This is a genomic window from Corallococcus sp. bb12-1 (assembly GCF_026626765.1).
Taxonomy (GTDB): domain Bacteria; phylum Myxococcota; class Myxococcia; order Myxococcales; family Myxococcaceae; genus Corallococcus; species Corallococcus terminator.
In genome coordinates, this window is record NZ_JAPNJZ010000005.1 from 172,669 (window position 1) to 230,339 (window position 57,671).

Here is a 57,671-nt window from a genome sequence, read left to right on the forward strand (position 1 = left end):
CCCTGCGCTCCCTGAACGTGGTGGCGGACACCGGCGTGCAGATCCACGTCTGGAAGGAGCGTCAGGCGGACGGCACGGAGCAGGCCTATTCGGCCTATACGCGCGGCGGCACGGAGCTGCTGGGGCGCGTGCAGGAGGAGCAGTACCTCATCCGACTGCAGGAGGCGTCGTTCGATCCGCTCGCGCGCAACGCGCCGCTCCTGGGCAACACGCTGGTGGCGGACCGGGACAACACCCTGTCGCTGGTGCAGTTCCATGGCACGCCGCTGCCGGAGTTCCGTGAGACGATCCAGAACGCGGGCGGCAAGGTGCTGCGCTTCCTTTCGGATCACACCTACCTCGTGGAGATGGAGCCGGAAGTCCGCGCTCGCGTGGCCCAGCTTCCGGCCGTTCGCTGGGTGGGGGACTACCACCCGGAATACCGCCTGGAGCCGGCGCTGCGTGACGCGCTGCTGGGACGGGCGGAAGGGCTCGCGCCCCAGCGCTACTCCATCATGCTGGGCGAGGGCGGCCCGGCGCGGCAGGCCCGCGTGACGGCGCTGGTGCAGCGGCTGGGCGGCAAGGTGGACCTGGTGGAGCCGGGCGGCCTGCGCGTGGAGGCCACGCTCGACCAGGCGCAGCTGGCCCAGCTGGCGCGCGCGAACGAGGTGCAGTTCATCGACCGGTGGGGCGGGCCCGGCGAGACGGACATGGACATCGTGCGCGAGACGGGCGGCGCCAACTACATCCAGGGGCTCAAGGGGTGGACGGGGCAGGGCGTGCGCGGCGAAATCTTCGACACCGAGCTGCGCACCACCCACCGCGAGTGGCCCACGCCGCCCATCATCCACAGCACGGGGACGGCGGGGTCGCTGCACGGAACGAGCTGCTACAGCCACAACTTCGCCCAGGGCATCGATCCGGTGGCGAAGGGCCTGCTCCCCAGCGGCCAGGGCATCTTCTTCCTGTACTCGGAGTCCACCCAGTTCGGCGGCACCAAGTCGCGCCTCGCGATGAACCAGGAGCTCATCAACCCGGCGGGGCCCTACCGCGCGGTGTTCCAGACCTCCAGCGTGGGCAGCACGCTGGGCACCGCGTACACCACCATCTCCGCGGAGGTGGATGACTACCTGTTCAAGGCCCCGCTGCTGAGCACCCAGTCCCAGAGCAACTCCGGGTCCCGCAACTCCCGCCCGCAGGCGTGGGCGAAGAACATCGTCTCCGTGGGCGGCGTGCGGCACTACAACACGCTGGCGCGCACGGACGACAAGTGGAGCGCTGGCGGCAGCATCGGACCGGCGGCGGATGGCCGCATCAAGCCGGACCTGGCCTTCTATTACGACTCGGTCCGGGGCGCGTCCGGCTCCAGCGACACCAGCTACACGGAGTTCAGCGGCACGAGTTCCGCGACGCCGCAGACGGCCGGCCACTTCGGCCTGCTGTTCCAGATGTGGCACCAGGGCGTGTGGGCCGGCAAGGGCGGCCTGGCGGACGTGTTCACCAGCCGCCCGCAGATGGCCACCGCCAAGGCGCTGATGATCAACGGCGCCGCGAAGTACAACTGGCTGGCCGGCGGCGCCAACGCGGACCTGGACCGCTACAAGCAGGGCTGGGGAACCTCCGACCTCAAGCGCCTGTACGACCGCGCCGCGAAGACGTTCATCATCGACGAGACGGACGTCATCGCGCCCCTGGCCACCAAGACGTACAACGTCACCGTGGCCTCCGGCGAGACGGAGTTCAACGTCACGCTGGCCTACAAGGACCCGATGGGCACCGTGGGCGCGGCCCGCGCGCGCATCAACGACCTGTCCCTGCGCGTCACGTCGCCCTCGGGCGTCGTGTACTGGGGCAACAACGGCCTGACGGCGGGCAATGTCTCCACCGCCGGCGGCGTCTCCAACAAGGTCGACACCGTGGAGAACGTCTTCCTCGCGCAGCCCGCCGCGGGCACGTGGAAGGTGGAGGTCCTGGCGGATGAGATCGTCCAGGACGGCCACACCGCGACCAAGGCTGTGGACGCCGTCTACGGCCTGGTCGTGAGCGGCGGCACCCTCAGTACGGCGAAGGCTTCCCAGCCGTAGGCACCGCGGGTGTCGCACCCGCGCCGTGCGTGACCGCCGGAGTCTCCGGGGCACGCGCGGCGCGCTGCAGGACGGGCAGGGACGCACTCAACGGCCCCAGGTACAGCCGCCCGTGGAACCCCGTCTCCCCTGGCCCCGGGAAGAGCAGCACCTTCCGGGGCGTGTCGGGCTCCTGGCGCACCTCCGCCGTCGGGTTGATGCCGTGCACGTCGCAGTCCACCTGCTGCCAGACGTTGAAGCGGCACGCGTAGTGGACGCCCCGGGCGAAGCCCACCTCCAGCGCCTTCACCGGCGAGGAGGGCAGGGCCTTCGTCAACCGGACCCCCATGGGTTCGAACTTCGAATCCCAGGCCACCCCCGCGGTGCGCACGTGCACGTCGCCCGCGAGCACCAGCATCCACGCGTCCGCGTGCTCCTGGCGGAAGGCGACGAGGTTGTTCGCCATCTCCTCCTCGCGCGCGTTGCCCGACGCGCCGTTGGAATCGAACGCTACCAACGAGATTGCATGCCCCCGGGACCGCAGGCGGCGCGCGGCCTCCAGCAGGTGGATGACACCAGCGCTGCTGCGCCCGTCCTGATCCACGCGGCGGAAGAAGGCGCTGAGCACCAGCAGGCGCTCCAGGTCCTCGCGCGTGCCCGGGCTCGCCAGGTATTCGTCCAGCGCGGGCTGGTCCCCCGACGGCACGGACAGGGCCAGCGCCACGGGCAGCTTCTTCTGGGCCGCGTCGCAGAGCATCCGCGCGGCGGCGTCCGGCAACTCGCGCGTGCCCAGCGGGTCCGCCACCAGCACCGTCTGTCCGGCGACGAGCAGCGGCTCCGCGCCCTGCACCGCGTCCCCGCAGCGGGGTGGGGCGTCCGTGGACTCCGGGCCCCAGGCGGGCACCTTCACGTCGCGCACCGGGATGGACGCCTTGCCGCCCACCAGCTCCAGCGACGGGACCATCTCCAGCCGGGCCAGCAGCTTGCGCTCCTGGGGCAGGTCGCGGATGCCTCGGCGCAGCCTGAAGCCCTCCAGCGTCGGCACGTTTTCGAAGGTCTCGCGCGCGAAGGGATCGCGCTCCTGGATGTAGCGGTGGTCGTTCGCCTTCTCGCTGCCCGGCTCTGGCATCTGCTGCTCCACGGCCGATTCCGCCTCGCGGTACTGGAGCCGGAAGATGCGGATGACGGACTGGCGCGGGCCCACCTCCTCGCCACGCACCATGTAGCGCTCGAAGGTGCGGTTGCCCCGGACGTTCACGCCAATCTCCCAGGACTGGGAGAACAGCTCGTTCGTGTCGTTGTGCTCGAAGACGTCCAGCCGCTGCTCCTCCAGCAACCGGCGCGTGACGAACAGCGCCTCGTCCAGGGGCACCCGGAGAACCTTCTCCACGGTGGGGGTGGGCTCGGCGTCCACCGGATCCCCATCCAGTCCACGCGACAGGGCCGCGCACCCCGTGCACAAGAGTCCCAGCGTCCAATGCCATCGCATGGCTCAACCCTCCCCGCGTGATGGAAGCGGTGCGGCAGGCGTGCCGCCCGTACGCATCAGCCTACGCTTCCCGGCCAGCAGCGGCCTCGTACCGTTGCGCCAGGAAACCATCCACCCGGAAACCCTTCGCCGGGAGCGGCACGCGGAGTGTCAGGGAGTGGGCGCGGGGGTCGCGTCTTCCTGCTGGGCGACGGGGCGGCTCGCCGCGCGCTGGATGACGGGCGGAGACGCGTTGAGCGCGCCCACGTAGAGCCGGCCGTGGAAGCCCTTGTCGCTGGGCGCCGGGAAGAGCGCCACCCCGCGCGGCGTGCCCGGCTCCTGGCGGACCTCCACCGACGGGCTGAGCGCGTACACGTTGCACTCCACCTGCTCCCAGACGTTGAAGCGGCAGGAGAACTGGGAGCCGCGCGTGAAGCCCACCTCCAGCGCCTTCACGGGCGAGGAGGGCAGGGCGCGGGTCAGCCGCGAGCCCAGGGGTTCGAAGTCCTTGTTCCAACTGACCGGCTTGGTGCGCACGTGCACGTCGCCCGCGAGCGCCAGCATCCACACGTCCGGGTTCTCCTGACGGTAGGCGATGAGGTTCTTCGCCATCTCCTCCTCGCGCGCGTTGCCGGACGCGGCGTTGGAGTCGAAGGCCAGCACCGTGACGACGTTGCCCTGGGAGCGCAGCCGGCGCGCCTGTTCGATGAGGTGCAGGAGGGCGCTGCTGCTGCGGCCATCCTGGTGCACCCGGCGCCAGAAGGAGCTGACCACCAGCAGGCGCTCCAGGTCCGCGTTGGTGCCCGCGCTCGTCACGTACTCATCCAGCGTGGACTGATCCTCGGACGGCATGGACAGGGCCAGCGCCACCGGCAGCTTCTTCTGCGTGGCGTCGCAGAGCATCCGCGTGGCGGCCTCCGGCAATTCGCGCGTGCCCAGCGGATCCGCCACCAGCACCGTCTGGCCGGCGACGAGCAACGGCTCCACGCCCTGAAGGGGCTCACCACACCGGGGCGCCGGCTGGGTCGCGTCGTCCTCGTCCCAGCCCGCCACCTTCACGGCGCGCACCGGCGCGGACGTCTTGCCGCCCACCAGCTCCAGCGACGGGACCATCTCCAGCTTCGACAGCAGCTGCCGCTCCAGCGGGAGGTCGCGGACGCCGCGCACCAGGGTGAAGCCTTCCATGGCCGGCACGCCGTCGAACGAGGTGCGCTCGAACGTCTTCCGAGCCAGGTACTTCTCCTCCTCCTGGACGCGCTCGTTGAGCCACTTGGGCTTCTGCTCGATGTTGGTGTCCTGCTCGCGGTAGCGCAGGCGGAAGACGCGGATGACGGACTGGCGAGGGCCCACCCGCGCGCCCTTCACGAAGTAGCGCTCGAAGGTGCGGTTGCCGGGCCGGTTCATGCCGGGCTCGTGCGCGGAGGTGTAGAGCTCGTTCTGGCCCTCGCGCTCGAAGACGTCGTAGCGCTGCTCCTCGAAGACGTGGCGCATGGTGAGCAGCGCTTCGTTCAGCGGCACCAGGTACACCGTCTCCTCGGTGGGCAGCTCCCCCTGCTCCATGCCCTCCGCGTGCAGGTCCCGGGTCAGGCTTGCGCAGCCGCCGACACACAACGAGAGCCCCAGCATCCAATGCCACCGCATGACGTGACCTCCTGCCGCCCGACGCGTCCCATCGTGCCCGCGGATGGGGGAGGGTGTCCTGGCCCCCTCGGCCAGGACGCCCGGAATCAGTCTACCGGGAAACGGCGGACGGCCCCGTGTGTCAGCCCGGACGGGCGGGGGAGGCTCCCTGGCCCGTGAGCGACCGGACGACATCCAGCGCGCCGGTGACGTGCTTCTTCACCTGCATCTGCGAATCGAACGCGTAGCGGATGGTGCCCGCGCGGTCCGCGATGAAGGTCACCCGGCCCGGCAACATGCCCAGGAAGTTGGTGCCCACCCCGAAGGCCTTGCGCGCCGCGCCATCCGGGTCGCTCAACAGGCGGAACGGGAGCCGGTGCTTGGCGACGAACTTCTCATGCGACTCCGCGGAGTCGCTGCTGATGCCCACCACGTCCGCGCCCGCGTCTTTGAAGTCCTCGTACTGGTCGCGCAGGCTGCACGCCTGGACGGTACAGCCCGGGGAGTCATCCCGAGGGTAGAAGTAGATGACCAGCGCCTTGTCACCCAGCAGGTCGCGCAGCCGCACCGGCGCGTTGCCCGGCCCCATCAACGTGATGTCCGGAACGGCATCCCCTTCTTGCAGCGTCTTGCCCATGGCACCTGCCTCCCTCTTCCTCCCGGGGAGCATGGACCGCGCCCGGCCTGACCCGCAAATCAATCGTCCCGGTTGCTCGGGCTTCAAGGGCCTGGGCATTCTTTCAGGGAATGCCGTCGCGCGACCTGATGGACACCGAGGAACCCCGCCGGGGGGCTGCCCGCGCCGCCCCGCCGGAGCGGCTGTACCTGCTGTTGTTGGAGGGCAACACGTCCACGTTGGTGCCGCTGCCCCGGGAGGGGGCGGTGGTCATCGGGCGGGCGGTGGGGGCGGATGTGGTGGTGGAGGACGCGTCGGTGAGCCGCCAGCACGCGAAGGTGGGGGTGGCGGACGGGGAGGCCTTCATCGCGGACCTGGGCAGCCACAACGGCGTGCGCGTGAATGGGGAGAAGGTGCAGGGCACCCGGCCGCTGGACGGCGGGGACGTGGTGACGCTGGGCAATGTGACGCTGGTGTTCCACCGGGGCGAGCGGCCCCCTCCGGCCCGGCGGGCGCTGGAGGCCGAAGGGTTGCGGGCGCGGCTGTCGGAGGAGTTGGACCGGGTGCGCAGCTACGAGCGCGCGGTGAGCGTGCTGGCCCTGGAGGTGGAGGCGGCGTGGGTGTCGCAGGCGGAGTTGGTGCAGGCCCTGCACGGCGCGCTGCGGTTGATGGACGGGGTGGGGCAGGTGGGGGGCACGCTGGTGGTGCTGCTGCCAGATCTGTCGGGCGAGGAGGCGGAGGCGATGGCGGCGCACCTGCTGTCGGTGCTCTCGCCGCTGGCCGGGCGCGTGCGGGCGGGGCTGGCGTCGGCGCCGGGGGATGGGTTGCAGGGGGATGCGCTGATTGGGGCGGCGAGGGCGGCGGCCCTGGCGGCGGACCGGGGCGAGACGCGCGTCAGCGGGCCTTCGCTGTACCGGCTGGCGCTGGGCGAGCGGTCGGTGGTGGTGGCGGACGCGGCGCTGGTGCGGCTGTTCGAGCTGCTGCGAAGGCTGGCGGCGAGCCCGCTGCCGGTGCTGGTGCACGGCGAGACGGGGGCGGGCAAGGAGAACGCGGCGTGGGCGGTGCATCACTGGTCGCCGCGTTCGGCGCAGACCTTCGTGGCGATCAACTGCGCGGCGCTGCCGGAGAGCCTGGTGGAGGCGGAGCTGTTCGGCCATGAGAAGGGGGCCTTCTCCGGCGCGGACCGGGCGCGGGCGGGGCTGCTGGAGCGGGCCAGCGGTGGGACGCTGTTCCTGGACGAGGTGGCGGAGCTGTCGTTGCCCATCCAGGCAAAGCTGCTGCGAGCGTTGGATCAACAGGTCATCACCCGGCTGGGGGATTCGCGCGAGCGGCCGGTGGACCTGCGCGTGGTGGCGGCCACGCACCGGGTGCTGGCGGACGAGGTGAAGGCGGGGAGGTTCCGGCAGGACCTGTTCTTCCGCCTGTCCGCGGCGGTGGTGATGCTGCCGCCGTTGCGCGATCGGCCTCGGGAGCTGCCGCTGCTGGCGAGGGCCTTCCTGGAGGATGCCTGCGCGAGGGCGGGGCGTCCGGTGCTGCACCTGTCCGCCGCGACCATGGCGGTCCTGGGGGCGCATTCCTGGCCGGGCAACGTGCGCGAACTGAAGAACGCGCTGGAGTACGCGGTGGCCACGTCACCGGGGCCGGTGGTGGAGCCTTCGCACCTGCCGGAGTCCCTGCGCGAGGGACTGGAGCGGACGGACGTGGAGGGGGACACGGACGAGGGCGGCGACACGCTTCGTGACGGGACGGACACCGCGGTGCCGCGTGCGTTCCAGAACCTGGCGGAGGAGCTGCGGACGCTGGAGCGGCAGCGGATGGTGGAGGCGTTGGAGGCGACGGGCGGGGTGCAGACGCGCGCGGCGCAACTGATTGGCATGCCGCTGCGCACGTTCGCGTTCAAGTTGAAGCAGCACCGCATCGCTTCGCGAGGACGGGGTCCGGCGGTGGAATGAGGAGCGAAAGCCTCTCACCGTGGCAGCCCCCGGCGACGTTCGGGGAGTACCGCCTGTTGCAGCCGTTGGGCCGGGGCGCGATGGGGGAGGTGTACCTCGCGCATGACACGGTGTTGGACCGGCTGGTGGCGGTGAAGTTCATCGCGGGCGTCGCGCCGGATGAGGTGCAGCGCGAGCGCTTCCGCACCGAGGCCCGGGCGATTGCTCGGGTGCAGCATCCGAACGTGGTGGGCATCCACCGCGTGGGGGAGGTGCGGGATCGGCCGTATCTGGTCTCGGAGTTCCTGCGCGGGGACAGCTTGGATCGGCTGGCGCGGCCGGTGCCGTGGGAGCGTGTGCTGGAGATTGGCATCGGGCTTTCGCGGGGGCTCGCGGCGGCACACCGGCAGGGGGTGTTGCACCGGGACCTCAAGCCCGCGAACGCGCTGCTGACGGAGGACGGGCAGGTGAAGCTGCTCGACTTCGGCGTGGCGAAGCTGCTCGACGTGGCGGTGGTGCCTGTCGGGCCTGTGCTTCTTCCGGACTTCCAGGCGGATGGGGCAGGGGGCCTGCTGGCGGAGGGCGCGGCGACGGTGGATCTGCCGGAGGGCACCGGGGACCGGGAGGGTTCGCCGCGGATCCCGACGACGGGCCGTTCAGGCGTTGCCGAAGCAGGAGCCCTCCGACGCCTCATGTCCGCGAACCAGGCCACGATCGATTCAGCGGAGGACTTGCGACGGAGTGCGATGGCCGCACCTCCACCCAGTGCGGATTCATCCCAGCGCACCGCGACCGTGGCCCCGCTCGCGCCCCAGGAGCTTCCAGGCGGCCCTTCGGAGCTGCTCTCCACGGGACGCATCGGAACCCCGCTCTACATGGCGCCCGAGGTATGGCGGGGCGAACCGGCCACGGCCCGCAGCGATCTCTTCTCGCTGGGCGTGCTCCTCCACGAGCTGTGCGGAGGCACCACGCCCGGGCCGCTCGCGGATGCGCCCCTTGAACCCCGGACCTTCGCGCCCCTGGACGCGGTGGTGCCCGGAATCGATCCGTCCTTCGCGTCGGTCGTCACGCGCTGCCTCGCGCATGATCCGTCCGCGCGCTTCGACTCCGCCGACTCCCTGCGTGATGCGCTGGAATCGATCGCCTCGCGTCTCTCTGTCATCAGCGGTGACACTTCCCTCGCGATTCCCCCGAGGCCCCGGCCCAGGTGGGTGCGGGTCGGCCGGGTGATCGCGCTCCCGCTCCTGGCGGCGTCCATCCTCCTCGGCAGCAATTGGTACGGTGAGCACTCCCGTCGTCGCGACGCCGAGCAGGCGCTGGCCTCTGTTGCAGCCGCGATCGATGCGAACCGGGTCCTGGACGCGCAGATTGAAACCCTTCGCGCGGAGGCCTTCACCGCGTTCGATTCAGACCGGGTGCCCTTCGCCGAGGACGCCTGGGCCAAGGCCCTGTCCCTGGGGGCGAAGCAGGCCCGAAGCTACGAAGAAGTCACCGCGATCCTCGACGCCTCACGGACACGCGTGGGCGCGGGCTGGAATGATGCGCTGGATCAGCGCCTGGCCGACGTGCTCCTCCAGCGCATCCTCATCGCGGAGCGCGACCGCAAACCGGAGGTCCGCGCGGCCCTGATCCAACGCCTGGACGAAGTGGATCCCAGCGGTGCCACGAGCAACAAGCTGAGAGCCCCCGTCCGCATGGACCTGGACAGCGATCCCCCTGGCGCCGTCGTCCAGGTTGAAAGCCTGGAACCGAGCGCGGGCGAACCCTCCCAACCCTGGACCTTCGGCACCACGCCCATCACCTCGGGCATCACGCTGTCACCCGGCTCCTACCTCCTGACGTTCACGCGGCCGGACCGCCTCCCCGTGCGCTACCCCGTGCTTCTCGGGCGCGGCGGTGTCTTCCAGGCCCGCGTCGTCCTCCCCGAACAAGTCCCGGACGGCTACGTCTACGTGCCCCCGGGCCGCTTCCTCTACGGCAGCGGCGACGACGAAAGCATCCGCCGCACCGTCGTGCGCACGCGCCCGCTGCACCCGCTCACCACCGGTGCCTTCCTCATCGCGCGCCACGAAGTCACGTACGCGGACTGGCTCACCTGGCTGCGCGCACTGCCCGCGTCGGAGCGCGCCGCGCGCAGGCCCCGGGGCACCAACTACTTCGGCACCATCGAGCTGCGACCCGACCCCGACGACACCTGGACCTTCCACCTGGAACACGAAGGCGTCGCCTACCGAGCGAGGGAAGGGGAGCCGCTGCGCTACCAGGACCGCGAGCAACGCGCCGAACAGGACTGGCGCCGCTTCCCCGTGTCCGGCATCTCCTGGGAGGACGCCCGCGCGTACGTGTCCTGGTTGGACACCACCGGCCGGCTCCCCCGCGCGCGCCTGTGCACCGAACGGGAATGGGAACGCGCCGCCCGGGGCGCCGACGGGCGCGACTATCCGCACGGTCCGACGCTCGCGCCGGACGACGCCAACTTCGACGCCACCTATGGTCGCAAGCCGCGCGCCTTCGGGCCGGACGCGGTGGGTTCGCACCCAGCGTCGGACAGCCCCTTCGGCGTGGCGGATCAGTCCGGCAATGTGTGGGAGTGGCTGGTGACGGACACGCAGGGCACGCCCGCGTACGGCGGCGGCTCGTTCTACCAGGACGCGCTCACCGCCCGGGTCCTCAACCACGGCGACGGCGAGCCGCGCACACGCTTCCCATTCATCGGAATGCGCGTGTGCGCGTCCGTGCCGTGATTCAGAGATCGCGGCCCGGGAGCTGACCCACGGCGGGCAGGTAGCCCAGGTCCTTCACGAAGACGAACGCGGAGGAGGGGGACTGGGTGGACGTGGCGTAGAAGCCCAGCGTCGGATGCTTCCACAGCTTCAGGGGCCTTCGCTGGCCCGTGCTGGTGGTGTCCACGGCGCTGTATACATAACCCTCGATGCCCTGATCGGAGTTCATGGCATTGAGGAAGAAGCCGGTGGCGGGAGCGCACGTGCTGGAGTCCGTGAGCAGCCTGCGTCCCACGGGGTCCACGCACCGGTACAGTGGCTTGATGAAGGCGCCCATGCGCTTCTTGATGGCCGCGGGCAACTTCGCGGAGAGGATGGGGCCTTCCGCGCGCAGGGGGACGAGCGACGGCGAATCCGCCAGCCCATCGCCGTTGAGGTCCGCCCGGAACGTGGACACGTCCACGAAGCCCGGGTGCTCCTGGAGATCCGCCACCACCGACGTGGTCGTCACGAACTCCGTGTCGTTCTTCTTGAACATCACCAACGCACGGTCGATGAAGAGCGAATAGGACACGAGCAGCGTGTCGTCCGCGAAGTTCGTCAGCTTCATGTCCTCGCACGGCCGGATGGAAGGTCCGGTGGCGATGACGGGAGGGGTGCCGGCTTCGAGCGCGCGGTTGAGGCACGTGGCCTCCAGCGACAGGCTGTCCCAGCGTTTCTTGCCCAGACACAGCGGCCGGACCGTGCCGCAGGAGTCCCGCGTCCACACGGCTTCGAGCGCGTACTGCCCCTGGTTCAGGGTCGCCACCGGGTAGCCGCTGGTGCTCAGGGCCAGGGCATTCTGCGGACCCATGAAGGACAGCGGCGTGCCGTCCAGCGTGTTGCTCTTCCCCTCGCCGCAATAGTCCGCCCTCGCCATGCGTGTGCAGAGCTGGTGGTAGTCCCGCGCGACGTCGTCCGGAGTGGAGGCCCCACCCCAGGGCGCGTAGCCCCAGTCGATGCACTTGGAGATGACGCCGCCGCCCACGAAGAACGGATTGCTGGACGTGCCCTGGTTCTCCGGCGCGCACGCGAACGTGAAGTAGTCCGGGTTCTTCAGCAGCTCACCGCCCACCGACCACGGATGGGGCACCGCGACCGCGAACCCGCTGCCCGTCGGGCACAGCGGTACGGTCGTCTTGTCGTCCGTGGTGGCGCTCACCCTGAACTCCCAACGCGCCGCGCCGGAGTTGAGGTTCTCGTTCGTACACGCGATCGGGGCGCCCGTGATGCCCACGTGACAGCGAGCCTCCTCGATGACCAGCTTCACCGAGCGGCCCTCGAACGGCGCACGGAACGACGCTCCCACCAGCGTAAGCCCATCCAGGAAGTACCCCGTCAGCCCCGAGTAGGGCGGGGGCAGGCTGGTGCAGGACACCTGGGCCGCTAGCAGCCGCCCGGAGAGCTGCATCGCCTTCACGGGCCCCTCGCACTTCGCGCCCGCGAGAAACGGAGGCGCCGCCACGGAGGCCAGCGGGATGTTGATGGACTCGAAGCGCTCCGAGCCATGCAACTGCGTCCCCTGCGCGCTGTTCGTTGGAGGAGGCTCCGCGACCGCGACCGCGCCTCCCAACATCACCGCGCCCAGCAGTCCCTGCCTCCAGGTCTTCATGATGGCTGACACGTGTTCGTCTCCCGCCTGCGGATGTTTGAGCGGGACGCGTGAACGCGCCCCCGCATGAACCAGTACGCCGGGGACCTGTGCAATTCGAAGGCCCGCATCCGTCGCCACGGGCGGGTGTGCAAACCTTGCCGGGAGTGCAAGCCCCGCACGCCATGGCCTCGCCCCCTGTGCAAACCTTGCACGGGCACGCCGCGCTTCCTTGCTTCAGCTCCATCCCCCACAATGCCGCCGCTTCCGCACGATCCACTCGAAGAGGGAGGGGGCATGTCCCCGGGCACCCGCATCCTGGCCGCGCTCGCGCTGTTCTCGCTGTCCGGCGCCGCCGTCGCGCAGACGCAACCGACACCGAAGCCACCGTCCGAACAGAGCCCGGAGCAGCGCGCTGCGTACCTGCGCTCGCACTACACGAAGTACGAGGTGCGCATCCCCATGCGCGACGGCGTGAAGCTCTTCACGTCCTTCTACGTCCCCAACGACGCCAGCCCCTCGAAGCGCTACCCCGTGCTGCTCCAGCGCACGCCGTACTCGGCGGCCCCGTACGGCGTGGATCGCTACCCGAAGAGCCTGGCCACCACGGCCTTCGAACAGGACGGATTCATCTTCGCGGTCCAGGACGTGCGCGGCCGCTTCCTGTCCGAAGGCGAGTTCGTGGACGTGCGCCCCCACCGCGCCAGCAAGCGCGGCAAGGAGGTGGATGAGAGCAGCGACACGTACGACACCATCGACTGGCTGGTGAAGCACGTGCCCGATAACAACGGCCGCGTGGGCATGTGGGGCATCTCCTATCCGGGCTTCTACGCGTCCGCGGGCGCCATCGACTCACACCCCGCGCTCAAGGCCGTGTCGCCGCAGGCGCCCATCGCGGACTGGTTCTGGGACGACATGCACCGGCATGGCGCCCTCAACCTCCAGCTCACGTTCACGTTCTTCTCCGCCTTCGGCAAGCCGCGCCCCACGCTCACCGACGTGGAGGGCTGGGAGGGGTTCGACCTGGGCACCCCGGACGCGTACCAGTTCTTCCTGGACCTGGGCCCGGTGGCCAACGCGGAAACGAAGCACTTCCGAGGCGACATCGCCTTCTGGAAGGACCTGCTCGCGCACCCCAACTACGATGCCTTCTGGCAGGCGCGAAACCTCCTGCCGCACCTGAAGAACATCAAGGCCGCGATGCTGGTGGTGGGCGGCTGGTACGACGCGGAGGACCTCTACGGCCCGCTGCGCACGTACGCCGCCATCGAGAAGCAGAACCCCGGCATCACCAACACGCTGGTGATGGGACCCTGGCCCCACGGAGGCTGGATGCGCACGGACGGCACCGGGCTGGGCGACGCGGACTTCGGCTTCCCCACGAGCGTCACGTACCAGGACCTGGCGCTGGCCTTCTTCAAGCACCACCTGAAGGGCGGCCCCGCTCCCACCATCCCGGAGGCCCTCGTCTTCGAGGGCGGCGCCAACCGCTGGCGCCACCTGGATGCGTGGCCTCCGAAGGCCGCGAAGCCGACGCGGCTGTTCTTCCAGCCCCAGGGCGCGCTGACGTTCCAGGCGCCCACGGGCAAGGAGGCGTCGTTCGACGAATACGTGAGCGACCCGGCGAAGCCCGTGCCGTACACGCAGGCTCAAAGCGCCAACATGACCCAGGGCTTCATGGCGGAGGATCAGCGCTTCGCCTCGCGCCGCCCGGACGTGGTCGTGTACCAGACGCCGCCCCTGGAGGACGACCTCACGCTGGCGGGCCCGTTGGAGGCGGAGCTGTGGGTGTCCACCACCGGCAGCGACGCGGACTGGGTGGTGAAGCTGGTGGACGTGAACCCGGGCAAGCTGCGCGGCTGGACGAAGGAGTCCGCGTCCTCTGGCGAGCGTGACCGGGGAGGCCAGCAGACGCTCGTGCGCGCGGAGCCGTTCCGGGGCCGCTTCCGCGACAGCTACCTGCAGCCCAGGCCCTTCACCCCCAATGAGGTGACGAAGGTGCGCTTCGTCATCAACGACGTGTTCCACACCTTCCAGCGCGGCCACCGGCTGATGGTGCAGGTGCAGTCGAGCTGGTTCCCGTTCATCGACCGCAACCCGCAGACCTTCGTGCCCAACATCCCCCTGGCGAAGGAGAGCGACTTCGTGCGCGCCATGCACCGCATCCACCACTCGGCGGCGCACCCCAGCGCACTGAAGGTGTCCGTGCTGCCGGCGTTGGACGACTAAGTCACCAGCCGGACGCGCGGGGTCTGCTACGCTCGCGCGCCGCCTGGCGGGAGCGCTTCACGCCTTCCGCCTTCGACCCATGACGGGAGGGACATGACCGGTCACGACCGGACCGACTCCGGGCTGGTGCTGCTCGACGGAAGCATGGGGGAGGGAGGGGGACACATCCTCCGCTCGGCGCTGTGCCTGTCGCTCATCACCGGCCGGCCCTTCCAGCTCACCCGGCTGCGTGAGCACCGGGAGCCGCCGGGCCTGAGGCCCCAGCACCTGGCCTATGTGCGCGGCGCGGAGGCCCTGAGCACCAGCACCAGCGAGGGCGCCGCCGTGGGCGCGTCCGACATGCGCTTCACCCCTGGCCCGGTGCGCGCGGGGGATTACCTGCTGGAGGTCGGCACCGCGGGCAGCACGCCGCTGCTCTTCCAGTGCCTCGTGTACCCGCTGGCGCTGGCGGGCGGAGGCCGGCTCACGCTCCGAGGCGCCACGCACCTCCAGAACAGCCCCAGCTTCCATGCGCTCACCGGCGCATGGCTGCCGGTGGCGCGCGCCTACGGGTTTCCCGTGCAACTGTCGCTCACGCACGCGGGCTTCTACCCGGAGGGCGCGGGCGAGTTCACCGCGGAGGTGGGCGCCCCGGAGGAACCGCCGCTGCGGGTGGACCTGCCCGCGCGAGGCGTGCTGCGCGAGGTGCGGGTGATGTCCTTCGTGGGCGGGCTGCCCTTCGGCGTGGCGGAGCGTCAGTCGCGCGCCGCGGTGGCCGCGCTGCGCGAGCGGGGCATCCTGGCGGAGGCCGACAACCGGCCGCTGCCGGTGACGCGCTCGCAGGGCACGGTGACATTCGTGTTGGCGCAGTTCGAACACACCGTCGCGGCCTTCACGTCGCTGGGGGATCGGGCGCTGGATGCGGAAGCGGTGGGCCGCCGGGCGGCGGAAGCCCTGACCCGGTTCATGGAGACGGGTGGGGCGCTGGATGAGCACCTGGCGGAGCAGCTGCTCCTGCCGGCGGCGCTCCTGGCGTCGGGGCGACTGGGGCCGGTGACGCCGGGCATCACGCGCTTCACCACCGCGTGTGTCACGGGGGAGCTGACGACCCAGGCGGAGGTGCTGCGGCGGTTCCTGCCCGTGGACATCCGCGTGGAGCCGGGCGGGGCGGTGGAAGTCCGCCCGGCCTGAAGCTTCGGAAGGCGCCGCCGGAAAACGGCGCCTGGACGGCCGCTAGGTTTCGTCGCCGTCGTGGGCACCGAAGGTATTGGCGGTGGCCATGTCCTTCACCGTGCCCCGGTAGGCGCGGATGGCGAACGGCAGACACACCGCGAAGATGATGCCCGCGAGGCCAATGGCCCGCCACGGCATGGGCTTCTCCTTGGGCTTCGCGTCCTTTTGATAACCCGAGAGGTTGTTGCCCATGGCGCGCGCCTTGGCGGCGTCCTTCTCTTCCTGGGTCAACTCCTTGCGGGTCTGGAAGTCCTGGGGCTGACGGCGCTGGGGCTGGGCCATGACAGCGCCGCCCCAGACGAGGGCGAGGATCAGAACAAGCCGGGGGAGCGAGGGGGAGGACATGGGCTCTGAGCTTAACAGAGCCTCCCTTCGCGATGAACAGGGGTTGCTTCACACCACCTGGGCCGTTACCCGCGCCCCATGCTCCGGCTTCCCCTCGTCCTCCTGGCGAACCTGTTCCTCGGGCTGCGCCTGCTCCTGGGCCTGCCCTTTCGTCTGATGGCGGTGCGTCAACGACCCGCCTGGGTCCGCTTCCGGCTTGCGGGGAGCCTGCCGTACCGGCCGCGCCGGGGCCCCCGCTTCCGTCTGGGAGGGCCTCCGGTGGAGCCCGCCACCGTCACCTCGCTGGAGGACTTCGGCCGGGCGCTGCGGCTGCTCGCCGCCGACCCGAAGGTGGAGGGCATCCTCCTGGAGGTGGAGGGGGTGTCGCTGACGGACGCCCGGCGCGAGGCCCTGCTGGCGCTGCTGTCGGACTTCCAGGCCGCCGGCAAGCGGGTGGTGTCCTGGGCGGTGATGGTGGACACGAACGAGTACCCCGCCCTCGGCGCGGCGGACGAGGTGCTGCTTGCTCCCATGGGGCGCGTGGAGCTGGTGGGCTACGCGGCGGAGGCCACGGTGCTGGGCGAGGCCTTTGACCGGGTGGGCATCCACGCCCACTTCGCCCGCCGGGGTGACTACAAGACGGCGCCGGAGTTCTTCACGGACGGCAAGGTGTCCGACATCCAGCGCCAGACGCTGGAGACGTTCCTGGACGAACGGTTCGCCGCGCTGGTGGAGGCCCTCTCCCAGTCGCGCGGCAAGACGCCGGAGGAGGCGAAGGCCCTCATCGACGCCGGGCCCTACAGCGCGAAGCGGGCGCTGGAGGCGGGGCTGGTGGACGGGCTGGTCCACGAGGCGGACCTGGGCGCGCACCTGGGCCTGGAGTCGAAGAAGCGCGGCGGCGAAGAGACCCCGGTGCCGACCTTCGGCGCGTACCTGGCGACGCAGGCCTTCCCTCCGGTGCGCTGGAGGAAGCTGCGGCGCCGGCCCCGGCTCGCGGTGGTGGACGTGGCGGGCATGATCGTCCCGGGCAGCGGCGGGGCGGGCCGGTTCGCGGCGGCGGACACGGTGGTGAAGGCGCTGCGCAAGGCGGGGCGCGACCCCAGGGCGAAGGCGGTGGTGCTGGCGGTGAACAGCCCGGGAGGCTCAAGCCTCGCGTCGGAGCAGATGCTGGAGGCGGTGAAGCGGGTGGCGAAGCAGAAGCCGGTCATCGCGTACGTGGATCAACTGTGCGCGAGCGGCGGGTACATGGCGGCCATCGGCGCGAAGGAGATCTGGTCCGCGCCGCACGCCATCGTGGGCTCCATTGGCGTCTTCATCGGCAAGTTCGAATACGGCGGCCTGCTGGAGAAGCTGGGCGTGCAGCGCACCACGCTGACGCGGGGGGAGAACGCGGCGTTCGCCTCCAACTCCAGGGGCTTCACGCCACACGAGCGCGTCGCGCTGGAGCGCGAGGTGGAGGAGTCCTACCAGACGTTCCTGGAGCTGGTGGCGCAGGCGCGCGGCCGGACGAAGGAGGAGATCCACGAGCGCGCGGAGGGCAGGGTGTACTCGGGGCTGCGCGCGAGGGACGCGGGGCTGGTGGATCGCATTGGTGGCTTCGAGGAGGTCTGTCGCCACGCGATGGACGAGGCGCGCGAGTCCTCCGACGACTTCGAGATCGTCCGCTACGGCGGCGGGGCCCGCTCCAGGCTGTCGCTCCTGAAGCTGCTGACGGCCGCGGCGCACCCGACCACGTATGCCTTCTGCACCGCGGCATGGAGCCTCTGGGGACTCGGGTCTTTCCGGCGCTTGGACTAACATGGGGGCATGGCCCGCTCCTGCCCGGTGTGCCCCAGCCAGCCGTTGAACGTCGTCCAGGCCTCGGACGTGGACGTGGACATCTGTCCGCGCTGCCACGGCCTGTTCTTCGACCGGGGAGAGCTGGAACGCTTTCCGGACCGGCCCTCGCTCAAGCCGCTGATGGGCACCGCGAGGAACGCCGCGTCCCGGTGCCGCGCCGGAGGACATCTGGTGCCGCGCGCCCTGGCCAGCTGTGCCACGTGTCGCAGTGAGCCCGTGGCCTGTCCGGGCTGTGGCGCGAGGCTCGGGCTGGTGTCCGCGCGCGTCTGCACGGTGGACCTGTGCGTGCAGTGCGGCGGCGCGTGGTTGGACGCGGGCAAGTTCGAAACGCTCGAAAACGCCACCGTGGAGGCTCCGAAGGCGCCACCGTCCGGCTCCAGGGTGGGCTGGGAGGTCGCCCCCGCCACGGACGGAGGCGCCGACCCGTGGATGGCCCCGGGCGCCACGGCCCCGTTGCCACCGTCGCATTCGCCCTCCGGGGGCTATGGCCTGTCGTCTCCCTTTGGCTGCGTCCAGTGTGGCCTCCCGGTGCCGGTGAGCCAGGCCTGGGCCTGGGACGGCGACATCTACTGCGGCGAACACCGCCCGAAGGGCGCCGTGTCGGGAGCGAGCCTGCCCAAGCATCGGTCTCCGGAGGCCCTGCCTGACCTGACCGTGGGCCGCGAGGGCCCGGAGTGGGGCGATCTGGTGTTCTGGGTGGTCCAGTTGCTCCGGATTCGCTGACGGCCCCCAGGCGCGGGAAGCCCCCACCTGTCCGGCCGCACAGGCGAGCGCCAGGAAGGGCAGGGCACATGAACGACGCGCCAAGGCGTCCAGAGATTGCTCCCCCCAGGCACGGGGTCTACCCTGCCGCGCCAGTGATGCCGCGCCTTGCTCCTTTAAGTCTGCTGCTCCTGGGCACCGCCTGCGCCACCGCGTCGCGCGAACCGGCCTCCGTGGCGGAGGCGTACGCGAAGGCGCTGGAGGAGAACCGTCTCTCGGACGCCTACCGCCTGACGACCGGGGGACCAGAGGGCGAAGTCGCCTTCCTGGATGAGTTCTCCAACGAGGCCACCCGTCGCGAACGCGCCGCCGCCGTGCGCACCGGCACGGGTGTGCTGGAGGCCCGCGCCCCGTCCGTCACCCTGGCCCGCCAGGGCGAGGACTGGCGCGTGGTGGAGTCCCGTCCGGCGGATGTGCCCCGGGCCGCGCTGAAGAAGTTCCTCGACGAGGTGGAGTCGCGCGACTGGAAGGGAGCATGGAGCCTGCTCGCCTCTCCGCTGCGCGCCCGCTACACCCCGGAGCGCCTGCGCGAGGACTTCGAACGCGACCCCCTGGCGAAGGAGCGCCTGCGCCGGGCCCGACTGTCCCTCCAAACCCACGTGCGCGTGGCGGCGGGCGAGGCCCTGTTCCCGCTGGGGGAGGACCGGGCCGTGCGCCTGGTGCTGGAAGACGGGGAGTACCGGGTGGCGGCCATCGAATGAGGGCCAGAAGCCGGGCTCGGTAGGTCCGCGGCGATGGCCGATGCATCTTCCGGGCCCTCGCGTTAAACGACGTTGACAGCCCCCGGAGTGCTGGCAATCTCCGCCCCCCTTCAAACGTGCAAACGCCCGTTTTCAAAAGGTTTCAGGTGTCCCGATGAGCGTCACACAGGCCGATGTCATGACGGCCATGTCGAAGGTGATCGATCCCGAGCTGCACATCGACCTGGTGAAGGCCGGGATGGTGAAGGACGTACGCGTCACGGGCGACACGGTGAAGTTGAAGATCGAGCTGACCACGCCCGCGTGTCCCATGAAGGGGAAGATCCAGGCGGACGCGGAAGCGGCGCTCAAGGCGGTGCCGGGCCTGAAGTCCTTCGACATCGAATGGGGCGCCCAGGTGCGTGGCGTCGCGGGCGGTTCGGGTGGCGGCGGGGCGCTGTTGCCGGGCGTGAAGAACATCCTGCTCGTGGGCGCCGGCAAGGGCGGCGTGGGCAAGAGCACCGTCGCGGTGAACCTGGCGGTGTCGCTCGCGCAGCACGGCGCCAAGGTGGGCCTGCTGGACGCGGACTTCTACGGCCCGTCGGTGCCGCTGATGACGGGGCTCGCGGACAAGCGTCCGGTGAGCCCCAACGGCAAGACGTTGGATCCGCTCATCGCGCACGGCATCAAGGTGATGTCCATCGGCTTCCTGGTGGAGGCGGATCAGGCGCTCATCTGGCGTGGCCCCATGCTGCACGGCGCGCTGATGCAGTTGGTGCGCGACGTGAACTGGGGAGAGCTGGACTACCTCGTCCTGGACCTGCCCCCGGGCACGGGTGACGTGGCGCTGACCCTGTCCCAGTCGGTGCGCGCGGCGGGCGCGGTGCTGGTGACGACGCCGCAGGACGTGGCGCTGGCGGACGTGGTGCGCGCCAAGCAGATGTTCGACAAGGTGCACATCCCGGTGCTGGGCATCGTGGAGAACATGAGCCAGTTCATCTGCCCGCACTGCTCCAAGGCCACCCACATCTTCAACCACGGGGGTGGGCGCAAGGCGGCGGAGATGTTCGACATCCCATTCCTCGGGGAGATCCCCCTGGACCTCAAGGTGCGCGAGTCGGGAGACTTGGGCGTACCGGTGGTGGCGGGGGCGAAGGACAGCCTGGAGGCGAAGGCCTTCCAGGAGATCGCCCGGAATGTGGCCGGACGTGTGTCCGCGCAGACGATGAAGAGCGTGCCGTTGCCGGTGATGCAGGCCCGGTAGTGCCCAACCCGTAAGGAGACCGCATGGCCCCCGCCGGCAACGACGACTTCCCGCCTGATCCGCTGTTCGACGAATCGGAGCAGCAGCCCGGGCGTGAAAGCCGCTCGGGGGGCTTCGTGCCGGACTTCGTGCGGCGCATGGCGGTGGCCGGCATGGGCGCGGTCTTCATGACGGAGGAGGGCATCCGCTCGCTCGCGGGTCAGCTCAAACTCCCCAAGGAGGCCCTGGGATTCATCCTCTCCCAGGCGGAGAAGACGAAGGACGACATCTCCCGCGTCGTCACGGAGGAGATGCGCCGCTTCATGCAGTCGGAGAAGCTGCGCGATGAGTTCCTCAAGCTGCTCTCCGGCATGACGGTGGAGGTGAAGGCGCAGATCCGACTGATTCCGTCGGAGAAGTCGGAGAAGGAAGAAGAGCCGCCGCCGGAAGCCCCCAAGGGCAAGAAGGCCGCGGAGCCGCCGCCCTCCGCGCGAGTGGTCATCACGGAGCTGAACGCGCGCCGTCCCGCCTCCAAGCGAACGAAGCGGGAGTAGGGACGTGGCGGAAGTTCCCGAACAGCCGTCCCCGGCCCCGGAGCCCCAGGCCCCGGTGCCCGCGAAGCCGCGCGGAACCTGGCGCACGCATCCCTTGCCCAAGCGCCTGGCGCTCATCGCCATCGTGGCGGTGGGTCTGTGGCTGTGGAGGGCGACGGACGTCCCGGAACGACAGCTCATCCTCCAGCTCGACGGCGCGGGCTGGAGCGACGTGCGCGCCATGGACCTCCAGGTGCTGGATCCGGAAGAGCACATCCTCAAGCGCGAGGAGCGGTTCTTCACCAGCGGCCCGCCCCCGGAGGTGACGTTCAAGATGAACCTCCCGGAGGGCACCTTCCGCACGCTCCTGTTCCTGAAGATGCGGGACGGCGAACAGCGGGTGCGCCTGGAGGAGCGGGTGTCGGTGGGCGAGGGTGAGGCCATCGTCCGCCAGCTGCGTCTGCCCGCCACCAGTCGTTGACCCTCCTGGGGGCGTGCGTTATGGCCGCCGACACAGGAGAAGTCGCCATGGCAACGGAACACATCGTCGTCGTCGGTGCAGGGCAGATGGGCGCGGGCATCGCGCAGGTGGCGCTCCAGGCGGGCATCCGCGTGTCGCTGGTGGACGTCAACAAGGACGGCCTCGCGAAGGGCGCGGACCGCATCAAGGCCGGCCTGAAGAAGCTGGTGGAGAAGGGCAAGCTGGACGCGGCGAAGCAGCAGGCCGCGGAAGCGAACCTCTCCACGTTCACCAGCGCGCGCGACGCGAAGGACGTGGACGTCGCCATCGAGGCCGTCACGGAGAACGAGGACCTCAAGCGCCGCATCTTCCTGGAGCTGGACGAAGTGGTGCGGCCCGGCGGCATCCTCGCCACCAACACCTCCTCCATCCCCATCACCCGCATCGCCGCGGCGACGAAGCGCCCCGAGTCCGTCATTGGGATGCACTTCATGAACCCTGTGCCGGTGATGCAGCTCGTGGAGCTGATCCGCGGCGCGGCCACCAGCGATGAGACGTACGCCACCATCCGCGCCATGGCCGAACGCATGGGCAAGACGACGGTGGTCTCCAAGGACTACCCGGGCTTCATCGTCAACCGCATCCTCATCCCGATGCTCAACGAGGCCTGCTTCGCGCTGATGGAGGGCCTGGGCACCGTGGAGGACATCGACACCGCGATGAAGCTGGGCACCAACCAGCCCATGGGCCCGCTCCAGCTCGCGGACTTCATCGGCCTGGACACGGTGCTCTACATCGCCGAGGTCCTGCACAAGGGCCTGGGCGACTCCAAGTACCGTCCGTGCCCGCTCTTGCGTCAGTACGTGGACGCGGGCTGGTACGGCAAGAAGAGCGGCCGCGGCTTCTACAAGTACTAGTCGTCCCCACCCGACACAGGAGCTTCGACGCACATGGCCTACGAGAACATCCGGTTGGAGAAGGACGGCCCCATCGCCGTCCTCACGGTGGACCGCCCCAAGGCGCTCAACGCGCTCAACAGCGCGACGTTCCATGAGATGGACGACGCGCTGCGCTCGCTGAAGGACGACACCCGCGCCCTCATCGTCACGGGCGGTGGGGACAAGGCGTTCGTCGCGGGCGCGGACATCGCGGAGATGGTCACCATCTCCGCCGCCCAGGCGCGCGAGTTCTCCGCCCTGGGACACCACGTCTTCCAGTCGCTGGAGAACCTGCCCATCCCCACCATCGCGGCCGTGAACGGCTTCGCGCTCGGTGGCGGGCTGGAGCTGGCGCTGGGCTGCGACCTCATCTACGCGTCGGAGAAGGCGAAGATGGGCCTGCCGGAAGTCACCCTGGGCGTCATCCCGGGCTTCGGCGGCACGCAGCGGCTGACCCGGCTCGTCGGCCGCTCCCGCGCGAAGGAGCTGCTCTTCACGGCGGACCGCATCGACGCGGCCCGAGCCAAGGAGATCGGCCTGGTGCTGGACGTGGTGCCCGCGGACAAGCTGATGGAGCACTGCCGCGCGGTGGCCGCGAGGATCCTCAAGAACGGTCCGCTCGCGGTGGCCCAGGCCAAGCGCGTGGTGGAGTACGGCGCGGATCAGGACCTGCGTTCCGCCAACGAACTGGAGCGCCAGGGCTTCGCGGTCCTCTTCGGTTCGGAGGATCAGCGCGAGGGCATGGCCGCGTTCCTCGCCAAGCGTCCCGCCGCGTTCCAGGGCAAGTGACGTGAAGCACGCGGTCGCGGCCGGAAGCCTGCTGTGCTTCCTGGTCGCGCCCCAGGCCTGGGCTCAGTCCCAGGCCGAAGTCCCGCCGGCCTCCCAGCTCGAAGCCCGGTCCGAAGAGCTGGAGCGGGCCCCGGCCCTGGTCTCCTGGAAGCGCACGCTGTGTCTCTACACGCTGTGCTTCCTGGAGCCGCTCATCCCGGATCTGCGCCGGGAGTGGGGTGACGGCGCGCACTGGGTGTTGTCCTGGCCCATCCACCCCTGGGCCACGCCGCCCCTGGACGTGCCGGGGCCCACCCTCATCGTGTCGCCCTTCGTGGAGCCCCAGCTCCGGCTGCGGCCCAGCACGTTCCGCCTGCTGGCCGGGGCCCGCGTGTCGGCCTTCCCGGACACGTCCCGCTTCGGCGTCCTGGCCGAGGGAGCAGGCGTCTGGGGCGGGGACGGGAAGGGTGGGGTGGCCGGGGTGGGACTCACGTACGACTTGATTGAGCGGCACCGGGACACCCAACCCTGGACGGTGTCGGTGGTGGTGCGCCGGGCGTGGACGGACGCGGGCGCTCGCACGGACGTGTCCCTCGACGTGACGGTGCCCCTGGCGATGTTCTTCGGGACCCGGATTCCTGCCCCCGAGGATGCCGGGCCTTCTTCGAAGTAGCCCCAGGGCGGGGCCCATACTATGGAAGTCCCACCATGAACTTCGAGCTGACCGACATCCAGCGCGAGATCCAGCGCCTGTGCCGCGAGTTCGCCGCCAAGGAACTCACCCCCAACGCCCGCAAGTGGGACGAACAGCACGCGTGGCCCTCGGACGCGGTGAAGAAGCTGGCGGAGCTTTCGCTCCTGGGCATCGCCGTGCCGGAGGAGTTTGGCGGCGCGGGCCTGGACAACGTCTGTTACTCCATCGCGATGGAGGAGATCAGCCGAGGCTGTGCCTCCACCGGCGTGATCATGAGCGTGAACAACTCGCTCTACTGCGACCCCATCTCCAAGTTCGGCACCCCGGAGCAGAAGGAGCAGTTCCTCAAGCCCTTCGCCAGCGGTGAGAAGCTCGGCTGCTTCGGCCTCACGGAGCCGGAGGCCGGCAGCGACGCCGCCGCCCAGAAGACCGTGGCCGTGAAGCGCGGTGACGAATACGTCATCAACGGCTCCAAGAACTGGATCACCAACGGCCCCAAGGCCGACGCCATCGTGCTCATCACGATGACCAACCGCGAGGCGGGCAACAAGGGCATCACCGCCTTCCTCGTGCCCACCAACACGCCCGGCTTCACCCGCGCGGAGCCCGACAAGAAGATGGGCATCAGCGCCGCCTGGTCCTGCTCCATGTTCTTCGAGGACATGCGCGTGCCGGAGAAGTACCGCCTGGGCAAGGAGGGCGAGGGCTTCAAGGTCGCCATGTCCACGCTGGACGGTGGCCGCATCGGCATCGCGTCCCAGGCGCTGGGCATCGCGCGCGCGGCCTTCGAGGAGGCGGTGCGCTACTCGGGCGAGCGCAAGACGTTCGGCAAGCCCATCCGCGACCACCAGGCCATCCAGTTCATGATCGCCGACATGGCCATGGAGATCGACGCGGCCCGCCTGCTGGTGTGGCGCGCGGCGCTCATGAAGGACAAGGGCCAGCGCCACAGCCCGGAGAGCGCCATGGCCAAGCTGTACGCCAGCGAGATGGCCAGCCGGGTCGCCAACAAGGCCCTGCAGGTCCACGGCGGCATGGGCTACAGCAAGGAAATGGACGTCGAGCGCCACGTGCGCGACGCGCGCATCACCGAAATCTACGAGGGGACGAGCGAGATCCAGCGCATCGTCATCTCCGCCAACCTGCTCAAGGAGTAGTCCCCGTCATGAAGCGCGCGCTCATCCCCGTGCTGATGCTGCTCGTGGCTCCTTCCATGGCCACGGCGCAGGGCACGTCCTCGAAGAAGAAGCCGGCGGCGACGAAGCCCGCCCCGGAAGGCACCCCGTCGGACGAGGCCCCCAAGAAGCCCGCGCCGAAGGACGACGGCCTGGACGTCAGCAAGCTGCCCTTCACCCCGGACTCCATCCGGCAGGTGATGGTGCACAACGCCCCTCGTATCCAGGAGTGCTACGAGAGCCACATGGTGGAGAAGGACAAGAAGGTGGAGGGCAAGCTCATGACCACCTTCACCATCACCGCCGAGGGCGCCGTGCGCAGCGCGAAGGTGGACCGGGCCCAGAGCACGCTGAAGGACGCGGGGCTCAACGACTGCGTGGTGTCCGTCCTGATGGTGCTGGACTTCCCCCGGCCTCCGGACGGGCGCGACCACCCCATCGAGTACCCGATCAACCTCAAGGCCGTCGAATAACAACAGGACACCCGCGCCCGTGAACTTCGACCTCACCGAGACCCAGACGCTCATCCGCGACACCGCGCGCAAGTTCGCGAAGGAGCGGGTGGCGCCCAAGGCCCGCGCCGCGGATCGCGCGGAGCACTTCGACCCGGAAGTCTTCAAGGCGCTGGCGGAGGTGGGCCTGCTCGGCGTGAACCTGCCGTCCCAGTACGGCGGCGCCGAGGCGGGCGTCGTCTCCTACGCCCTGGCGATGATGGAGATGGCCGCCGCGGACGCCTCCGTGTCCGTGGCCATGGCCGTCACCAACATGTGCGCGGAGCTCATCCACGCGGTGGGCACCGACGCGCAGCGGGAGAAGTTCGTCACGAAGCTCACCTCCGGTGAGGCCATCGTCGGCGCCTTCGCGCTGTCCGAACCGCACGCGGGCTCCGACCCCGGCGCCATGCTCACCACCGCGGTGAAGCGCGGCGACCGCTACGTGCTCAACGGCAGCAAGCAGTGGATCACCTCCGGCGCGTACGCGGGCGTGATGGTCGTCTGGGCTCGCACGGGCTCGGCCGGCAACAAGGGCCTGTCCTGCTTCATCGTGGAGGGCGGCGCGAAGGGCCTCCACGTGGGCAAGCACGAGGACAAGATGGGCCTGCGCGCGTCCAACACCGTGGGGCTCACCTTCGAGGACTGCGAGGTCCCCCTGGAGAACCTCCTGGGCAAGGAGGGCGACGGGTTCCGCCTGGCGATGATGGCGCTGGACGGTGGCCGCATCGGCATCGCGGCGCAGGCGTGCGGCGTGGGCCGGGCGGCGCTGGGGGCCACGGTGTCCTACACCAAGGACCGCAAGGCCTTTGGTCAGGCCGTGGCGGACCTCCAGGGCCCGCGCTTCATGATGGCGGACATGCGCACCCAGTTGGACGCGGCGGAGCTGCTCACCCTGCGCGCCGCGGCCCTCAAGGAGGCGAAGCAGCCGTTCACCCGCGAGGCCTCCATGGCGAAGCTGTTCGCCAGCGAGATGAGCAACAAGGTGGCCGACAAGGCCGTCCAGCTCCACGGCGGCTACGGCTACATCGACGAGTTCCCTGTCGAGCGGTACTTCCGCGACGCCCGCGTGCAGACCATCTACGAGGGCACCAGCGAGGTGCAGCGCATGGTCATCGCCCGCGAGACGTTCCGACAGCAGGGGTAGGGACGGGGAGCCCGGGGCTCCATTCCCGCCTCGGGCCCCTGGCGCTCCGCCCTTTCCACACCGGGCGGGCGGGCAGGGGACCCTGGAGGTGGGAGGGGTGCGGACTCTGCCGAGCGTTCATAAAAGTAGAGCCCCTCCGGCTGCCGGAAATCGCGTTCGGTGTTAGGAAGGGCGTCCAGGCGGGCATGCCGGGTACCGGGATTGACAGATCCGGTCCGATTCCCCCACGGATCATCACATGAGGCGGGGCACGGCTTGACTCCCGGAATATCCGGTGTCTAGGGTGCGCGGCCTCACAAAAGCCTCAGGTCCCTATTGGAGGGACACCCGCAGCTTCCGGTTGCTCCCCGCAGGCGGCTGCGAACACCTCTCAAACAGGGGGCAGTTGTACCGTTTCCAAGGACTTCCACTTCATGCAGCAGAACGTGAACCAGCAGATCGACGGCGGTGACGAAGACTTCGCGGCGATGTTCGAGGCCTCGCTCAAGGAGCGTGGCGGCGACGGAATCCTGAAGGAAGGCGAAATCGTCAAGGGCACGGTTGTGCAGGTGACGAAGGATTTCGCGATTGTCGACATCGGCTACAAGTCCGAGGGTCAGGTCCCGATCTCCGAGTTCACCAATCCCCGCGGTGAGGTCACGGTCAAGGCCGGCGACCCCGTCGAGGTCCTCCTGGAGAGCCGTGAGAACGACACCGGCATGGTCGTCCTCTCCAAGGAGAAGGCCGACAAGATGCGCATCTGGGACGAAATCTCCGCCGCTTGCGAGCGCGATGAGATCGTCAAGGGCACCATCGTCGGACGCGTGAAGGGCGGCCTCTCCGTCGACATCGGCGTGAAGGCGTTCCTGCCCGGCAGCCAGGTGGACATCCGCCCGGTGCGCAACCTTGACCAGTACATTGGCAAGGAGTTCGAGTTCAAGGTCATCAAGTTCAACAAGAAGCGCGGCAACATCGTGCTTTCTCGTCGCGTCCTGCTGGAGAAGCAGCGCGAGGAGATGAAGAAGGAGACCCTCAAGAACCTGAAGGAGGGTGCGGTCCTCAAGGGCGTGGTCAAGAACCTCACGGACTACGGCGCCTTCATCGACCTCGGCGGCATCGACGGCCTGCTGCACATCACCGACATGTCCTGGGGCCGCATCGGTCACCCCAGCGAGATGTTCAACGTCGGTGACGAAGTGCGCGTGGTCGTCCTCAAGTTCGACCCGACGCAGGAGCGCGTCTCCCTGGGCCTCAAGCAGATCCAGGAGGACCCGTGGCACCGCGCCGACGAGAAGTACCCGGTCGGCACCCGCGTGGGCGGCAAGGTCGTGTCCATCACGGACTACGGCGCGTTCATCGAGATCGAGCAGGGCGTGGAAGGCCTCGTCCACGTCAGCGAGATGTCCTGGACCAAGCGTCTCAAGCACCCGTCCAAGATCCTGGAGGTCGGCCAGGTTGTTGAGGCCGTCGTCCTCGACATCGATCCGAAGGCCAAGCGCATCGCGCTGGGCATGAAGCAGATCGAGCAGAACCCCTGGACGCTGCTCGAGGACAAGTACCCGATCGGCTCCGTCATCAAGGGCCAGATCCGCAACGTCACCGACTTCGGCGTGTTCGTCGGCGTCGAGGAGGGCGTGGACGGCCTCGTGCACGTCTCCGACATCTCCTGGACCCAGCGCATCAAGCACCCGGGCGAGATGTTCAAGAAGGGCGACGAGGTCGAGGCGGTGGTGCTCAACATCGACGTCGAGAACGAGCGCTTCAGCCTGGGCATCAAGCAGCTCCAGCCGGATCCCTGGGAGACCCTGTCCGAGCGTCTGCCCGTGGGCAGCCGCGTGAAGGGCAAGGTCACGAAGGTCACCGACTTCGGCGCGTTCGTGGAGATCGAGCCGGGCATCGAAGGCCTCGTCCACGTCTCCGAGCTGAAGGAAGAGCGCGTGGAGAACCCCCGCGACGTGGTGAGCGAGGGCCAGGATGTCGAGGTGAAGCTCATCGACATCAACACCCCCGACCGCAAGGTGGCGCTGTCCATCAAGGCGCTCATCGGCGAGGGCGAAGACTACCGCGAGTACCTGCGCAAGCAGGCCGAAGGGTCCAAGGCCCGTCTGGGCGACGTGATGGCGAGCAAGCTGAAGAAGTAATCAGCCCAACGTCGTGACGTGAATAGCGGCCGGGTTCCCCAGTGGGAGCCCGGCCGTTTCCATTTGATTCGGCCGAAACGCCCCGTGATAAGGGCTTGAGGCACTGTTAGCGAAGGTCCTTCCAGGAGGCAGTTCCATGGCTCGTGAAGTCGTCATCGTGGGCGCGGCCCGTACCCCCATCGGCTCCTTCCAGGGCGCCCTGTCCAAGCTCACCGCCCCCCAGCTGGGTGCCATCGCCATCAAGGCGGCGCTGGAGCGCGCGGGCGTCAAGCCGGAGGCCGTCCAGGAAGTCATCATGGGCAACGTGCTCCAGGCGGGCGTGGGTCAGGCCCCGGCGCGTCAGGCCACCATCTTCGCGGGCATCCCGGACACCGTGCCGGCCGTCACGCTGAACAAGGTCTGTGGCTCCGGCCTCAAGGCCGTGATCGCCGCGGCGCAGTCCATCGCCCTGGGTGACGCGGACGTCATCGTCGCCGGCGGCATGGAGTCCATGAGCAACGCGCCCTACATCAGCCACACGATGCGCGGCGGAGCTCGCATGGGCAACGTGGAGTTCAAGGACGCGATGATCCACGACGGCCTCTGGGACGTGTACGGCAACGTCCACATGGGCCTGTGTGCCGAGGAGTGTTCCACCTCCCAGGACATCAGCCGCTCCCAGCAGGACGAGTTCGCGCTGGAGTCCACGCGCCGCGCCATCCAGTCCCAGAAGGAAGGCCTGTTCGCGGCGGAGATCGTCCCCGTGCAGATTCCGGGCAAGAAGCCGGACGAGTTCATCACCGTCTCCGAGGACGAGGGCCCCAAGAACGCCAAGCCGGACAAGATCCCGGGCTTGAAGCCGGTGTTCAAGAAGGACGGCACGGTGACGGCCGCCAACGCGTCCTCCATCAACGACGGCGCCGCGGCGCTGGTGTTGATGAGCGAGGAGCGGGCGAAGGCGGAGGGCCGCACCATCCTGGGCCGCATCAAGGGCTACGCGCAGGCGGCCCGCAAGCCGGTGGAGTTCACCATCGCTCCGGCGGACGCCATCAACACGCTGCTCAAGAAGCAGAACATCACCGCCAAGGACGTGGACCTCTGGGAGATCAACGAGGCGTTCTCGGTGGTGGCCATCGCGAACAACCGCATCCTCGGCCTGGATCCGTCCAAGGTGAACGTGCGCGGCGGCGCGGTGGTGCTGGGCCACCCGATTGGCGCCTCCGGTGCGCGCGTGCTGGTGACGCTGCTGCAGACGATGAAGGACCAGGACAAGAAGCGGGGCGTGGCGTCGCTGTGCATCGGCGGCGGCGAAGGCATCGCGCTGATGGTCGAGCGCTGAAGGGCGTGACCCCATGAACAAGGTCTACGCGAGCGCGGAGGAAGCGGTCGCCGACATCCCGGACAACATCACCCTCATGAGCGGTGGGTTCGGGCTGTGCGGCAATCCGGAGAACCTCATCACGGCCCTGCACAAGAAGAACGTGAAGGGCCTCACCATCATCTCCAACAACTGCGGCACCACGGAGCTGGGGCTGGGCGTCCTCCTGCAGAACAAGCAGGTGAAGAAGATGGTCGCCAGCTACGTGGGGGAGAACAAGGAGTTCGAGCGCCAGTTCCTCTCCGGGGAGCTGGAGGTGGAGCTCAATCCGCAGGGCACGCTCGCGGAGCGCATCCGCGCGGGGGGCTGCGGCATTGGCGGCTTCTTCACGCCGACGGGAGCGGGCACCCAGGTGGCGGAGGGCAAGGAGTCGCGCATCATCGACGGGCGGCTGCACGTGCTGGAGACGCCGCTCAAGGCGGACTTCGCCATCGTGCACGCGTGGAAGGCGGACACCTGGGGCAACCTGGTGTTCCACAAGACGGCGCGCAACTTCTCCCCGATGATGTGCATGGCGGCCAAGGTCACCATCGTGGAGGCGGAGCACATCGTGCAGCCGGGGGAGCTGGACCCGGACCTGGTGCACATCCCGAGCATCTTCGTGCACCGCATCGTGCAGGCGCAGAACCTCCAGAAGTGGATCGAGCGGCGGACCGTCCGCAAGAAGGCGTCCTGAGCCATGCCCCTGTCACGTGAACAGATCGCGCAGCGCATCGCCCAGGAGCTGAAAGACGGCTTCTACGTCAACCTGGGCATCGGCATCCCCACGCTCGTCCCCAACTACATCCCGGACGGCGTGGAGGTGGTGCTCCAGTCGGAGAACGGCCTGCTCGGCATCGGGCCGTATCCGGAGGAGGGGAAGGAAGACCCGGACCTCATCAACGCGGGCAAGGAGACGGTGACGGTGGTGAAGGGCTCCGCCTTCTTCGACTCCGCGCTGTCGTTCGGGATGATCCGCGGAGGCCACATCGACCTGGCCGTGCTGGGCGCCATGGAGGTCAGCGAAGAGGGCGACCTGGCCAACTGGATGATCCCCGGCAAGATGGTCAAGGGCATGGGCGGCGCCATGGACCTGGCGGTGGGTGCCAAGCGCATCTACGTGGCCATGGAGCACGCCAACAAGGACGGGCAGCCCAAGATTTTGAAGAAGTGCTCGCTGCCGCTGACGGGCCTCAAGTGCGTGCACCACATCGTCACCGACCACGCGTTCATGGACGTCACGCCGGAGGGCCTGGTGCTCCGGGAGCTGGCGCCCGGACTGACGGTGGAACGGGTGCAGCAGCTCACGGAGCCGAAGCTGAAGATCGCGCCCGACCTTCGTGAGATGAAGTTCTGAGCCTCCGGGGATAAGGTGCGCTTCCGTTCCCAGGGACGGAAGGCACCTTGCCCCCTTGGAGCAGTGGAGCACACCGCATCATGTCCGACACCCCGGAGCATCCCGTCCCCGCGCCGCGCGCCCACCGCATCGACCACGAGCTGCCCGTGGCGTACCGCACGGTGGCGGGCTTCGTGACGGACTGGGCGGTGAACCTGTCGCGCGGCGGGCTGTACATCAACACCCAGCAGCCGCTGCCCGTGGGCACCGTGGTCCGCATCCTGGTGTCGCTGCCGGGCGCGAACTTCCCGGTGGACCTGGCCGGCAAGGTGACGCGGACCAACGCGCAGGGCGCTGAAGCCGGCGGAGAAGTGCCGGGGATGGCGGTGGAGTTCGTGGACGTTGATGATGACAAGCGGTCGCGCATCGAAGCGTTCGTGGAGCGCCTGCGGGAAGCCCTGCCGGCGGACGAGCGTGGCAGCACGACCCGGAAGTAGGGCGGCCCGTCCCAGGCGTCCCCCCAGAGCGCCTGAATGCTGACGCTGCCAGAGACCCCCATTGAATTGACGATTGAACGGCTGGGCCAGCTCGGCGAGGGCGTGGCCTCATGGGAGGGCCGCACCGTCTTCGTGCCCGGCGCCTTCCCCGGCGACACCGTGCGCGTCCTCCTGGAGTCGCACGGGCGCGTGCTGCGCGGGCAGTTGCGGCAGGTGCTCGCGGATGGGGCCGAGCGCGTCACTTCGCGCTGTGTCCTCTCCGAGGCCTGTGGTGGCTGTGACTGGCTGGAGCTATCGGTGACGGCCCAGCGGTCCGCGAAGCAGGAGATCGTCCTGTCCACGCTGGAGCACCTGGGCCACCTGCCTCGCACCGGGTTCACCGTACGGCCGTTGATGGTGGCGCCCCGGGATTGGGGCTACCGGCGACGGGCGGTGCTGCACGGGGCGGGGAAGGGAGCGCTCGGCTACTTCGGCCGGCGCACGCACGAGCGCGTTCCAGTGGACCTATGTCCCGCGCTCACGCCGGTGCTGACCGCGCTGCCCGGGAAGCTGGCCCCGCTGCTCAAGCCCCTGGCCAAGGACACCGAGGAGGTGTTGCTGCTGGCGGAGGGGGACAAGGCCGCGTTCGCGGTGAACCTCTCCGGGTCGGTGACGGCGCGGCACCTGGAGGCCGCGGAGGCCGCCGTGCGCGCGCTCCGTTTGGAGGGCGCGGTGCTGGTCCCGAAGGAGGGCTCCGCGCGGCTGGTGGGCCGTCCGGTGCTGCGCTCGCTGTCGCCGCTGCGGCCGGAGGTGCCGCTGTACCTGCGACCGGATGCGTTCGCCCAGGCGCACGCGGAGGCCAACGTGGGGCTCGTGTCCTCCGCCATCTACGAGCTGGGCGCGCGGGAGACGGACTCGGTGCTGGAGCTGTACTCGGGCAACGGCAACTTCACGTTCCCGCTGGCGGGCACGGCCGCGTCGGTGCTGGGGGTGGAGTCCTCGCCGGTCGGCGTGGAACTGGCCCAGCGCAGTGCCCGGGAGGGTGGGGTGGGCAACGTGCGCTTCATCCAGGGCGACGCTCGCAAGGTGTGCGACGGGCTGGTGGCGGAGGCGCGAAGCTTCGACGTGTGCCTTGCGGACCCGCCTCGCGCCGGGGCTCCGGGACTGGCGAAGTGGATGCGCGCGTTGAACGTGCGCCGGGTGGTCTACGTGGCGTGCGACCCGGCGTCGCTCGCCCGGGACGCGGCGGGACTGGTGGAGGCCGGTTACAAGCCGATGGCGCTCCAGGTGGTGGACATGTTCCCCCAGACGCACCACGTGGAAGCCGTCATGTCGTTCGAACGGTAGGGAACGGAAAGGGACTCGCCATGGACGCACGCATCGTCGAGTTCGCCGAGGTCCTCCGTCAGAATGGCGTGCGCGTCAGCACGTCCGAGGTGCAGGACGCGCTGCGTGCCACCGCCGAGGTGGGCCTCCAGGACCGGAGCTTGTTCCGCGCCGTGCTGCGCACCACGCTCGTGAAGCGCGAGCTGGACGTGGAGACCTTCAGCCGCGCGTTCGACTTCTACTTCTCCGGCGCCGCCCGCACGTTCGAGGCCATCGACCAGTCACTGGCGAAGCAGTTGGAGGAAGAGGGCTATCTGGAAGGCGACCTGCTGAAGATGGTCATCTACCAGATGAACCTGCTCGCGCCGGAGATGTCCCCCCTGGCCCAGGCCATCCTCGCGGGCGATCGCGCCCGGCTGGCGCAGATCTTCCGGCAGGCGTCGCTGCAACTGGACCTGGGGCAGTTGGAGAGCCCGCTCCAGACGGGGTTCTTCACGCGGCGGCTGCTCGCGGGCGCGGGCATGGAGCGGGCGCGCTCCGACTTGAAGTCCATGGAGGACGAGCTGCACGCGCGCGGGCTGAGCGCGGAGGGCATCGAGATCGTCTCGCGCCACGTGGCGGCGGCGATGCGCAAGATTGAGGACGCCGCGCGCCAGGAGGTGAAGCGTCAGTCCGAGGCCCGCATTCGCCGCCGCACGGACTCCGTCACGGAGAAGCCGCTCCACCTGCTGACCCAGGCGGAGGTGGATGAGATGGAGGCCGCCGTGCGCACCATGGCGGAGAAGCTCAAGAGCCGGCTCATCCGCAAGCAGCGCTCGCACCGCCGGGGCGCCCTCAACGTGCGCCGCACGCTGCGCCGGAACATGCCCTGGGACGGCATCCCCATGGTGCCGCAGTTCCGCTCGCGCCGGCCCGAGCGCCCGGAGCTGGTGGTCCTCTGCGACGTCTCCGACTCCGTGCGGAACGCTTCGCGGATGATGCTGCTGTTCATGCACACGTTGCAGTCGCTGTTCGTGCGCGTGCGCTCGTTCGTCTTCGTGTCCGACGTGGGGGAAGTCACCCACTTCTTCAAGGACCTGGACGTGAGCGAAGCCATCGACGCGGCGACCGCCGGTCGCACGGTGTCCATGAGCGCGAACTCCAACTACGGCCGCGCGCTGGCGGACTTCACCCGCGATCACCTGGGCAGCATCACCCGCCGCACCACGGTGATGATCATTGGCGACGGCCGGAACAACTACAACGCGAGCAACGCGTGGGCCCTCAAGGACCTGCGCCGCAAGGCGAAGCGGCTGTTGTGGATCTGCCCCGAGGACCGCGGCAACTGGGGCATCGGCGACAGCGAGATGCTCACCTACGAGAAGCACTGTCACCAGGCGGTGGTCGTCACGTCCGTTTCGGACCTGGCCCGCATCGCGGATCAACTCGTCCCCGCCTGAACCCTTTCCCCCGAGGTTCCCCCATGGCTCCGTCCCTCTTCGATGACTACGTGGACGTTCCCAACGTGGAGACCGGCCTCGACTTCGACGCCGCCGATGACCGCACCCTGCGCATGGCCTCCCAGCCGGTGGACAAGGCGCTGCTCGACAGCCTGATCCGCTACCAGGAGACCTTCCTGTCCCACGTGGAGTCGGACGCCACCCCGGACGCGATGGCCCGGGCCCAGACGGCCGCGCTCACCGACAGCGGCCTCACCCTCAAGACGGTGGAGTGGGGGCTCTCCGTGCTCCGGGCCTTTGGCGGCCGGCGGTGGACCGCCCAGCGCCTCCAGTCGAAGCTGACGGAGCTGGAGGCCACCTCCGGGGCGGAGGTGGACGCACTGCGCCAGCGCATCCAGAACGAGCTGAAGAAGCAGGAGCGGCACACGGAGGCCCTGGGCCGGCGGTATGGTCCGGACACGGTGACGCTGCTTCGGGAGCACGAGCCGGTGCTGGTCGCCCTGCACACCCGGCTCACGAAGGTGCTCAGCCGGGGATGAACCGGCCCGTCCGCCCGGTTGCATTCCGCGCCCGGTCATCGCATAAGGGCCCGTTTTCACTATAGGCAAACCATGAAGCGCTACTTCATCCACACCTTCGGCTGTCAGATGAACGTCAACGATTCGCTCCGCATGAGCGAAGCGTTGTCGAAGATGTCCTACGTCCCGACGCCGGAGCCGGAGAACGCGGACCTCATCATCCTCAACACCTGCTCCATCCGGGAGAAGGCCGAGGACAAGATGCTGTCCGCGCTCGGGCGCTACCGCGCGGTGAAGGCCAGTCGCGGGGCCATCCTGGGCGTGGGCGGCTGCGTGGCCCAGCAGGAGAAGGACAAGCTGCTGAAGAAGGTGCCCTACCTGGACTTCGTCTTCGGCCCGGACAACATCGCGAAGCTGCCGGAGGTCATCACCCGCGTGCAGGAAGCGCGCGAGCGGGTGGTGGAGACCGCCTTCGTGGACTCCGAGGAGTACGTCTTCCCGCGCGCCGACGCGGAGACGTCCCGGGGCAAGGTGACCGAGTTCGTCACCGTGATGAAGGGCTGCGACAACGTCTGCTCGTTCTGCGTCGTGCCGCACACCCGTGGCCGCGAGGTGAGCCGCGCGTTCCCGGAGGTGCTCGTCGAGGTGGCGGATCTGGCGCGCGTGGGCCTGCGCGAAGTCACGCTCATCGGCCAGAACGTCAACTCGTACCTGGGCGGCATCAGCTTCGCGCAACTGCTCCTGCGCACCGCGGAGGTGCCCGGCATCGAGCGCGTGCGCTTCACCACCAGCCATCCGCATGACCTGTCGGACGAGCTGATCGAAGCGTTCCGCATCCAGCCGAAGATCGCGCCGCACTTCCACCTGCCCGTGCAGTGCGGCTCCGATCGCATCCTGAAGATGATGCGCCGCGACTACACCGTGGAGCAGTACCTGGTGCAGCTCGCGAAGCTGCGCGCCGCGCGTCCCGGCATCGCCGTCACCACCGACATCATCGTGGGCTTCCCCGGAGAGACCGAGGAGGAGTTCGAGATGACGATGAAGCTCACGGAGCTGGTGAAGTACGAGAACCAGTTCTCCTTCGTCTACAGCCCGCGTCCCAAGACGGGCGCGGCGCTGCGCGAGAAGGACTGGGGCCTCATCCCGCACGAGGTGAAGGTGGCCCGGCTGGAGCGCCTGCAGAAGCTCCAGCGGCGCATCAGCGGCGAGTACACCCAGTCCCAGGTGGGCCTGGACGTGGAGGTCATGGTCGAGGGCCGCTCGCGCTACGACGCCACCAAGCGCTTCGGGCGCACGCCGGAGAACCGCACCGTCAACTTCGAAGGGGACGCTCCCGCGGGCTCCTTCGTGACGGTGCACATCGAGCGCGCCACGCCCAACCAGCTCCAGGGCCGGCAGGTGGCGGTGCTCAAGGAGCCCACGGTGGCGCCGCTGCCGGTGGAGCTCCCGGTGCCGCTGCACGTGCCCGCGGAGGCCTGACGCTTCGCCCCGCAGTTCCCTGCCGTCTTCCCGGAGGTCGCACCATGGCGTTGAGGCCGTTTCGCGGGGTGTCCCCCCGCGTCCATCCGAGCTGCTTCGTCGAGGACTCCGCCCACGTGGTGGGCGACGTGGAGCTGGGCGAGGACTCCTCCGTCTGGTTCAACTCCGTGCTGCGCGGGGACGTGAACGCCATCCGCATCGGCAAGCGCACCAACATCCAGGACCTCACCATGGTGCATGTCACCAGCCAGGGTGACTCCACGACGGTGGGCGACGACTGCACGGTGGGCCACCGGGTCATCCTCCACGGCTGCCTCGTGGGCAACCGCGTCCTCGTCGGAATGGGCGCCATCCTGATGGACGGGGTGGAGGTGGGGGACGACTGCATCATCGGCGCCGGCACGCTGCTGACGCCCGGCACGAAGATTCCCCCGGGCTCGCTCGTGGTGGGCTCCCCGGGCAAGGTGAAGCGCCCCATCAACGACGGCGAACGTGAGTTCCTGGTCCAGTCCGCCCTGCACTACGTCGAGACCGCCTCCGAGCACCGCGCGAGTCGCTGACGGCGCCGGGTTGTGCGTGTTAGGAACACCCCCATGGCTCTCGTGCCCGAGACGACCCTGAAGGCCTGCCCGCTGTTCAAGGGCTTCACCGACACCGGCATCGCCATCTTCGCGTCGGCGGCCGTGTCGCGCGCCTTCCCCAGGGGGACGGCGCTGTTCTCCGAGGGCAAGGCCGGTGACTCGTTGTTGATTGTCGGCGAAGGCACCGTGCGGCTGAGCGCCCGGAACCCCGGGGGCGAGGATGTGTCCCTGGGCGAGGTCACCGTGGGAGAGCCCCTGGGGGAGCTGGCGCTCGTGCAGAAGGGGGAGCGGTTGTGTACCGCCACCGCCCAGACGGACGTGATGGCGCTGGAGATCCGCTCGGCGGACTTCCAGAAGCTGCTCGCCCAGAAGCCCCAGGCCTGCATCAAGCTGCTGATGGGCATCGTCAGCCACTTCGGCGCCAAGGCACGGGAGAACCGGGACATGCTGCGCACGCTCGTCGTGCGGTCCACGAGCACCTGAGCCTTCCGGGGCTCGGGCAGGCTGGGTGTTGGGTGGAGGGCCTCGACCTCGTGCCAGGAGGTCGGAAGGGCAGGGAGTCGCTGCCACTCGCACGGGATGTGGTTACTGTCCTCGCCGGAAGTGGAACCGGTGGGCCCCCATGTTGGAGCACAGGGTGGGCGAGGGTGGGAGGAAGCCACGAAGCGCTGGGCTTTCGTGGTGGGGCCAGGCCGCTTGAGATGAGAGGCTTGGCGGCTGGAGTTTTCAAGACCCGCACCCGGTTGTTGGCTGGGTGCTGAAGGGGCTGGCCCGGGTGGTTGCCGGGCGACCCTTCGGGAAGTGATTGGACGGAACGACGCGTGGAAGACCTGCTCACCAGTCTGCTTGGTAACTCCCAGGGCCTCATCGCCTACGCGACGGTGTTCGCCATCCTGGTGGCGTGTGGTCTGGGCGTCCCGCTGCCGGAGGACATCTCGCTCATCCTCGGTGGGTTCCTGGCGCACAAGGGCGCGGCCAGCCTGCCGGTGATGATGGTCGTGGGCTTCCTGGGCATCCTCGTGGGCGACAGCCTGATCTACCTGGCAGGGCGCAGGTTGGGGTCTCGGCTGGGGCGCAACCCGGATGCGAAGAGCGGCGGCTTCTTCGCGAAGATCGTCACGCCGGAGAAGCGCGCGAAGGTGGAGTCGCTGTTCATCTCCCACGGCCAGAAGATCGTGATGATCGCGCGCTTCATGCCGGGCGTGCGCGCGGTGACGTACTTCACCGCGGGCTCGGTGGGCATGGCGTACTGGCGCTTCATCCTGTGGGACGGACTGGCCGCGCTGCTGTCAGCGCCGGTGTTCGTGTGGCTCGGGTTCCACTTCGGTGGCGAACTGGACATGGTCATCGGGAAGCTCAAGGAGGGACAGGTCGTCGTCCTGGGCTCGCTGGCGGTGCTGGGCGTGGGCTACTTCCTGTTCCGGCGCTACCGGAACAAGAAGCTCGCGGCGCAGGCCGCCGCCCGGGCGGAGATGGTCCCCGTGGCCCTGCCGCCCGTGCCGGAGTCGCTGGAGAACAACCTGGCGCAGACGCGCGCGCCCAGCAGCAGCAGCTTCTTCGACGTGCCCGCGGACAAGACGCCTCCGCCCTCCGAGCCTTCGACCAACGTGCTCAAGTAGCGCCTCACCGCACGCGCTGAAGCAGTCCCCAGACCCCGCCCCCTCTGCTGGAGGGAGCGGGGTTCTTCGTTGTGGCGGTCTCAGTGCTCGCCGAGGGCCTTCTTCAGGAGGTCCGCCACGCGCTGCACGTTGGGCTCGCGCAGCAGCGTGTAGTGGTTGCCCGGCAGGCGGTGCGACTCCAGCCGATCTCCCACCAACGCCCTCCAACCCCCGTCGTCCGTGCCCGGGGTCTCCTGCGCCTCCGCCTGGACGCGCAGCACCCGCTGATCCATCGCGGGCGCGCGGTAGCGGCGGGAGGCTTCGAGGTTGGACTCGAAGACGCGGAAGAGGGCCACCGCGTTCGCGGCATCCGTCCCGGGCGGCAGGGTCCCTGCCTGGGCCGCCGCCTCCAGCACCTGGGTGAGCGCGGCTTCGGGATCCAGGGGCGCGAGCGCGCCGAGGTCCAGCTCCAGGTCGCCCAGCGACACGCCCATCAGGTCCTGGGCGAACAGGCTCACGGCCAGCGTGCGATCCAGGAGGGGTTCCGAGGCTGGTACGGGCTCCTGCACGTAGGAGTCGAGCAGCGCGAGCAGCGCCACCTCCTCGCCCGCTTCGCGCAACTGGCGGGTCATCTCGTAGGCGATGACGCCGCCCAGGGACCAGCCGCCCAGGAAGTAGGGCCCGGCGGGCTGCGCCTCGCGCAGGACGCGCACGTAGTCCGCGGCCATGGCTTCGAGGGTGCGATGGGGGGCGCTCGTGCCGTCGAGCCCTCGGGACTGGAGGCCGTAGAAGCGCTGCTCCGGCCCCAGCCGCCGCGCGAGCGCCGCGTAGGTGAGCACCGTGCCGCCCACCGGGTGGACGCAGAAGAACGCAGGGGCGGTGCCCGGCGTGCCTCCCGCGTCGAAGGGCACCAGCGGCGAGTTCGTGCCCGCGTCCCCGTGCTGCTCCAGCAACGCCGCGAACCGCTCCACGCTGGGGGCCTGGAAGAGGGCGGACAGCGGCAGCCGGCGGCCCGTCTCTCGGTTCACCGCCGCCATCAGGCGCACGGCGAGCAGCGAGTGGCCGCCCAGGTCGAAGAAGCTGTCGCGCGGATCCACGGTGTCCACGCCCAGGGCTTCGGCCCAGATGCGCGCGAGCCGGGACTCGGACTCGTTCCGGGGCGCTTCGATGCCGTGGACCCGCATGGAGGGTGCAGCGGCAGCGCGGGTTGCGACGAGGGCCATCGGCTCCAGGGGGCCTGCCGGCAGCCAGCGGGTCGGAGCTTCCGGCAGGGGCAGTGCGTCGAGCGCCGCGTCGAGCGCACCCATTGCCTCTTCGAGCAACAGGGCCCAGTGCTCCATGAGGAGTCCGGCCGTGTCGGCTTCGAAGAGGTCCGTGCTGTAGGAGAGCATGCCCTGGAAGCCTTCCGGGGTGCGGCCCAGGCTCAGGTCCAGTTCGAACTTCGCCGTCGCGAGCGCCACGTCCACCGGCCGCAGCGTCAGCTCCGGCAGGCGCAGCGCCGCGTCCGGCAGGTTCTGGAGCGCGAAGAGGACCTGGATGAGCGGCGGGCGGGACAGGTCGCGCGCGGGCTGGAGCACTTCCACCAGCCGCTCGAACGGGACGTCCTGGTGCTCATACGCGCCCAGCGTGGTGGCGCGCACCTGCGACAGGAGTTCCCGGAACGACAGGGCCGGCGTGAAGCGGGCGCGCAGCACCAGCGTGTTGACGAAGAAGCCGATGAGGCCCTCCGTCTCCGCGTGGCGGCGTCCGGCGATGGACGAGCCCACCAGCAGGTCGTCCTGGCCGGAGTACCGGTGCAGCAGGGTCTGGAGGCCCGCCAGCAGCACCATGAAGGGCGTGGCGCCCTCCCTCTGGGCCAGCGCCTCCACCGCGTCGCTCAGCGCCGGTGACAGCCGGACCGGAAGCGTGGCCCCGCGCGAGGAGCGCTGCGCGGGACGGGGCTTGTCGGTGGGCAGGGCCAGCACCATCGGCGCCCCAGCCAGCTCCTGCCGCCACCACTTCAGTTGCGTGTCGAGCACGTCCCCCTGGAGCCAGGAGCGCTGCCAGAGGGCGTAGTCCGCGTACTGCACCGGCAGTGGGGCCAGCGGTGAACCCTGGCCCTGACGGAAGGCCTCGTAGAGGGACACCACCTCGCGCACCAGGATGCCGAAGGACCAGCCGTCGGAGATCGCATGGTGCAGGCACAGGAGCAGCATGTGCTCGCGCGCGTCCAGCGTGAGCAGCGTGAACCGGGCCAGCGGTCCGCGCTCCAGGTCGAAGGGTCGCAGTGCGTCCTCGGAGGCGCGGCGCATCGCCTCGGCCTCGCGGGCGTCCTCGGGCAGGGCGCTCAGGTCCACCGTGCGCAGCGTTCGCGACGGGGCAGGGTGGATGCGCTGGCGTGGCTCTCCCTCGCGCGTCTCGAACGTCGTGCGCAGGGATTCGTGCCGCTGCACCAGCGCGTCGATGGCCTGCTGGAGCGCGGAGACCTCCAGCGCGCCCGACAGTCGCAGCGCGGTGGGGATGTTGTAGAGCGCGCTCCCGGGATCCAACTGGTCGATGAACCACAGGCGCTGCTGCGCGAAGGAGAGGGGCAGCGCTTCCGGACGCTCCGCCCGGACCAGGGCCGGTGCTTGCGTTCCGACGTGCTCCGTCCGGGACTCCAACCTCAAGGCCAGGGCTGCCACGGTGGGCGCTTCGAAGAGGGCTCGCAGCGGAAGCTCCACGCCGAAGCCGGAGCGCACCCGCGCCACCAGCCGCGTCGCGAGGAGGGAGTGGCCTCCCAGCTCGAAGAAGCTGTCCGTGCTTCCCACCCGGTCGACGCCGAGCACCTCGGCGAACAGCGTCGCGAGCCGTGCTTGCGTGGGGGTGCTGGGGGCCATGAATCCCGAGCGGGGAACCGCGGCGCTTGGGGCGGGCAGGGCCTTGCGATCCAGCTTCCCGTTCGAGGTCAGCGGCAGCGCGTCCAGCGCCACCACGACCGAGGGCACCATGTAATCGGGCAGCCGCTCCTGGAGGAACGCTCGCACCTTCGAGCCGTCCAGGGAATCCGTGCCGCCCGTGACGTAGGCCACCAGTCGCTTGTCGCCCGGCGTGTCCTGACGCACCAGCGCCACCGCCTCGCGCACGTCTGGATGCGCCCGCAGCGCGGCCTCCACTTCCGCCAGTTCAATGCGGTAGCCGCGCACCTTCACCTGCGCGTCCATGCGGCCCAGGAACTCCAGCACGCCATCCTGCGTCCACCGCGCCACGTCGCCGGTGCGGTAGAGGCGTTCGCCCTCCCGCGCCGCGAAGGCGTTGGGCACGAAGCGCTCCGCCGTCAGGTCCGGCCGCGCGAGGTAGCCGCGCGCGAGTCCGTCTCCGCCGATGAAGAGCTCGCCCGGGATGCCCGGAGGCACCGGCTGCCCGTGCGGATCGAGCACGTACACCTGCGTCTGCGCGATGGGCCGGCCAATGGGGATCGTCTCCGGCACCCGGGTGCCGGGCGTCATCCGGTGGGTCGTCGCGAAGAGGGTGGTCTCCGTGGGGCCGTAGCAGGCCGTGACGGGGATGCCCAACGTCTCCACCACCCGCCGCACCTGCGGAGCAGGGACGACGTCGCCTCCGGTGAGCAGTTGGCGCACGCCCCACAGGGCTTCGGGCTTCAGGTCCACCACCTGCGCGAAGAGGCCCGCGGTCAGGTGCAACGTCGTGATCCCGTGCCGCCGCACCACCTGCTCCAGCACCTCCAGATCCGACGGCGAACTGGGCGGGAAGACGACGAGCCGTCCGCCAAAGAGCAGCGGGCCCCAGACCTCCAACGTCGAGGCGTCGAAGGAGATGGGCGCGATGAGCAGGAACGTCTCATCCGGGCCCAGCTTCGCGTAGGGCGCGTTGTGCAAGAGCCGCATCACACCCCGGTGCTCCACCGCCACACCCTTCGGACGCCCGGTGCTCCCGGAGGTGAAGTCCACGTACGCCAGGTGGCGCGCGTGCGTCCCCGCGTTCACGGGCGACGTGGGCTGTTCCTCCAGACGCAGCTCCTCCACGAAGAGGCAGGGCAGGGTGTCGTCCACGGCCAGCTTCGCGCGCACTTCCCGCGTCGTGAGCAGCAGGTTCGGCGGTGCGTCCTCCAGCATCGCGGTCAGCCGTGGCGCCGGATACGCAGCGTCCAGCGGCAGGTAGGCGCCCCCGGCCTTGAGGATGGCGAGCAACGCGACGATGAGTTCGACCGAGCGCTCAAGGCACACGGCCACCAACACATCCGGCCCCACGCCCTGATCGCGCAGCAGGTGTGCCCACTGGTTCGTTAGGGCATCCAGCTCCGCGTATGTCAGGCGCGTGTCCCCGAACTCCAGCGCCACCGCCTCCGGACGCTGCGCGGCCTGCGCCATGAAGAGGTCCTGGATGCACGCTTCGCGCGGGTACTCGCCGCCCGTCGCGTTCCATTCCACCAGCACCTGCTTCCGCTCCGCTTCGGTGAGAAGGGACAGCTGCTCCAGCGGTGCGCCGGGTGCGGCGACCAGGGCTTCGACGAGCGCTTCCAGATGACGGAGCATCCGGGCGGCGGTGGCGGGCTCGAAGAGGGCCGTGCGGTAGTGCAGCGCGCCCTCGAAGCCCTCCGGATTGCGGAACAGCGACAGCTCCAGGTCGAAGCGTGCGCTTTCCGATCCCGTCTCCAGCGGACGCAGGGACAGGCCGGGCAACGACAGCTTCGGCAGCGGCGCGTTCTGGAGCGCGAAGAGCACCTGGAAGAACGGCGTCCGCCCCAGGTTCCGCGCGGGCTGCAATGCCTCCACCAGCTTCTCGAACGGGACGTCCTGGTGCTCCTGCGCTCCCAGCGTGGTGGTGCGCACCTGGGCCAGCAGCTCCCGGAACGTGCGCGCTTCACCGAAGCGGGCGCGCAGCACGAGCGTGTTGACGAAGAAGCCGATGAGACCCTCCGTCTCCGCGTGACGCCGATTCGCGATGGGTGAACCCACCATCACGTCGTCCTGCCCGGAGTAGCGGTGCAGCAACGTCTGGAAGGCCGCGAGCCACACCATGAACGGCGTGGCGCCCTCCTGCTTCGCGAAGGCCTCCACCTGCTCGCTCAGGGCCCGCGGAATGCGCACCGGCACCGTCGCCCCCTCCGGGGTGAGGACCGGGGGACGGGGCTTGTCGGTGGGCAGTTCCAGGACGCCGGAGGCTCCCGCCAGGGCGTCCTTCCACCACGACAGCTGCGCCTCCAGTCGTTCTCCCTGGAGCCAGTCACGCTGCCAGACGGCGAAGTCCGCGTACTGCACGGGCAGCTCCGGCAGGGCTGCGGGACGGCCGTGATGGAACGCCTCGTAGAGGGCGGTGATCTCCCGGACCAGGACGCCCAGGGACCAGCCGTCGGACACGATGTGGTGCACGTGCAGCAACAACTGGTGCTCTTCCTCACCGAGCTTCAACAACAGGGCGCGCATCAGCGGCCCTTCGCCCAGGTTGAACGGGCGGCGTGCTTCCTCCATCCGCAGCCGCAGGGCCTCGGCCTGCCGCGACTCCACGTCCCGCACATCCGTCAGGTCCACCGTTTCGAACGGCACACGGAAGTCCGCGTGGATGATCTGGACGGGCTGGCCCTCTTCCGTGCGGAAGGTGGTGCGCAGCGCCTCATGCCTCTCCATCAACGCGTCGAGGCTTCCTCTCAGCGCCCCCACGTCCAGCGCGCCCACGAACTTCAAGGCCAGGGGGACGTTGTAGAGGCTGCTGCCCGGGTCCAGTTGGTCGATGAACCACAGCCGCTGCTGCGCGAATGACAGCGGCGGGGCGTTCGTGCGATCCGCCCGGGTGAGGGGCGGAGCATGTGCCTTCGGTACGGCGTGGCCCAACCGTTCGGCGAGGGCGGCCACCGTGGGAGCGGTGAACAGGTCGCCCAACGGCAGCTCCACGCCCAGCGTGGTCCGGATGCGGGCCACCACCTGCGTGGCCAGCAGCGAGTGGCCACCCAGTTCGAAGAAGTTGTCATCGATGCCGACACCTTCCACATGCAGCACCTCCGACCAGATGGCCACGAGGCTTGCCTCCAGCGCATCGCGCGGTGCCTGGGCGCGCCGCTCCAAGGCACTCGGGGCCTCTGGCGCGGGCAGGGCTTTGCGGTCCACCTTGCCGTTGGCGTTGAGCGGCAGCGAGGGCAACCGCATCCACGCGGAGGGCACCATGTATTCGGGGAGCTGCTTCGCGGCGAAGGCCTTCACCGTGTCCAGCTCCAGCCCTTCCACGGAGGGCACGAGGTAGCCCACGAGGCGCTTGTCGCCGGGCACATCCTCCCGGGCCAGCACCACGGCCTCCTGGATCCCCGGCACCTGTCGCAGCACGGCTTCGACTTCACCCGGCTCGATGCGGAAGCCGCGCAGCTTCACCTGGAAGTCGGTGCGGCCCATGAACTGCAGCGTGCCGTCCTCCGTCCACCGCGCCTTGTCTCCCGTGCGGTACAGGCGCGCACCGGGCTCAGGGGCGAACGGGTGGGGGACGAAGCGCTCCGCGGTGAGATCTGGCCGCTGGAGGTAGCCCCAGGCGAGACCGTCACCGCCGACGTACAGCTCGCCCGGCACCCCGGGCGGCAGCGGCTGGAGCGCCGTGTCCAGCACCCACGCCGTGGAGTTCCCCAGCGGACGACCAATGGGCACCGCGCGGTCCACGGCGTCCCCCGCGCGCAGCGCGTGCGTCGCGGAGAAGGTGGTGTTCTCCGTGGGGCCGTAGCCGTTGATCAGCATCGCGCCTTCCGGGAGGCGCGAGAGATGATCGCGCACCGCCTGCACGGACAGGACGTCGCCGCCCGCGAGCACGCGGCGCACTCGCGCCAGGTCCTGGCCCTGCTGGGACACCATCTGTTCGAAGAGGGCGGCGGTGAGCCACAGCGTGCTGATGGCCTCGCGGCCCAGCAACTCACCCAGCTCCGCCAGGGACAAGGTCTTCGGCGGGGCCAGCACCAGCTTCGCGCCATTGAGCAGCGCGCCCCAGACCTCCAACGTGGAGGCATCAAAGGCGATGGGCGCGAGCTGGAGGAACACCTCTCTGGCTCCGACTTCGAGGAAGCCGTTGCCGCGTGCGAGGCGCACGATGCCCCGGTGCGGCACGCTGACGCCCTTCGGACGTCCGGTGCTTCCCGAGGTGAACATCACGTAGGCCAGCGCCTCCGCGGGCACCGCCACGTCCAGCGGAGTGCCAGGCTGCTTCGCGATCCGATCCGCCTCCTCGTCCAGCAGGACGAGCAGCCCCGCCACCACGGGCAGGCTGTCCGCCAGCGCGTCCTGGGTGACGAGCACGCTGACTCCCGCCTCCTGGAGGATCCAGGTGATGCGCTCGGCGGGTTCCCGGGCCTCGATGGCGACATAGGCGGCGCCGGCCTTGAGGATGCCCAGCAGGGCGGTGATGAGCGCGGGCGAACGCTCCACGCACACGCCCACCCGATCACCCGGCCTGACTCCGGACAGCCGCAGGTAGTGCGCGAGCTGGTTCGATGTCGCCTCCAGCTCCGCGTAGGTGAGCGTCCGGTCGCCGGCCTTCAGCGCGACGGCGTCCGGCGTCCGCGCGGCCTGCTCGGAGAAGAGGGCGGGCACCGAGGCGTCACGCGGGTACTCGCGCGCCGTGCCGTTCCAGTCGAGCAGGAGCTGGCGCTGTTCGGCCGACGTGAGCAGGGACAGTCGCGTCCCCGGCGCGCGGACGGCTTCCGTCAACAGCAGCTCCAGGCGCTGGAGCATGCCGGCCACGGTGCGCTGGGTGAAGAGGGCCGTGTTGTAGACGAGCCCTCCTGAATAGCCCTCTGGGCCTCGGGTCAGCAGCAACTGGAGGTCGTAGTGGATGAGGCTCGGGGAGTCCTCCAGCGGGCGGAGCGACAACGCCGGGAGCTTCAGCTCCGGCATCGGGGCGTTCTGGAGGGTGAACGTCACCTGGAAGAGGGGCGTGCGGCCCGAGTCCCGCTCGGGCTGCAACGCCTCCACCAGCTTCTCGAAGGGGAGGTCCTGGTGTTCGTAGGCCCCCAGCGTGGTGGCGCGCACCTGGGCCAGCAGCTCGCGGAACGTGCGCGTCTCACCGACGCGGGCTCGCAGCACCAGCGTGTTCGCGAAGAAGCCGATGAGGCCCTCCGTCTCCGCCTGCCGCCGGTTCGCGATGGGCGAACCCACCAGCACGTCGTCCTGCCCGGAGTAGCGGTGCAGCAACGTCTGGAAGGCCGCCAGCCACACCATGAACGGCGTGGCGTTCTCCTGCTTCGCCAGGGCCTCCACCTGCTCGCTCAGCGCCGAGGAGATGCGCACCGGCACGGTCGCGGCCTGCTGGGTGGGGACGGTGGGACGGGGCTTGTCCGTGGGCAGCTCCAGGACGCCGGAGGCTCCTGCCAGCGTGTCCTTCCACCAGGAGAGCTGCGCCTCCAGCGTGTCGCCCTGGAGCCAGTCGCGCTGCCAGCGGGCGAAGTCCGCGTACTGGATTGGCAGGGCCGGCAGGACGGGCGGGAGCCCCTGGACGAAGGCTCCGTAGAGGGCGGTGGTCTCCCGGACCAGGACGCCCAGGGACCAGCCGTCGGACACGATGTGGTGCGTGTTGAGCACCAGTTGGTGCTCCTCCGCGCCGAGCTTCAACAGCAGGGCGCGCATCAGCGGACCCTCACTCAAGCTGAACGGCCGGCGTGCCTCCTCGCCCCGAAGCCGCAGGGCCTCCGCCTCCCGCGACTCCACGTCCGTCAGGTCCACCGTTTCGAACGGCACGCGGAAGTCCGCGTGGATGACCTGGACGGGCTGCCCCCCCTCCGAGTGGAACGTGGTGCGCAGGGCTTCATGCCGCGCCATCAGCGCATCCAGGCTTGCGCGAAGGGCGCCCACGTCCAGCGTGCCGTGGAGGGTCAGGGCGATGGGGATGTTGTAGAGGCTGCTGCCCGGATCCAACTGGTCGATGAACCACAGCCGCTGCTGCGCGAACGACAGCGGGCGGACGTCCGCATGGACCGACGGGGTGATGGATGAAGCGTGCGCCTTCGGGACGACGCGGCCCAGCCGTTCGGCGAGGGCGGCCACCGTCGAGGCGGTGAAGAAGTCGCCCAACGGCAGCTCCACCCCCAGCGAGGACCGGATGCGTGCCACGGCCTGCGTGGCCAGCAGCGAGTGGCCCCCCAGCTCGAAGAAGCTGTCATTGCGTCCCACGGAGGGGACGCGCAACAGCTCCGCCCACATCGCGGCCAGGGCCACCTCCATCGGCGTCACGGGGGCTTCGTAGGCGCTCGAAACGGGCTGTGAGATTTCCAGCGCCCGCAGCGCCTTGCGGTCCACCTTGCCATTGGGCGTCAGGGGCAGCGCTTCGCGAGGCACCAGCGCCGACGGCAGCATGTACTCCGGCAGCCGCTGCGTGAGGAAGTCGCGCAGCGTGCCCGGCTCCAGCTCCCGGTCCGCGACGAACCAGGCGGTGAGCCGCTTGTCACCAACCACGTCCTCACGCACCAGCGCCACGGCTTCCCGCACGTCCGGATGGGTGAGCAACGCGGCTTCCACTTCCGCCAGCTCGATGCGGTAGCCCCGCACCTTTACCTGATCATCCGCGCGGCCCAGGAACTCCATCACCCCGTCTGGCTTCCAGCGCGCCAGATCTCCGGTGCGGTAGAGGCGTTCGCCCGGCGTGGGAGAGAAGGGGTTCGGGACGAAGCGTTCGGCGGTCAGGTCCGGCCGCGACAGGTAGCCGCGTGCGAGCCCGTCTCCGCCGATGAAGAGTTCGCCCGGGAGGCCCGGGGGCATCGGCTGTCCGTGCACGTCCAGCACATAGAGCTGGGTCGCGGTGATGGGCCGTCCAATGGGGACGGAGGCTCCCACCTCGGCCACGTCCGTCATGCGGTGCGTGGAGGCGAAGAGCGTGGTCTCCGTGGGGCCGTAGCAGGCCGTGACGGGGATGCCCAACTCCTGCACGACGCGGCGCACGTGGGGCGCGGACACGACGTCGCCTCCGGTGAGCACCTGCCGCACGCCTCGAAGGGCTTCGAGCTTGAGGTCCACCATCTGCGCGAAGAGGCCCGCGGTCAGGTGCAGCGTGGTGACGCCATGCTGTTGGATCGTGCTCGCCAGCAGGTCCAGGTCCGAAGGTGAGCGGGGCGGGAAGACGACGAGCCGTCCGCCGAAGAGCAGCGGCCCCCAGACCTCCAGCGTGGATGCGTCGAAGGAGATGGGCGCGATGAGCAGGAACGTCTCATCCGGACCCAGCTTCGCGTACGGCGCGTTGTGCAAGAGGCGCAGCACGCCCCGGTGCTCTACCGCCACGCCCTTGGGACGACCGGTGCTTCCGGACGTGAAGTCCACGTACGCCAGGTGGCGCGCGTGCGTCCCCGCGTGCACTGGCGTCGTGGGCTGCGCCTCCAGGCGCACCTCTTCTACGAAGAGGCAGGGCAGGGTGTCGTCCACGGCCAGCTTCGCGCGCACCTCCCGCGTCGTGAGCAGCAGCTTCGGCGGTGCGTCCTCCAACATCGCGGTCAGCCGTGGCGCTGGGTACGCCGCGTCCAGCGGCAGGTACGCACCCCCGGCCTTGAGGATGGCCAGCAACGCGACGATGAGTTCGACCGAGCGCTCAAGGCACACGGCCACGAGTACATCCGGCCCCACGCCCTGCTCGCGCAGCAGGTGTGCCCACTGGTTCGTGCGCGCGTCCAGCTCCGCGTACGTCAGCCGCGCGTCCCCGAACTCCAGTGCCACCGTGTCCGGACGCTGCGCGGCCTGCGCCATGAAGAGGTCCTGGATGCGCGCTTCGTGCGGGTATCCGCTGCCCGTCGCGTTCCACCCCACCAGCACCTGCTTCCGCTCCACCTGCGTGAGCAGCGAGAACTGAGCCAGCGGCGCACCGGGTGCGGCGACCATCGCGCTGACCAACATCTCCAGGTGCCGGACCATCCGGTTCGCGGTCGCGGGTTCGAAGAGGGCCGTGCGGTAGAGCAGCACCCCCTCGAAGCCCTCCGGGTTCCGGAACAGCGACAGCTCCAGGTCGAAGCGTGTGCTCGCCGAGTCCGTCTCCAACGGCCGCATCGTCAGGCCGGGCAGCGACAGCTCCGGCAGCGGCGCGTTCTGGAGCGCGAAGAGCACCTGGAAGAAGGGTGTGCGGCCCAGGTCCCGTGCGGGCTGCAATGCCTCCACCAGCTTCTCGAACGGGACGTCCTGGTGCTCCTGCGCTCCCAGCGTGGTGGTGCGCACCTGGGCCAGCAGCTCGCGGAACGTGCGCGCTTCACCGAAGCGGGCGCGCAGCACCAGCGTGTTCACGAAGAAGCCGATGAGGCCTTCCGTCTCCGCCTGACGCCGGTTCGCGACGGGCGAGCCCACGCTGAAATCGTCCTGCCCCGAGTACCGGTGCAGCAGGGTTTGGAGTGCCGCCAGCCACACCATGAACGGCGTAGCGTTCTCCCGCTTCGCGAAGGCCTCCACCTGCTCGCTCAGGGCCCGAGGGATGCGCACCGGCACCGTCGCACCCTCCGGGGTGAGGACGGTGGGACGGGGCTTGTCCGTGGGCAACTCCAGGATGCCGGAGGCTCCCGCCAGGGCGTCCTTCCACCACGACATCTGCGACTCCAGCCGCTCTCCCTGGAGCCAGTCGCGCTGCCACACGGCGAAGTCCGCGTACTGCATCGGCAGGGCCGGCAGGGCCGGGGGACGTCCGTGGTGGAACGCGTCGTAGAGGGCGTTGACGTCGCGCACCAGCACGCCCAGGGACCAGCCGTCGGACACGATGTGGTGCGTGTTCAGCACCAGTTGGTGCTCTTCCTCGCCGAGCTTCAACAGCAGGGCGCGCATCAGCGGCCCCTCGCTCAGCTTGAAGGGACGGACGGCCTCCTCCATCCGCAGCCGCCGGGCTTCCGCATGCCGCGACTTCGCATCCTGTTCGTTCGTCAGGTCCACCGCTTCGAACGGCACGCGGAAGTCCGCGTGGATGATCTGGACGGGCTTCCCATCCTCCGCGTGGAACGTGGTGCGCAGCGCTTCATGCCTCGCCATCAACGCGTCGAGGCTTGCGCGAAGGGCGCCCACGTCCAACGTGCCGCTGAAGGTCAGGCCGACGGGGATGTTGTAGAGGCTGCTGCCCGGCGCCAACTGGTCGATGAACCACAGCCGCTGTTGCGCGAATGACAGCGGCGGGGCGCTCGTGCGGTCCGCCCGCGTGAGGAGCGAAGCGTGCGCCTTCGGGACGGCGTGGCCCAGCCGTTCGGCGAGGGCTGCCACCGTGGGAGCGGTGAACAGGTCACCCACCGGCAGCTCCACGCCCAGCGCGGTCCGGATGCGGGCCACCATCCGCGTGGCCAGCAGCGAGTGTCCGCCCAGTTCGAAGAAGTTGTCGTCGATGCCGACGCCTTCCACGTGCAGCACCTCCGACCAGATGGCGACGAGGCTTGCCTCCAGCGCATTGCGTGGAGCCTGCGCGCGCCACTCCGAGGCAAGCGGCGCCTCCGGCGCGGGCAGGGCCTTGCGGTCCACCTTGCCGTTGGGGTTGAGCGGCAGGGAAGGCAACCGCACCCAGGAGGAGGGCACCATGTACTCGGGGAGCTGCTTCGCGGCGAAGGCCTTCACCGTGTCCAGGTCCAGCGCGATCCCGTCAGGGACGAGGTAGCCCACGAGGCGCATGTTGCCGGGCACATCCTCCCGGGCCAGCACCACCGCCTCTTGAATCCCGGGAGCCTGCCGCAGCACGGCTTCGACTTCGCCCGGCTCGATGCGGAAGCCTCGCAGCTTCACCTGGAAGTCGGCGCGGCCCAGGTACTCCACCGTCCCGTCGGGCAGCCAGCGCGCCACGTCTCCCGTGCGGTACATGCGCGCGCCGGGCGTGGGGCTTAATGGATCCGGAATGAACCGCTCGGCGGTCAGCTCCGGGCGGCGCCAGTAGCCCCGGCCCACCTGCACGCCCGCCAGGAACAGCTCACCGGAGACGCCCACCGGCACGGGCTGACCGTGGCGGTCGAGCACGTAGAGTCGCGTGTTCGCCCCGGGACGACCGATGGGCACGCGGCGCAGGTCCTCCGTACGCGGGCAGTGCCAGGCGGTGACCTCCACCGCGGTCTCGGTGGGGCCGTAGTGGTTGAGCACCTCCGCGACCGGCAGTCGCGCGTGGGCCTGGCGCACCAGGTCCGCGGGCAGGGCTTCGCCGCTGCACACCAGACGGCGCAGGTGCGTCAGACCCTCCAGGCCCGGCTCCTCCACGAAGGCGCGCAGCATGGACGGCACGAAGTGCGCCGTGGTGATGCGCTGGTCGGCCATGAGCCGCACCAGATAGGCCGGCTCCTGGTGGCCACCGGAACGCGCCACCACCAGCCGCGCACCCGTCATCAGCGGCCAGAAGAACTCCCAGACGGACACGTCGAAGCTGAACGGCGTCTTCTGCAACACCGTGTCTTGCGACGTGAGGCCGTACTCCTGCTGCATCCAGCGCAGGCGGTTGACGACGCCCGCGTGCGCGTTCATCGCGCCCTTTGGACGGCCGGTGCTGCCCGACGTGAAGATGACGTAGGCCAGCGACTCCGCGGTGGCCCCCGTCGACGGAGGCGTCGTGGGGTGCCGGGCGATGTCCTCCCAGCCGGTGTCCAGGCACACGACCTGTGGGCCCGAACCCTCCAGGGGCAACTTCGAGACGAGGTGCTCCTGCACCAGCAGCACGGGGGCTGCGGTGTCCTCCAACATCCACTGGAGGCGATCGCGTGGGTAGGCCGGATCCAACGGCACGTAGGCCGCGCCCGCCTTGAGCACGCCCAGCAGCGCCACGACCATCTCCACCGAGCGCTCCAGGCACACGCCCACCAGCGACTCGGGGCCCACGGCCAGCGTGCCCAGGTGGTGCGCGAGCTGGTTGGCCTTCGCGTCGAGCTGCGCGTACGTGAGTTGCTGCCCTTCGAACGCGACGGCGATGGCGTCCGGGCTCCTCGCGACCTGCTGTTCGAAGAGGTCGTGGATGCGCTCACCGCGCGGGTACTCCACGCGCGTGTCGTTCCACCGCATGAGGACCTGCTCACGCTCGTCGCGCGGGAGGAGCGTGAGTCGATCCAGCGGAACGGTGGGGGCGGAGATCATCGCTCCGAGCAACAGCTCCAGGTGCCGAACCATCCGGTTCGCGGTCGCGGGTTCGAAGAGGGCCGTGCGGTAGAGCAGCACGCCCTCGAAGCCCTCCGGGTTCCGGAACAGCGCCAGCTCCAGGTCGAAGCGTGCGCTCGCCACATCCGTCTCAAGCAGCCGCATCGTCAGGCCGGGAAGGGCCAGCGCTGGCAGCGGCGCGTTCTGGAGCACGAAGAGAGCCTGGAAGAACGGCGTCCGCCCCAGGTCCCGCGCCGGCTGCAACGCCTCCACCAGCTTCTCGAACGGGACGTCCTGGTGCTCCTGGGCTCCCATCGTCGTGGCGCGCACCTGGGCGAGCAGCTCCCGGAACGTGAGCGCCTCACCGAAGCGGGCGCGCAGCACGAGCGTGTTCACGAAGAAGCCGATGAGGCCCTCCGCCTCCGCCTGCCGCCGGTTCGCGACGGGCGAGCCCACCAGCACGTCGTCCTGCCCGGAGTAGCGGTGCAGCAACGTCTGGAAGGCCGCCAGCCACACCATGAACGGCGTGACGTTCTCCTGCTTCGCCAGGGCCTCCACCTGCTCGCTCAGGGTTCGCGAAATGCGCACCGGCACCATCGCGCCTTCCTGCGTGAGGACGGCGGGCCGGGGCTTGTCCGTGGGCAGCTCCAGGACGCCGGAGGCTCCCGCCAGGGCGTCCTTCCACCAGGAGAGCTGAGACTCCAGCCGCTCGCCCTGGAGCCAGTCGCGCTGCCACACGGCGAAGTCCGCGTACTGCACGGGCAGCTCCGGGAGGACAGGGGAGCGGCCCTGGAGGAACGCCTCATAGAAGGCGTTGATCTCACGCACCAGGACACCCAGGGACCAGCCGTCGGAGACGATGTGGTGCGTGTTCAGCACCAACTGGTGCTCTTCCTCGCCGAACTTCAGCAGCAGGGCGCGCATCAGCGGCCCCTCGCTCAAGCTGAACGGGCGGTGCGCTTCCGCCACCCGCAGTCGCAGGGCCTCCGCGTTCCGCGCCTGAGCACCCCTCACGTCCGACAGGTCCACCGTTTCAAACGGCACGCGGAAGTCCGCGTGGATGATCTGGACAGGCTGGCCGCCCACCTCCTGGAACGTGGTGCGAAGGGCTTCATGCCTCGCCATCAGCGCATCGAGGCTTTCGCGCAGGGCGCCCACGTCCAGCCTGCCGGTGAACATCAAGCCGATGGGGATGTTGTAGAGGCTGCTGCCCGGCTCCAGTTGGTCGATGAACCACAGCCGCTGCTGCGCGAACGAAAGGGGCAGGACGTCCGGCCGCTTCACGGCGACCAGGGAGGCCGGAACCGACGCGGTTGCATCGACGCCCCGGAGCGAGTCGATCCGCGCGGCCAGCACCGAGACCGTGGCCCTCTCGAAGAACGCACGGAGCGGCAACTCCACCCCGAACTGCGTCCGGATGCGGGCCACCACCTGCATGGCCAGCAGCGAGTGACCGCCCAGGTCGAAGAAGTTGTCAGTCCGTCCCACGGCGGGGACGTGCAACAGCTCCGCCCACATCGCGGCCAGGACCACCTCCGTGGTCGTCTCGGGCGCTTCGTAGGCGCTCGCGACGGACTGGGAGACTTCCAGCGCGCGCAGCGCCTTGCGGTCCACCTTGCCATTGGGCGTCAGGGGCAGCGCGTCGCGAGGCACCAGCGCCGACGGCAGCATGTACTCCGGCAGCCGCTGCCTCAGGAACTCGCGCAGCGTGCTCGGCTCCAGCTCCCGGTCCGCGACGAAGTAGACGGTGAGCCGCTTGTCGTCGACGCCTTCCTCGCGCACCAGCGCCACGGCCTCCCGCACGTCCGGGTGGGCGAGCAGCGCGGCTTCCACTTCCGCCAGCTCGATGCGGAAGCCCCGCACCTTCACCTGATCATCCGCGCGACCCAGGAACTCCATCACCCCGTCGGCCGTCCAGCGCGCCAGGTCTCCGGTGCGGTAGAGGCGTTCGCCCGGCGTGGGGGAGAAGGGGTTCGGGACGAAGCGCTCGGCGGTCAGGTCCGGCCGTGACAGGTAGCCGCGTGCGAGGCCGTCTCCACCGATGAAGAGCTCGCCAGGGACGCCCGCGGGCAGCGGCTGTCCGTGCACGGACAGCACGTAGAGCTGCGTCTCGTTGATGGGGCATCCGATGGGAATGGACGTGCCCACCTGGGCCGCGTCCGTCATGCGGTGCGTGGAGGCGAAGACCGTCGTCTCCGTCGGGCCGTAGGCCGCGCTGACGGTGATGCCCAGCTCCTTCACCACTTGACGCACGTGGGGCGCGGAGACGACGTCGCCTCCGGTGAGCACGTGCCGTACATCCCGCAGGGCTTCGGGCTTCAGCTCCACCACCTGCGCGAAGAGGCCCGCGGTCAGCCACAGCGTGGTGACGCCATGCCGCTGGATGGTGCTCATCAGCAGCGCCAGGTCCGATGGCGAGCTGGGCGGGAAGACGACGAGCCGCCCACCGAAGAGCAGCGGGGCCCAGATCTCCAGCGTCGACGCGTCGAAGGAGATGGGCGCGATGTGCAGGAACGCCACGTCCGGTCCCAGGTCCACGAAGGACGCGTTGTGCAAGAGGCGCAGCACGCCCCGGTGCTCCACCGCGACGCCCTTCGGACGCCCGGTGCTTCCGGAGGTGAAGTCCACGTACGCCAGGTGGCGCGCATGCGTCCCTGACGTCACGGGCGACGTGGGCCGCTCCTCCAGGCGCACCTCTTCCACGAAGAGGCAGGGCAGGGCGTCTTCCACCGCCAGCTTCACGCGCACTTCCCGCGTCGTCAGCAGCAGCTTCGGCGGTGCGTCCTCCAGCATCGCGGCCAGGCGCTGCGCCGGGTACGCCGCGTCCAGCGGCAGGTAGGCGCCACCGGCCTTGAGGATCGCCAGCAACGCGACGATGAGTTCAACCGAGCGCTCCAGGCACACGGCCACCAGCACATCCGGCCCCACGCCGCGCTCGCGCAGAAGCTGTGCCCACTGGTTCGTGCGCGCATCCAGCTCCGCGTACGTCAGGCGCGTGTCCCCGAACTCCAGCGCCACCGCGTCCGGACGCTGCGCGGCCTGCGCCATGAAGAGGTCCTGGATGCACGCTTCGCGCGGGTACTCGCCGCCCGTCGCGTTCCACTCCACCAGCACCCGGTTCCGCTCCGCCTCGCCCATCAAGGGCAGGTGCGCGAGCGGTGCCTCCGGATTCGCGGTGACCCGCCGCGCGAGCTCCAGGAGGTGCTCCGCCATCCGCGCCACGGTCGCCTCGTCGAAGAGCGCGGTGGCGTACTCGAAGCGGCAGGTGATGCCCGTGCGGTTCTCCCAGATCTCCAGACCCAGGTCGAACTTGGACGTGTCCGTGGACACCTCCACCGGGGTCAGCTCCAGCGACGGCAACTGGGCCTTGGCCTCCGGCGTGTTGAGCACGTTGAGGACCACCTGGAACAGCGGCGTGCGGCTCAGGTCGCGCGGCAGGCCTAGCGTGTCCAGGATGCGCTCGAAGGGCGCGTCCTGACGGGCGTACGCCTCCAGCGCCTGGGCCCGCACCCGGCCCAGCAACTCCGCGAACGACGGTGTTCCTTCCAGCCTCGTGCGGAAGGCCAGCGTGTTGACGAAGCAGCCAATCAGGCCTTCCACCTCGGGACGCGTGCGGCCAGCGATGGGCGTGCCCACCACGAAGTCGTCCTGGCCCGAGTAGCGCGACAACAGCGTCTGGAAGAGCGCCATCATCACCATGAACGACGTGGCACCCTGCTTGCGGCCCAGGGCCAGCAGCGGCTCCGAAACCTCGGCCGGAAGCTGGAAGCGGTACAGCGCTCCTTCGAAGGACTGCATCGCCGGACGCGGCCGGTCCGTGGGCAGCTCCAGCGCGGGAGCCCCGAGCAGTCGCTGCTTCCACCACGCGACCTGCTCCTCCATGACCGCGCCTTCGAGCCAGTCGCGCTGCCACACCGCGTAGTCCGCGTACTGCACCGGCAGCGGCGGCAGGGGCGAGGCCAGCCCCGCGTTGAAGCTCGCGTAGAGCACCGTCAGCTCGCGCGCGAGCACCATGGTGCACCACGCGTCGGAGATGGCGTGGTGGAGCACCAGCGCCAGCACATGCACCGTGGGCTCCACGCGCACCAGCCACGCGCGGAGGACGACCTTCTCCAGGTCGAAGGGCTGGGTGATGAACCCCTGGCACAGCCGCGCCATCTCCGCTTCACGGGCCTCGGGCGTGTCGCCGGTCGCTTCCACCACCGGCAGGGGCAGGCCCCGCTCCGGGTGGACGATCTGCACCGCGCGGTCATCCCGCAGGGCGTACGTCGTGCGCAGCACCTCGTGCCGGGCCACCAGTTCGTTCAGCGCGGCCTGGAGCGCGGCGGTGTCCATCCGCCCCGTGAGGCGGAAGGTGGACGCGTTGTTGTACGCGCTGCTCGAAGGCTCCAACTGCTGGAGGTACCAGAGCCGCTGCTGCGCGAAGGACAGCGGCGGCGGCGGGTTCCTGGGCGCCCTCGGGATGGGCGGCGGCCCGCTGGGGACCACCGTGGCCACGACAGGACGCGGGGGCGCTTCCGTGCGTGGACGCGCCACGGTCGGGGGCAGGCGCAGCGTCACCGGCTCCACCCGGCCCTCCGCGCGCAGACGCGCATGGCGGCCAGTGCGGAGCAGCCTCGCGGAGCCCTCCAGCGGATGCGGGACCCACCGCTGACGCGCCTCCTCCTCGGACTTCCACAGGCCCCCGGGGAGTCCCGCCCCGGAGAGGGCCAGCTCACCCACCACGCCCTCCGGTACGGGCTGTCCCGCTGGGTCCAACACCCAGGCCTGGAGGCTGGACGGGACGCGCTCGTCCGGCGCGCGGGGCAGGAGCGCCCCTTCGTTCGTGCCTCCGGACAGGAGCACCTCCACGCCCGCGTTCCGGTGCAGCGCGGAGGCCAGCTCCGCCGACGCGTCCTCCAGCATCAGCGCGCCCACCGCGCCCAGGGACTCCCGGGCGCCGG

Annotated in this window: 35 protein-coding genes (2 of these 35 only partly in view); 29 read left to right on the forward strand and 6 right to left on the reverse strand. The window is 69.7% G+C overall.

Translation table 11 applies throughout. The annotated features are described in order from the left end of the window. Positions 1-2,063, forward strand: partial view of a S8 family serine peptidase gene (locus tag OV208_RS10060; protein WP_267573620.1) — the 3' portion only. 244 nt of this gene lie to the left of the window's left edge; only the last 2,063 of its 2,307 coding nucleotides appear in the window; its start codon lies off the left edge, out of view; the stop codon is at positions 2,061-2,063. On the opposite strand, the gene OV208_RS10065 is transcribed toward OV208_RS10060, so the two are convergent. From OV208_RS10065 to OV208_RS10075, 3 genes are all read right to left on the reverse strand, one after another. After that, positions 2,035-3,531, reverse strand: coding sequence for a hypothetical protein (locus OV208_RS10065; protein WP_267573621.1), 1,497 nt, complete (start codon positions 3,529-3,531; stop codon positions 2,035-2,037). The genes OV208_RS10060 and OV208_RS10065 overlap by 29 nt on opposite strands. A gap of 150 nt (positions 3,532-3,681) precedes the next feature. Further along, positions 3,682-5,151 (reverse strand): hypothetical protein, encoded by a 1,470-nt coding sequence (locus tag OV208_RS10070; protein ID WP_267573622.1) that lies wholly within the window; start codon positions 5,149-5,151, stop codon positions 3,682-3,684. Positions 5,152-5,272: 121 nt separating this feature from the next. Next, positions 5,273-5,767, reverse strand: coding sequence for a peroxiredoxin (locus tag OV208_RS10075; protein ID WP_267573623.1), 495 nt, complete (start codon positions 5,765-5,767; stop codon positions 5,273-5,275). 110 nt (positions 5,768-5,877) lie between these two features. Between OV208_RS10075 and OV208_RS10080 the strand changes: the two genes are divergently transcribed. Together OV208_RS10080 and OV208_RS10085 are read left to right on the forward strand one after the other, a co-directional pair. Beyond that, positions 5,878-7,698 carry a sigma 54-interacting transcriptional regulator gene (locus OV208_RS10080; protein WP_267573624.1) on the forward strand — a complete coding sequence of 607 codons (1,821 nt, stop codon included), beginning with the start codon at positions 5,878-5,880 and terminating at the stop codon, positions 7,696-7,698. Further along, positions 7,695-10,421: a bifunctional serine/threonine-protein kinase/formylglycine-generating enzyme family protein gene (locus OV208_RS10085; protein WP_267573625.1), complete on the forward strand. Its 2,727-nt coding sequence runs from the start codon at positions 7,695-7,697 to the stop codon at positions 10,419-10,421. Before OV208_RS10080 ends, OV208_RS10085 begins: the two co-directional genes overlap by 4 nt. A 1-nt stretch (position 10,422) precedes the next feature. On the opposite strand, the gene OV208_RS10090 is transcribed toward OV208_RS10085, so the two are convergent. Beyond that, positions 10,423-12,051 (reverse strand): ADYC domain-containing protein, encoded by a 1,629-nt coding sequence (locus OV208_RS10090; RefSeq protein ID WP_267573626.1) that lies wholly within the window; start codon positions 12,049-12,051, stop codon positions 10,423-10,425. A 276-nt stretch (positions 12,052-12,327) separates the two neighbouring features. Between OV208_RS10090 and OV208_RS10095 the strand changes: the two genes are divergently transcribed. Beyond that, positions 12,328-14,259 (forward strand): CocE/NonD family hydrolase, encoded by a 1,932-nt coding sequence (locus tag OV208_RS10095; protein WP_267573627.1) that lies wholly within the window; start codon positions 12,328-12,330, stop codon positions 14,257-14,259. 93 nt (positions 14,260-14,352) lie between these two features. Continuing rightward, positions 14,353-15,429 (forward strand): RNA 3'-terminal phosphate cyclase, encoded by a 1,077-nt coding sequence (gene rtcA, locus OV208_RS10100; RefSeq protein WP_267573628.1) that lies wholly within the window; start codon positions 14,353-14,355, stop codon positions 15,427-15,429. A gap of 42 nt (positions 15,430-15,471) precedes the next feature. Here the strand turns inward: rtcA and OV208_RS10105 are convergent, their stop codons facing one another. After that, complete coding sequence (locus OV208_RS10105) at positions 15,472-15,753, reverse strand: hypothetical protein (protein WP_324291364.1); 282 nt, start codon at positions 15,751-15,753, stop codon at positions 15,472-15,474. 141 nt (positions 15,754-15,894) lie between these two features. Here OV208_RS10105 and sppA point away from each other — a divergent pair, with 141 nt between their 5' ends. From sppA to OV208_RS10225, 24 genes are all read left to right on the forward strand, one after another. Next, positions 15,895-17,592, forward strand: a complete 1,698-nt coding sequence (gene sppA / locus OV208_RS10110; protein WP_267573630.1) for a signal peptide peptidase SppA — start codon at positions 15,895-15,897, stop codon at positions 17,590-17,592. 9 nt (positions 17,593-17,601) lie between these two features. Then, positions 17,602-18,357: a zf-TFIIB domain-containing protein gene (locus OV208_RS10115; protein WP_267573631.1), complete on the forward strand. Its 756-nt coding sequence runs from the start codon at positions 17,602-17,604 to the stop codon at positions 18,355-18,357. 137 nt (positions 18,358-18,494) lie between these two features. Beyond that, positions 18,495-19,097, forward strand: coding sequence for a hypothetical protein (locus tag OV208_RS10120; protein WP_267573723.1), 603 nt, complete (start codon positions 18,495-18,497; stop codon positions 19,095-19,097). Positions 19,098-19,251: 154 nt separating this feature from the next. Next, positions 19,252-20,340 carry an iron-sulfur cluster carrier protein ApbC gene (apbC, locus tag OV208_RS10125; RefSeq protein WP_267573632.1) on the forward strand — a complete coding sequence of 363 codons (1,089 nt, stop codon included), beginning with the start codon at positions 19,252-19,254 and terminating at the stop codon, positions 20,338-20,340. A gap of 23 nt (positions 20,341-20,363) precedes the next feature. Beyond that, on the forward strand, positions 20,364-20,873 hold the full coding sequence (locus OV208_RS10130; protein WP_267573633.1) for a hypothetical protein: 510 nt from the start codon (positions 20,364-20,366) through the stop codon (positions 20,871-20,873). Positions 20,874-20,877: 4 nt separating this feature from the next. Beyond that, positions 20,878-21,333: a hypothetical protein gene (locus tag OV208_RS10135; protein ID WP_267573634.1), complete on the forward strand. Its 456-nt coding sequence runs from the start codon at positions 20,878-20,880 to the stop codon at positions 21,331-21,333. A 47-nt stretch (positions 21,334-21,380) separates the two neighbouring features. Further along, positions 21,381-22,229 (forward strand): 3-hydroxyacyl-CoA dehydrogenase family protein, encoded by an 849-nt coding sequence (locus OV208_RS10140; RefSeq protein WP_267573635.1) that lies wholly within the window; start codon positions 21,381-21,383, stop codon positions 22,227-22,229. 33 nt (positions 22,230-22,262) lie between these two features. Continuing rightward, positions 22,263-23,039, forward strand: a complete 777-nt coding sequence (locus OV208_RS10145; RefSeq protein ID WP_267573636.1) for an enoyl-CoA hydratase-related protein — start codon at positions 22,263-22,265, stop codon at positions 23,037-23,039. 1 nt (position 23,040) lies between these two features. Continuing rightward, positions 23,041-23,691 carry a hypothetical protein gene (locus OV208_RS10150; RefSeq protein ID WP_267573637.1) on the forward strand — a complete coding sequence of 217 codons (651 nt, stop codon included), beginning with the start codon at positions 23,041-23,043 and terminating at the stop codon, positions 23,689-23,691. A 35-nt stretch (positions 23,692-23,726) separates the two neighbouring features. Beyond that, positions 23,727-24,869: an acyl-CoA dehydrogenase gene (locus OV208_RS10155; RefSeq protein WP_267573638.1), complete on the forward strand. Its 1,143-nt coding sequence runs from the start codon at positions 23,727-23,729 to the stop codon at positions 24,867-24,869. 8 nt (positions 24,870-24,877) lie between these two features. Next, positions 24,878-25,360, forward strand: a complete 483-nt coding sequence (locus tag OV208_RS10160; RefSeq protein WP_267573639.1) for an AgmX/PglI C-terminal domain-containing protein — start codon at positions 24,878-24,880, stop codon at positions 25,358-25,360. Between the two features lie 19 nt (positions 25,361-25,379). Further along, a complete protein-coding gene (locus OV208_RS10165) occupies positions 25,380-26,525 on the forward strand; it encodes an acyl-CoA dehydrogenase family protein (protein WP_267573640.1) in 1,146 nt (381 codons plus the stop codon). 413 nt (positions 26,526-26,938) lie between these two features. Next, the gene (locus OV208_RS10170) at positions 26,939-28,645 is read left to right on the forward strand and encodes a 30S ribosomal protein S1 (protein WP_120537923.1); all 1,707 of its coding nucleotides are present in this window, start codon (positions 26,939-26,941) and stop codon (positions 28,643-28,645) included. A gap of 136 nt (positions 28,646-28,781) precedes the next feature. After that, on the forward strand, positions 28,782-29,963 hold the full coding sequence (locus OV208_RS10175; RefSeq protein WP_267573641.1) for a thiolase family protein: 1,182 nt from the start codon (positions 28,782-28,784) through the stop codon (positions 29,961-29,963). A gap of 13 nt (positions 29,964-29,976) precedes the next feature. Further along, positions 29,977-30,678, forward strand: a complete 702-nt coding sequence (locus OV208_RS10180; protein ID WP_120544586.1) for a CoA transferase subunit A — start codon at positions 29,977-29,979, stop codon at positions 30,676-30,678. Positions 30,679-30,681: 3 nt separating this feature from the next. Next, positions 30,682-31,338: a CoA transferase subunit B gene (locus OV208_RS10185; RefSeq protein ID WP_267573642.1), complete on the forward strand. Its 657-nt coding sequence runs from the start codon at positions 30,682-30,684 to the stop codon at positions 31,336-31,338. Positions 31,339-31,418: 80 nt separating this feature from the next. After that, entirely contained in the window at positions 31,419-31,814 is a 396-nt protein-coding gene (locus OV208_RS10190; RefSeq protein ID WP_120537927.1) for a PilZ domain-containing protein, read from the forward strand. A 36-nt stretch (positions 31,815-31,850) separates the two neighbouring features. After that, the gene (locus OV208_RS10195; RefSeq protein ID WP_267573643.1) at positions 31,851-33,140 is read left to right on the forward strand and encodes a class I SAM-dependent RNA methyltransferase; all 1,290 of its coding nucleotides are present in this window, start codon (positions 31,851-31,853) and stop codon (positions 33,138-33,140) included. A 20-nt stretch (positions 33,141-33,160) separates the two neighbouring features. Further along, on the forward strand, positions 33,161-34,558 hold the full coding sequence (locus OV208_RS10200) for a vWA domain-containing protein (protein ID WP_120538131.1): 1,398 nt from the start codon (positions 33,161-33,163) through the stop codon (positions 34,556-34,558). 23 nt (positions 34,559-34,581) lie between these two features. Next, entirely contained in the window at positions 34,582-35,097 is a 516-nt protein-coding gene (locus tag OV208_RS10205; RefSeq protein WP_267573644.1) for a hypothetical protein, read from the forward strand. 72 nt (positions 35,098-35,169) lie between these two features. Continuing rightward, entirely contained in the window at positions 35,170-36,555 is a 1,386-nt protein-coding gene (gene miaB / locus OV208_RS10210) for a tRNA (N6-isopentenyl adenosine(37)-C2)-methylthiotransferase MiaB (RefSeq protein WP_267573645.1), read from the forward strand. Positions 36,556-36,599: 44 nt separating this feature from the next. Beyond that, positions 36,600-37,115, forward strand: coding sequence for a gamma carbonic anhydrase family protein (locus OV208_RS10215; RefSeq protein ID WP_267573646.1), 516 nt, complete (start codon positions 36,600-36,602; stop codon positions 37,113-37,115). Between the two features lie 33 nt (positions 37,116-37,148). Beyond that, positions 37,149-37,619, forward strand: a complete 471-nt coding sequence (locus OV208_RS10220; protein ID WP_267573647.1) for a cyclic nucleotide-binding domain-containing protein — start codon at positions 37,149-37,151, stop codon at positions 37,617-37,619. Between the two features lie 338 nt (positions 37,620-37,957). Beyond that, positions 37,958-38,755, forward strand: a complete 798-nt coding sequence (locus tag OV208_RS10225; RefSeq protein WP_267573648.1) for a DedA family protein — start codon at positions 37,958-37,960, stop codon at positions 38,753-38,755. Positions 38,756-38,835: 80 nt separating this feature from the next. On the opposite strand, the gene OV208_RS10230 is transcribed toward OV208_RS10225, so the two are convergent. Further along, on the reverse strand, positions 38,836-57,671 hold the 3' portion of the coding sequence (locus OV208_RS10230; RefSeq protein ID WP_267573649.1) for a non-ribosomal peptide synthase/polyketide synthase. The gene runs 11,872 nt beyond the window's last position; the window shows 18,836 of its 30,708 coding nt (coding positions 11,873-30,708); its start codon lies beyond the right edge, outside the window — the gene reads right to left on this strand; its stop codon occupies positions 38,836-38,838.

What these genes read in the sequence shown, in the direction of transcription:
- OV208_RS10065 (WP_267573621.1), bottom strand. Translation starts at nt 3,531, where the DNA reads ATGCGATGGCATTGGACGCTGGGACTCTTGTGCACGGGGTGCGCGGCC.
- OV208_RS10070 (WP_267573622.1), bottom strand. Translation starts at nt 5,151, where the DNA reads ATGCGGTGGCATTGGATGCTGGGGCTCTCGTTGTGTGTCGGCGGCTGC.
- OV208_RS10075 (WP_267573623.1), bottom strand. Translation starts at nt 5,767, where the DNA reads ATGGGCAAGACGCTGCAAGAAGGGGATGCCGTTCCGGACATCACGTTG.
- OV208_RS10080 (WP_267573624.1), top strand. Translation starts at nt 5,878, where the DNA reads ATGCCGTCGCGCGACCTGATGGACACCGAGGAACCCCGCCGGGGGGCT.
- OV208_RS10085 (WP_267573625.1), top strand. Translation starts at nt 7,695, where the DNA reads ATGAGGAGCGAAAGCCTCTCACCGTGGCAGCCCCCGGCGACGTTCGGG.
- OV208_RS10090 (WP_267573626.1), bottom strand. Translation starts at nt 12,051, where the DNA reads ATGAAGACCTGGAGGCAGGGACTGCTGGGCGCGGTGATGTTGGGAGGC.
- OV208_RS10095 (WP_267573627.1), top strand. Translation starts at nt 12,328, where the DNA reads ATGTCCCCGGGCACCCGCATCCTGGCCGCGCTCGCGCTGTTCTCGCTG.
- rtcA (WP_267573628.1), top strand. Translation starts at nt 14,353, where the DNA reads ATGACCGGTCACGACCGGACCGACTCCGGGCTGGTGCTGCTCGACGGA.
- OV208_RS10105 (WP_324291364.1), bottom strand. Translation starts at nt 15,753, where the DNA reads ATGGCCCAGCCCCAGCGCCGTCAGCCCCAGGACTTCCAGACCCGCAAG.
- sppA (WP_267573630.1), top strand. Translation starts at nt 15,895, where the DNA reads ATGCTCCGGCTTCCCCTCGTCCTCCTGGCGAACCTGTTCCTCGGGCTG.
- OV208_RS10115 (WP_267573631.1), top strand. Translation starts at nt 17,602, where the DNA reads ATGGCCCGCTCCTGCCCGGTGTGCCCCAGCCAGCCGTTGAACGTCGTC.
- OV208_RS10120 (WP_267573723.1), top strand. Translation starts at nt 18,495, where the DNA reads ATGCCGCGCCTTGCTCCTTTAAGTCTGCTGCTCCTGGGCACCGCCTGC.
- apbC (WP_267573632.1), top strand. Translation starts at nt 19,252, where the DNA reads ATGAGCGTCACACAGGCCGATGTCATGACGGCCATGTCGAAGGTGATC.
- OV208_RS10130 (WP_267573633.1), top strand. Translation starts at nt 20,364, where the DNA reads ATGGCCCCCGCCGGCAACGACGACTTCCCGCCTGATCCGCTGTTCGAC.
- OV208_RS10140 (WP_267573635.1), top strand. Translation starts at nt 21,381, where the DNA reads ATGGCAACGGAACACATCGTCGTCGTCGGTGCAGGGCAGATGGGCGCG.
- OV208_RS10145 (WP_267573636.1), top strand. Translation starts at nt 22,263, where the DNA reads ATGGCCTACGAGAACATCCGGTTGGAGAAGGACGGCCCCATCGCCGTC.
- OV208_RS10155 (WP_267573638.1), top strand. Translation starts at nt 23,727, where the DNA reads ATGAACTTCGAGCTGACCGACATCCAGCGCGAGATCCAGCGCCTGTGC.
- OV208_RS10160 (WP_267573639.1), top strand. Translation starts at nt 24,878, where the DNA reads ATGAAGCGCGCGCTCATCCCCGTGCTGATGCTGCTCGTGGCTCCTTCC.
- OV208_RS10170 (WP_120537923.1), top strand. Translation starts at nt 26,939, where the DNA reads ATGCAGCAGAACGTGAACCAGCAGATCGACGGCGGTGACGAAGACTTC.
- OV208_RS10175 (WP_267573641.1), top strand. Translation starts at nt 28,782, where the DNA reads ATGGCTCGTGAAGTCGTCATCGTGGGCGCGGCCCGTACCCCCATCGGC.
- OV208_RS10180 (WP_120544586.1), top strand. Translation starts at nt 29,977, where the DNA reads ATGAACAAGGTCTACGCGAGCGCGGAGGAAGCGGTCGCCGACATCCCG.
- OV208_RS10185 (WP_267573642.1), top strand. Translation starts at nt 30,682, where the DNA reads ATGCCCCTGTCACGTGAACAGATCGCGCAGCGCATCGCCCAGGAGCTG.
- OV208_RS10190 (WP_120537927.1), top strand. Translation starts at nt 31,419, where the DNA reads ATGTCCGACACCCCGGAGCATCCCGTCCCCGCGCCGCGCGCCCACCGC.
- OV208_RS10195 (WP_267573643.1), top strand. Translation starts at nt 31,851, where the DNA reads ATGCTGACGCTGCCAGAGACCCCCATTGAATTGACGATTGAACGGCTG.
- OV208_RS10200 (WP_120538131.1), top strand. Translation starts at nt 33,161, where the DNA reads ATGGACGCACGCATCGTCGAGTTCGCCGAGGTCCTCCGTCAGAATGGC.
- OV208_RS10205 (WP_267573644.1), top strand. Translation starts at nt 34,582, where the DNA reads ATGGCTCCGTCCCTCTTCGATGACTACGTGGACGTTCCCAACGTGGAG.
- miaB (WP_267573645.1), top strand. Translation starts at nt 35,170, where the DNA reads ATGAAGCGCTACTTCATCCACACCTTCGGCTGTCAGATGAACGTCAAC.
- OV208_RS10215 (WP_267573646.1), top strand. Translation starts at nt 36,600, where the DNA reads ATGGCGTTGAGGCCGTTTCGCGGGGTGTCCCCCCGCGTCCATCCGAGC.
- OV208_RS10220 (WP_267573647.1), top strand. Translation starts at nt 37,149, where the DNA reads ATGGCTCTCGTGCCCGAGACGACCCTGAAGGCCTGCCCGCTGTTCAAG.